Origin of the sequence: Xanthomonas fragariae (assembly GCF_900183975.1) — a bacterium.
Classification (GTDB): domain Bacteria; phylum Pseudomonadota; class Gammaproteobacteria; order Xanthomonadales; family Xanthomonadaceae; genus Xanthomonas; species Xanthomonas fragariae.
Genome location: NZ_LT853882.1, coordinates 1,544,514 through 1,600,506 on the forward strand (window position 1 = coordinate 1,544,514; position 55,993 = coordinate 1,600,506).

Genomic DNA, 55,993 nt, shown 5'->3' on the forward strand with positions numbered 1-55,993 from the left:
GGGTGGCGTATTCGGCCTGTTGCTGGCATACGGCATGTTGTTTCCCAACCAGCGGGTCATGCTGCTGTTTCCGCCGATCCCGATGAAGGCGCGCACGTTCGTGATCGTGTTCGGTGCGATCGAATTGTTCCTGGGCGCGACCGGCTGGCAGCCGGGCGTGGCTCACTTTGCCCATCTGGGCGGCATGCTGTTTGGCTGGTTGATGATCCGCTACTGGCGCGGCCAGTCACCGTTCGGTGGCAGCGGCGGCAAAAAAGGGGGCGGCAAAGCTCGTAAGCCGCCGCTGCGGGTGGTGCGTTGAGCTAGGTCAAGACAGCAGCAAGTCTGAGTGATCCGCAGTAGCGGCCTTGGCCGCGATGAGGCTGTATCGATAAGCCCTCGCGGCCTAGGCCGCTCCTACGAGGAATGGGTTAGGCGCGTTGTTGCTAGACAGCCCTGACGCGACATGCAGACAAAGAAAGAGCGCGGACTCCGCGCTCTTTCTTTATTGCTCATGACTCTCTGTTTCTATCAATCAGCGCCAGATCTGCAGCTTCTCGGCATCCACGCGCTGCATTGGCTCCCCTGGCTTACACCTGAAAGCAGCCCCGAATTCGGGTAGGTTGGACAGCGGGCCGTTGGTGCGCCACTGGCCCGGTGCGCGGATGTCGGCGCTTGCGCGTTGCACTGCTTCGTTCGGCGACAACTGCTGTGCCCACAGGCCGGCCCAGGCAGTGAAAAACGCCTGCTTGTCCGCTTGGGTAGCCGCCGGCTGCGCCTTGATGAAGGCTTGCCAGGCCAGTTCGATACCGGCCAGGTCGGCCAGGTTTTCTTCGGCGGTCTGCGCGCCGTTGACCTTGACGTTGGGCACGCCGGGGTACGGGTAGGCGGCAAACTGGTCGGCCACCTTGCCGGTCAGCAGTGTCCAGCTGGTCTTCTCGGCCGGCGTCCACCAGTTGCGCAGCTCGCCCTTGGCATCGACCAGCGAACCCTTGGCATCGATCGCACGGGTGATCTCGTGTGCGACCAGCGCACCGTAAGCGCCGTACTGCACGGCCGGGGTGCTGCCGGCGGTCAGAACCGGAGCCTGCAAAACGGCGGCGGTGACGATCAGGCGGTTCTGCGCGATGTCGTAGACCACCGCCGGCTGCTGCGGCAGTACGTCCCAACGACGGTCGGCGTTGCCCCTGCCGATGCGCTTCATTTCCTCGTGGTGACGCCAGGTCGAGGCGATCAGCATGTTGCCGCCGAAGCTGCCACGGCCCATCGGCTGCACGGTGTAATCCAGATCGCGACGTGGCGCGCCGACTTCGATCTTCATCGCAGCCAGCTTGGCCTTGGCTTCAGCAATCACTTCGCCGTTGCCCCAGCCAGTGCGCTCCAGCGCGGCCAGTTGCGCGTCGCGCACCTGCTCGGCGATGGCTTCGGCCTGGCGGCGGGTGTCGCTGCTCAGGTAACGCGCCACATATTCGCGACCGAGCATCGGTCCGGCGGCGACGTTGATCGCTTCCAGCACCTGCTGCCAACGCTGCGGCGGCAATGCATCGCCACGCAGCAGACGGCCGCGGAACTGGTACTCGGCATCGTGGAAGCTCCTGGAAAGGTACGGCGCCATCGCATCGCCCACGCGCCAGCGCAGGTAAGCCTTCCACTGTTCCGGCTTGATGCTGACGATCATGCTGTCGAGCTGCTTGAACATGTCCGCGTCGGCCATCGACACCAAGTCGTCCTTGACGCCTTGGGCTTCCAGGAAGTCGGCCAAGCGCAGGTTCTTGTACTGCTTGGTCAGCTCCTTGGTGGTGATCGGAGCGTAGTTGTTGAACGGGCTGTTGATGCCCCCCACCGACTGCGCGTTGCGTGCCAGTGCGGTTTCGATCTGCAGTACGGAGACGGCATCGGCTTCCAGCTTGTCGGCCGGGGTTCCTGTCAACGCCAGCATTTGCTTGACGTAGCTGCGGTAGCGGCCCATCAGCGCTTGGGTGTCGGCATCGGTGCGGGTGTAGAAGGCCGGGTCGGGCAGACCCATGCCGCCCTGCATGAAGTAACCGATGTGGCGATCCAGCGCCTTCAGGTCCACGTCCGGGCCGAAGTTGAAGCCGACCGGGATACCGACCTGATGCAATGCGGCGATTGAAGCTGCCACATCCTTGGCCTTCTTGATGGCGTCGATGCGCGAGAGCAAGGGCGCGATGGGATTGGAGCCGTCTTTTTCGACAGACGCTTCGTCCAGGCCGCTAGCCCAGAAGTCGCCGAGCAGTGTCTGCACGTTGCCCTGCGGCGCCTTCGTCCACGCGTCCAGCAACTCGCGCTGCTGCTGCAGGGCGCGCTCGGACAGCTGGCCTAACGCAGTGACGGCGCCGGCCTGCGGCACCGGGTTGCTCTTGAGCCAGCCAGCGTTGGCATCGGCGTAGAAATCGGTGCAGGCTGCCGACACAGTCGGAGCCTTGGGAGCGGCAGCGGCCTTCTTCTTGCGCGCCGCGTCGGCGTCGGGGGCGGACAGCAGCGTGATCAGGCTGAAGCTAAGAGCGAGGGCAAGCGGACGAATGGTGGGCATTGAGAAAAAGGGTGCCAAATTAAAGTCGGCGGAGTTTAGCAAGGCTGCGCGTCGTGCAGGCGGGCGCGAGCTGCGGTTCGTCTTCGGTGCTGGCCGCCTGCATGAACGCACAGGCCCGCGAGTGCGGGCCTGTGCGTTGTCAACGTGCTGGTGGAAAGCGATTGCAACAGATTTAACCGATCAGCACTTACCAAATCACAACGCGGTTTTTCTCGGGACGCACCATCGCATCGCCTGCCTTGCACGAGAACGCGGTGGCGAATGCCGGCATGTTAGACGGTGCACCGATGGCGCGGAAGTTCGACGGTGCGTGCGGGTCGGTCTTTAGAAGCACCACCGCATTTTCCGGCGTGACGTTGCGGCGCCATACCGTGGCCCAGTTGAGGAAAAAGCGTTGATCGCGTGTAATGCCGTCAGTCTTGGGGTCGTCCTTGCCGGCGGTGGCGGTCTTCATCGCGTCATAGGCGGTGTTGAGGCCGCCCAGGTCGGCGATGTTCTCGTTCAGGGTCAGGTCGCCTTTGACCTTATCGCCAGCCGGGGTGCGATAGCCGTCGAACTGCGCAATCAACTTGCCGGTGCGTGCCTTGAACGCAGCCCGATCCTTTTGCGTCCACCAACCCGGATCGGCGATGAAGTTGCCATCGGCACCGAAACGGCTGCCCTGCTCATCATAGCCGTGGGTCATCTCATGCCCGATCACTGCGCCGATGCCGCCGTAGTTCACTTCCTCCGGCGCATTCGGGTCGAAGAACGGCGGCTGCAGAATGGCGGCCGGGAACACGATCTCGTTTTGTAGCGCGTTGTAGTAGGCGTTGATCGTCTGCGGGCTCATGCCCCATTCGGTCTTGTCCACCGGCTTGCCGATCCTGGACAGATTCCACTTGTAGTTGTACTCGGTCGCCGCCATCACGTTGCCCAGGTAGCTGTCGCGGCTGGTGTTCAAGCCGTTCCACTCGCGCCACTTCTCCGGGTAACCGATCTTGGGCGTGAAGCTTTCCCATTTGGCGATCGCCTGGGCCTTGGTTTCCGGGCTCATCCAGTCCAGCTTTTCGATGCGGGCCCTCAGCGCGGTGCGCAGATTGGTCACCAGCGTTTCCATCTTGGCTTTTGAATCGGCTGGGAAGGCGACCTTGACGTACATCTGGCCCAGCGCCTCGCCGGCCTGGTCATTGACCGTTGCCAGCACGCGCTTCCAGCGTGGCTTGATTTCCTTCTGGCCGCGCATGGTCTTGTTGTAGAACGCAAAGTTCTCATCGACAAACGGCTGGCTGAGGAACGGCGAGGCGCCATCGACGGTGTGGAAGCGCAGATATGCGCGCCAGATCGCCGGGTCGGTATCGGCGATCATCTTGCTCACTTCCTGATGGAAGGCCGGGATCGCCAGCGAAAACATCTCCGGCGTGGTCACGCCCTGCGACTTGAAGAACTCGGTCCACGACCAGTTCGGCGTCAGCTTGTCGGCATCGGCGGGCGAGATCGGGTTGTAGGCCAGCGAAGCATCGCGCGATAGCTGGGTGCTGGTCTTGGAGACCTTGGCCAGACGGGTTTCGAACGCGACCACCTGCGGGGCCTGCGCGGCGGCGGCGGCCGCAGCCATGCCAGAAAGCTCCAGCACCTTGGCCACGTGCGCCTGATAGGCATCCAGCTTGGCCTTGTTGGTGGGGCTGGTGTAGTACTCCGGATCCGGCAGACCCAACCCACCCTGCATGGCGTAGGCGATGTCTTGGCTGGACTTCTTGAAGTCCGCCTCGGCGCCAAAACTGAAGAGTTCGTTGTTGCCTTTGGCGGCGCTGCTGCGCAGGTAATCGACCAGTTTGGCCTGGTCACTGATGGCGTCGATCGCGGCCAGCTGGGGCTTCAGCGGCGCGATGCCCTGCGCGTTGATCTTGGCTTCGTCCATGCCGGTGGACCACAGGTCGCCGACGATCTTCTCCACGCCAGTGGCGCTGGTGTCGGCCGCGGCCTGTTCGACCAGTTGCTGCTGGACCGCATTGGAACGCTCATCGAGTATTTCGAATGTGCCCCAGCCGGTGCGATCGCCCGGCACCGGGTTGGCCGCAAGGAACTTGGCGTTGGCGTAGGCATTGAGGTCGGTGCAGGCGTTGCCGTTGGCATCCAGATCGGCTGCAGTGAACTGGTTCAGCGCCGGTAGCTTGCTCTGATCCAGCGTCAGCGTCTTGGGCGCAGCGGGGGTGGTCGCTGCGGTGTCGGCTGCGGGAGCGGCCGACGCGCTGTCTTCGGACTTCTTGCAACCGCTCAGTGCGGCGGCCACGGCCAGGGTCAACGTCAATAAACAAGGTTTACTAATCACAAAGGACTCCAGAAGCATCAATGGGAAGCCCGTTGCCAGGCCCGTGGCAGGCACTCTACGCCTCGCCAGCTGGATGGCATGGTGTCGAAGGTCATGGGTGCGGAGTGTGTAGACGGGCTGGCGTAAGGTTGGTCTGGTGTGCGTTTCGAAGTGCGCAGCGCAGGTCGTGCTAGGCCTCTTCGGTTTGGGCAGTGCGGCTCTGAGCAGAGTTCCAGGCCAACATTGCCTTTGTGGGTGTGGGCGAGTGGACAGATGTCGCAAGGTCGCTACCGCCCAAGTCGCCGGTGTGTGCAAGCGGTGCTATATACAAGCGCATGCCCATCACCAACAGACCGTTGGATGCACTGATCATCGGCGCCGGCCACAATGGCTTGGTCTGCGCTGCGTATTTGGCCAAGGCCGGCAAACGGATACTGGTACTGGAAGCGCGTGAGGTGGTCGGCGGCGCGGCGGTGACCGAAGAGTTCTACCCGGGATTCCGCAATTCGGTGGCGGCGTACACGGTGTCGTTGCTGCAGCCCAAGGTCATCGCCGATCTGGCGCTGGAACGCCACGGCTTGCGTGTGGTGCCGCGCCGCCTCAATAACTTTCTTCCGTTGCCCAATGGGGAGTATTTGCTGGCCGGTGCAGGACGCACGGCACAGGAAATCGCCAAATTTTCTGCACGCGATGCTGCGGCATTGCCGGCCTACGAAGCGCGTCTGGAACAATTGGCCGACGTGTTGCGGTCCTTGGCGTTGCAAGCGCCGCCGAATGTGACCGATGGTGGATGGCTGCGGGCATTGCCGCAGCTGTGGCGCGCGGGTAAGGTCGGCCTGCAGTTGCAGGAATTACCGCTCGCGTTGTGGCAAGACTTGCTCGACCTATTCACGATTTCCGCCGCCGAGTATCTGGATCGCTGGTTCGAAAGCGCACCAATCAAAGCGCTATTCGGCTTCGACGGCATTGTCGGCAATTACGCCAGCCCCTACACGCCGGGCACGGCCTACGTGTTGTTGCATCACGTGTTCGGGCAAAGCAACGGCGTCAAAGGCGCCTGGGGTCACGCCATTGGCGGCATGGGCGCGATCACCCAGGCGATGGCCGCAAGCGCGCGCGAATATGGCGTGGAAATTCGCACTGGCTGCGCAGTCGACCGGGTGCTGGTGGAGCAGGGGCATGCAACAGGTGTGGTGACTGCCGATGGCAAGACGATTCGCGCCGGTAACGTGGTCGCCAACGTCAATCCTAAATTGCTTTATCAGCGGCTGATGCGGTCAGAGGATGTGCCAGAGGCAACGCGCGAACGTATGGCGCAGTACCGTTGCGGATCTGGCACGTTCCGCATGAATGTTGCGCTCTCGCATCTGCCTGACTTCACTGCATTACCCGGTGCCGGCGACCATCTCACCGCCGGCATTATCCTGGCCCCGAGCCTGGACTATATGGATCGCGCATGGCATGACGCGCGTGCAGTCGGATGGTCGCGCGAACCGGTGGTCGAACTGTTGATTCCCAGCACCTTGGACGCCACGCTGGCGCCGCCCGGCCAACATGTCGCCAGTCTGTTCTGTCAGCACGTCGCACCGCAGCTACCGGATGGCAGGCACTGGGATGACCATCGCGAGGAGGTCGCCGATCTGATGATTGCAACAGTAGAGCGCTACGCACCCGGATTCGCGGCATCGGTGTTAGGCCGACAGATTCTCAGCCCGCTCGATCTGGAGCGCATCTTTGGACTGGTCGGTGGCGACATTTTCCACGGCGCGCTCAGCCTCAATCAACTCTTCAGCGCACGCCCGATGCTGGGGCAGGGCGCGTATCGCGGTGCGATTGCCGGGTTGTATCTGTGCGGCTCAGGCACCCATCCCGGTGGTGGTGTGACTGGAGCGCCGGGGCACAATGCGGCGCGGGTGATTGTGCACGGCTGACTCAGGCGGCGCGACGGCTCCCAAGAAAAAGCCCTGGAAGTACCGGGGCGAAAGTGCATTTGAATGGGGTGTCGAAGGCGCGGTGGAGGTGCTTTCGACACCCGTGCGATTGCGATCAAAAATCGTATGACGCAGTCAGACGCATGTAGCGCGGCTGGTTGTAGCTCCAAGCTTCGGTGCCGAGCCCATAGGTGTTGGACACGGTCCGGCGGCTGGTTTCGTTGGTGCTGGATACGCGATTGACCGAGCGGTCGTTCAGCACGTTGAAAACATTCAGCGCAAACGCCAGCTTGTGATCGGCGAAGGCTGGACGATAGGTGACGCCCAGATCCAGATTCTTGATCCAAGGGGTCTCGCCAGCGCTGCCCGTAGGCACCGGCTGGCCGTAGCAGTAGTGATACGACGATCCATAACCGACCGGGTCGTAATCTAGCTCTGCGGCGTCAGGTCCGGCGTAATAGCCCAGGCAGGACTTCGGCGTGCCGGACATGACCCGTACCGTAGCCGATGCCAGCCACTCAGGAGTGAACTCATAGGCGCCAAACGCTTTCAACTGATACCGACGGTCGTTGGCCAGATTGCCGCCTGCGAAGTACATCAGTGGCGCCGCATCCCAATCCTGGGTCTTGGAGATGTCGGCTTGCTCAAGGTCTGACTTCACCTGTCCTTCGGTGTTCCCGTATAGGTGCGACCAAGTGTAGTCGACGCGGCCATACCACTTTTCGTCGAAGGGATGCTCGATGAACAGGTCCACGGCGACGTAGTTACGTTTGGCCTTGTCCGTAAAACCCCAATCGGACTGCGACATGCGCAACTGGGTATATCCAGAGCCATCGGTGTTGGGAAGGTTGTAGGTATTGGTCTCGCCAGGGTTGAACATGACGCAACCAGGAATGGTCACGCTACTGGCATCGCCGCCTGCTGCCTCGAGCGTATCGGACATACGGCCCAAATCGCAGACATCATCGATCGCAGTCTGCAGTTTGCGATACGTGACTTTGGCGCCTGAATTCCATTTCTCGCCCAGTGTCTTTTCGAATCCGATCAGGAATTCGTCTTGATACTGCGACTTCAGATCGCTTGGAGCAAACGAGTTCGGATCCGGCGCCTGGCCATATTCCCCGTTGGAAGAAACCGGGCCGGGACCGAGTGCAGTCAGACCGGTCGGCTCACCATTTGCATCGATCCCCGAGTAAGTGAAGTACTCATTGGTGAACGTCGAAGCAGACGCTCCTCGGATGGCAACCTGATTGGGTAAGGCCAGATAGTAGCGGCCGAGGTTGGCGAAGACTTTGAATGAAGAGTCGCCAAATACATCCCAGCTGACGCCCACGCGTGGGGCCCACTGGTCGCCGCTGTCCACGTAGGCCACGTGATCGCTGTTGAAGTTGGTGAACTTGTCGTTACGGATACCCAGCGTGAGCAGCCAGTTATCGCTGACCTGCCAACGATCTTCGAGATAGTAGGCCTTCTGTTCAACGGACATGCTGGTAGCCGTTGTCAATACGCGGCGGTTCACGAAGTAGCCTTCGCCGCCGGACGGACCAACTCCGAGCGCACCATTAATCGGTTCGCTCGGGTCGTTTTGACTACCATAGATCCAGCGATAGCCTGGCCCGCTGGTGAAGACGCCTTCATCGTAGGCGTTGAAGTACATATTGTCTACGCCAGCGGTCAGGTCATGGTCGCCCAGACGGTAATTCAACTCCAGGCGAAGATTGCGGCTCTTGTTGATCGGGTCGCGCGCTTTGACTGTGGTGGTAGCCTGCCCATTGGTTATGCGCCTGCCGCCGGTGATCGCAGGATCCTGCAGATTCGCGCTTGCGATGTTGGGTAGTGCCGATGCGCCTAGATTCCACTGCTGGTTATGCTGGGTATCGCGTCCCCAGATCGCATTCAAAGTCAGGTCATCGGTGATGTAACTGGTAAATTTCAGAATATCGACGCTGTCCTTGAGCTTGTACGTATCTGTAAACAACCCGGACGGACCCCGGTCCGTGTAAGAAGCATAGTCGTAGTTGCTGTAGACACCGGAGCGCCGATCGGTGTTCTCGATTCGTGTGTAATCGAGGATATTACTGTCGTTGATATTCCAGTCCAGCTTGCCGTAGAACTTCGGCGAACTGTTGTCGTAATGGCTACGTCCCTGATCTGCCGCCGCCGTCGCGATATTGGTGGTCGCGCCGTCCACCTTGTTGGATTCGCCAGCCACGAATAGGAATAGACGATCTTCGATCAGGGGCCCGCCTGCATAGGCGCTATAAACTGTCCTGTTCTGCAGATCGCCTTTACCACGACGGTAAATCGTCCCTGGCAGTTGATCATCTTCATATCCATAATCGGCCGGAAGCGTGCTATTGGGATACCACGCATCGCCACGCGAGCTTGCCAGCGATTTGGGTTCCCACACCGCCTGAGCGCCAAAGTGCCACTCGTTGGTGCCGCGCTTGCCCACCTGGCTGATGACGCCGCCAGTCGAGCGGCCGTACTTGGCGCTGTAGCCACCCGTATAGGTTTCCTGCTGGTCGATCGCACCATACGGAAGGCTGAGGCCGCCGAGGTTGTTGAATGGATTAGTGACGTTGACGCCATTAATGTAATAAGCGTTTTCCGTCACACTGGCTCCGCCGAACGAAATGGTGGAACGCGAACCATTGTTGAAAGCGCCGCTTCCGGAGATCGCACCTGGCGCCAGCAACGCAATCGCTTCCGCACTGCGTCCCAGCGGTAGTGTTGTCAGCTGTTCGGAGGTGATGACCGAGCGCGAGCTGGTGGAGCTGACGTCGATCTTCGGTACGCTAGCTGCGGTGACCGTGATCGCACCCAGCGTTGTCGCATCCGCGTTGCCTGCGGCGCTCGCACCGGCAAACGACACTTCAGTACCCGAGCCGACGCGTAACTGTACGTTCTTGCGGGTGTCGATGACCTGATCGCCGCGACGCAAGGTGACGGTGTAGGCACCAACCGGTAATGAGCCGAGGTTGTAGCAGCCATCTGCGTCGACGGTGATCGTGCGGCTGAGGCCGGTTTCGCTCTGCACGACGATGGTGCTGCCGGCTTCCGAGGGAGCGCTACCATAGATGCTGCCGGTCGTGCTTTGTGCGTAAACCGCGCCATTGGCGAGACAGGCGCCCAGCACAACAGCCAGAGCGGTACGCTTGAGGGCGTGGCGACGAAATTGATTGCTCATTCCTGACCTTTTAGCTGGGTATCGGGAGACTTGGCAGTCATCGGAAAGTCAGATGGCCTCAATTCGAAAGCAATAAATCTGTACTCTAGGTCGCAAGTGGTTTAAATGGTTTTTAATAAAACGACTGAGATCCGCATTGGATGTGTGGAACTGCGCACAACTTGACGGTCCGCACATGGATGCAGCGACAGGTTCCGTGACTATTCATTTTGTCACTGCGTAGGATTCGTGATCAAACCGAACCGAGCGCTGCAATTCGACCGTCGTAGCCGAAGATAGTTGAGTTCGATTTTTAGGTTTCATTAGAAATATTTGACACAACAAATGCTCCGGTTACGGGGGGCCTTTGTTGTGTAGCGTAACTCAGCAGGCTCAGAGGCTGACAATTGTCACCACGTAAGAACCGGCCGATGTTGTCATACAGACCGGACTAGGAGTCCGAGCTGAAGTAGTTGCGCGGGGGTTCTTGTCGAAGGCGTTGTCGATGCCGAGGTAGACATTGATCTTCGAGCCGGGGAACTAATCGCCGAACTGTGAAGTGCTGGTAGGTGTGCGAGCTGTTCTTGATCGGGCTGGCCAAGCCTGGGAGCGCCGTTGTAGCTCTCCTGGGTCACGGGCAGGTTGCCGTCTAGGTAGTCCATGTCTGCAGATGCGCGTGGACGAGTCGGTACACTGACGACCTCTTTGGCGCTGCGGTTGGTGATGCAGCTATCGCTGCCGCCGCAGCACACGACGAATCAGGCAGGCAATGACGACGATGGTGAAATGCGCTTTAAGTACGGCGATCGACCTTGCACAGGGCGCAATCGCATGATCGGCGAACGCAGGATTGCCGCACATGCAGTGCAAGGGGCGCTCGCGCCGCATCCGCGAATCCGCAACGTCATTGCGGTGGGGTCCGGCAAGGGCGGGGTGGGCAAGTCGACCACGGCGGTGAATCTGGCGCTGGCCCTGCGGCAACGGGGCGCGCGGGTGGGCGTATTGGATGCCGATATCTACGGGCCGAGCGTGCCGGCCATGTTGGGCCTGAGCGGCCGGCCGGACAGCCCGGACAACAAGTCGATCGAGCCGTTGCGTGCGTTCGGGATCGAGGCTATGTCGATCGGCTTGTTGGTCGATCAGGACACGCCGATGATCTGGCGCGGGCCGATGGCGACATCCGCGTTGACCCAGTTGTTCAACGACACGCTGTGGGGCGACCTGGATTACCTGCTGATCGATCTGCCGCCAGGCACCGGCGACATCCAGTTGACCCTGTCGCAAAAGATTCCGGTGGCCGGCGCAGTGATCGTCACCACGCCGCAGGACATCGCCACGCTGGACGCGCGCAAGGCCCTGAAGATGTTCGAAAAAGTCGAGGTGCCGGTGCTCGGTATCGTCGAAAACATGGCGGTGCACACTTGCAGCAACTGCGGTCACCGTGAGCATCTGTTCGGCGAAGGCGGCGGCGAGCGCATGGCCGCGCAGTATGGCGTGCCGTTGCTGGGGTCTTTGCCGCTGGAAATGGCCATCCGCGAGCAGGGCGATGCCGGTCACCCGATCGTGGTTGCAGCGCCCGAGTCGGCAGCAGCGCAGGCTTATCTGGTGGCCGCTGCGCGCCTGTCGGAGGAACTGAGCAAGCGTCCGCGCGCCAGTATCCCGATTTCGGCCTCGCTGCTGTAACGCGCTGGCCGGCCGTTGGTGCCGGCCGCTGCTAGAATTTGCCGTTTTCGCGCGGGCCGCCCGGCCCGCCGTCTTCCGTCTTCAAGGAACACCGCATGAGCATCAAGAGCGACCGCTGGATCAAGCGCATGGCCGAACAGCACGCGATGGTCGAGCCGTTCGAACCAGGCCAGATCAAGCACGACGCTGCCGGGCAGCGCATCGTCAGTTTCGGCACGTCCAGCTACGGGTACGACGTGCGCTGCTCGCGCGAGTTCAAAATCTTCACCAACATCAACTCCACGATTGTCGACCCGAAGCATTTCGACCCGGGCAGCTTTGTTGATATCGAATCGGATGTCTGTATCATCCCGCCGAACAGTTTTGCGCTGGCACGGACGGTGGAATATTTCCGCATCCCGCGCGACACCCTGGTGGTGTGCCTGGGCAAGAGCACCTACGCGCGCTGCGGCATCATCGTCAACGTGACCCCGCTAGAGCCGGAGTGGGAAGGCCACGTGACCCTGGAATTCAGCAACACCACGCCGTTGCCGGCACGTATCTACGCCAATGAAGGCGTAGCGCAGATGCTGTTTTTCCAGTCGGACGAAGTCTGCGAGACCTCGTACAAGGACCGCGGCGGCAAGTACCAGGGCCAGACCGGCGTGACCTTGCCACGCACCTGATGCAATGGCGCGGCCGTGGCCTTCGGCAGGTCGCGGTCGCTCTTTCGCGGTAGCGCAGGGTGGCGCGCGCCAGCTGCCATCAGCAATGCCTGCCACCCGACAGCGACCAGTGTGTCCGGATCGAAACGGGCCAGTCCAAGGTGGTCCAGCAAAAACAATATGCCCAACGTGAGCAGAAACAGGGCGGGAATCAGGCGATAGCGCATGGCGATATGCGCTTGTAGGTGCGAGGCCATGCTGGTTCCCGTGCCCGATTGCCTAGATCCCAGCTACTTCCCCTTCCCAAACAACATTCCAACGCCGCAAGCGACCAAGGCTGCCGGCCACCACGTAGCGATCAGCCGGCCCAGACTCACATTGGTCCAGCCCAGGTTATTGGCCAGAAACAGCAGGCCGACGAGGATCAGGATCAGCGCGGCGACGACATTGGATTTCATGCGAAAGGGTAGTTGAAAGACGGGTGCCTATCGTAGCCGCTGCGCCCACGCAGCGACATGCTGTTGCAGCGCATCGGCTGCGAAGCGCTGCGCGCTGCCACTGCCCCAGACCGGTCCGGGCCAGGCGGCATCGCCGGGATGGCGGCCAACCAGATGCACGTGCAGCTGCCGCACGATATTGCCAAGTGCGCCGATGTTGAGCTTGGTCACCTCCGGGCCCACACGTAGCAGCTGCGAGAGCTGATTGATCTCGGCCAGCAACAGGCGCTGCTGGCCGCCATCCAGATCGATCCACTCGCTGACATCGGCCACCCGCGGTATCAGTACCAGCCATGGGAAACGGCTGTCGTCCATCAGCCGCACCTGCGACAGCGGCCCGTCGGCGACGAATACGCTGTCTGCGGCCAGCCGCGGATCGAGCCGGAAGGCGGTCGCGCCAGATGCAGGCTTGCTCGATGCGGGTTCGCTCATCCTAGATGCGCTTCGAAGAAGCCCAGGGTGCGCTCCAATGCGCGCTCGGCACTGTCGGCATCGAAGTGGGTCGGGTCGATGCTGCGGTTGAAGGCGTGTCCGGTCGGATACACGAAGGTCTCCATCTGCGGCAGCTTCTCGCGGTGGGCCTGGATCGCCTCGGGCGGAATGCTGGCGTCCTGTTCGCCGAAGTGGAACATCACCGGCGCCTTTGGGGTTTCGTCCAGCAGCTGGGTGTTGCGGCCGCCGTAATAGCTCACCGACGGCAGACCCAGGCGGATCGCCGACAGCAGCGCCACCGAGCCGCCCCAGCAATAGCCCACGGTGCCGACCTTGCCGGCGCGGGTCAGCAGAGTCGCTGCGCATTTGACCACGTCCACCGCACGCTCCAGGCCGACCGCATCGGCCAGGGCCAGGCCGCGCTGGACGCTTTCCTGGTCGTAAGGCAACTGCACGTCTTTTTCTTCCAGATCGAAGAAGGCCGGCGCCAGCACTTCGTATCCGCGGGCGGCGTAGTCATCGGCCACCGCACGGATATGTTCGTTGACACCGAAGATCTCCTGGATCACCACCAGGCCGCCGCGCGGGCTGGAAACGGGCGTGGCGTGCCAGGCGGCGACTTGGCCGTCGGGGGTGTCGAGCGTGGTCCAGTGACCCATGGGAACTCCTGATGTTGTAGGGGAGGCGCATTATCGACCGAACCGGCGACGCTGCAGGTGAGGGTCTCGCTTACAGGTTGATGTTCGGCAAACCCGTTACGCCTTCGCCATCTGCGCATTGGGCATGCGATTGATCGATCAGCATGCTTGATGGTGACCGCTGGATCAGCAGCGCTTCGACCAGCCGGGAAGTTCGACCAGCCGGGAAGCAAGCTCACCAGTGGAGCCAATGCGCGAGAGCTGGCGGTTTTCAGCGGATATCCCTGAGCTGCATCAGCTTGACGAGATCCAGCCCTGAGCCGTCTTTTTCATCATGAAGCGGAGCAAAAAAAATGCGGAGTCACAAGAACAGCAATCGTCTGACGCATGCCCAGAGCACCTACCAACGCATGCCAGAGCAGGTGACTGACCTGCCGGTGAGTCCGGGCACGGTTGCGTCCGGAATGGCGTCGCCCTCAGGATCCTCTGGCGTCCTCAGCGAACTGCCAGCTCGACCGACTAAGCTCCTTCGCACCGAGGCATCTGCTGTGCATTCGGCGCCGGGATCGGGCGCGATTCCGGGTCAGAACGGCACATCGATGCCGTTTCACTTCGCGCTGCCATACGACTACCTGGGCCGCAACAGTCATGCGCATCATCTTCCGCTTGGGCGTGCTGATGTGCCTGAGCCTCAGTGGACAGCAGAGCAGCAGCCTGCTTTCGAAGACGCCGCCGTTCATGAAGAACGTCAGGTGCAAGTGGGTTGTCCATCAACCTCGTGCGATGTGCCCAGCGAGTTCGCCAAGCTAAGCGGCAAGATTCGACGCGGGACCGTGTTGTCAGGCTCCGACACACCCTATCCGGCCGACAGTGAATTCATCGCGCAGCTTGTAGACGCTGCCGGGAAGAGGGGGGATAAACTGGTGGCCATAAAACGCTACGTCTATTTGTTGATACGTTTTAGCGATTGGCTCAGGCAGCGGGGCAAGGCTGGTCTGCAAAAGCGGCTCTGCCAGGACAAAGAGTCGCTCCGCCAAGACAAAGAGGCGCTAAAACGCGATGCCTCGGATTTCCAAAAAGGGTCACAAGGCATTCGTCTGAACGCGGCACTGACGCATCTGCGTAAAATCGCATCTGCCAACTATGGAGCGCCAAAAATACGGCTTTCTGGTAGATATGAGGTTCCTGACGGCGATAAACAACTCATCGATGGTACGCTTTCTGCTAGTCCCGCGTATGCAAGCCCGTTGCGCGCCTTTAGTGAATGGCTCAATAGCCAGAATAAGCAGGGATTGTCGGAAACGGGAAGACTGCACTCCGAAACCTTGATGGATGACGCCAAAGCCTTCGCAGGCACGTGCATGGCGGGCAGTCGAAAGGCCGTTGCGGCGCTACGGAAACTGCAGGAACTTAAACTCACCGAAGCGACATTCATACCGGGGAAGCATCTTGATACGAGTGATATCAATGAAGACGACCGCCAAATCGTCGAGCACTTTAAAGCTACTTTGTGGGTGTCCAGCGGCGGAAGAACATATGCTAAAGGAGAAACCTACGCCAGTAAGACATCACGCCGTCTGACCCGATTTAGCGTTTGGCTAAAGAAGAACAACAAGGCGCCAATGGCGTCGCGTTTGTACGACAAAACGTTGGATCAAGATTTTGCGACCTACATCAATGGCTTGAGCTTAAACGTCCGCTCTCAAGTGAAAACCATGCTGTCGAAAGTGCGCGAGACGTATCCTCCTGACGTGCAGTTGCCCGACCAGGGAGGCATAGCTGAACCAACGGGTTCTTCTTACTCTTCCATGATTCCACACACTCCTGAGGGTGGTTGGCCGCAGGCGCCTGAAGGCGACTGGAATCCCGATACGCCCGAGGACGAGGTGGCAGGACCTTCATCGTCAGCCCAGCCCGAGGTGTCGAGTTACGACATTCCATTCGACTGGGAGGCACTGTATCAAGAAGCGACAGAGCCGCAGCACACCACCGAGATGTCGCAAGCGTCAATACTGAGCTTCGACGAGAAGGACACTGGGCCCGGTTGGAAACCTGGTGCACAGCAGGTGCCCGACTGGCTATTGCAGCATAAGGTTCGCGATGAGCAGATGGTTCGTATCTGCGGCATTAATTATAGCGTCTCCACCAAACAGCGCGATGTCGGCGGAGTGAAGCAGGCCAAACTTTATCTCAATCCACTATACCCTTGAGGTCGCTGAGCGATGCGCCCTATGCGCGTGGGCATATCGCACGGTGCATCGTCGATGCAGTGCGCTGATATTGCGCTAAGAGCGGCTAACAAAACGTAGCGAGCAGTCGTCAGGTGGGTGTGGACGGCGCGGAGGAACCGCGGCGTGAAAGCGGTATGTGCCGATTCCGAGCACCGGCTGCGCCCGCCTGGCGGCCGTTCGCTAGCTCGTTAGTCAAACTAACGGCGGCCTTGCCGGCAGCGCGGTTCAGCGCGTTGCCCGGGCGGCGCCCGGGCGCCGCTATAATTGCGCTACTCAGGCCCCACGCCCCACTCAGGCCCCAGGCCGTTCCGTTCCCCAGGCTCCTGCTTCCATGTCCCAGCTGAACCCCAAAGTCGGCTTCGTCAGCCTTGGCTGCCCGAAGGCGCTCGTCGATTCCGAACGCATCCTCACCCAGTTGCGCGTGGAGGGCTACGACATCGTGCCCAGTTACGATGCTGCAGATGTGGTAGTGGTCAACACCTGCGGCTTCATCGATTCGGCGGTGACCGAGTCGCTGGATGCGATCGGCGAGGCGATGAATGCCAACGGCAAGGTGATCGTCACCGGCTGCCTGGGCAAGCGCCCGGAGCAGATCCGCGAGGCGTATCCGCAGGTGCTGGCGGTGTCCGGCCCGCAGGACTATCAGAGCGTGATGGAGGCAGTGCACGCTGCGTTGCCGCCGCGCCACGACCCGTTCGTGGATCTGGTGCCCGATTACGGCATCAAATTGACGCCGCGCCATTACGCCTATTTGAAGATCTCCGAAGGATGCAACCACCGTTGCAGCTTCTGCATCATCCCTTCCATGCGCGGCGATCTGGCTTCGCGCCCGGTCGATGAAGTGCTGCGCGAAGCCGAGCGGCTGGTGCGCGGTGGGGTCAAGGAATTGCTGGTGGTTTCGCAGGACACTTCGGCTTACGGCGTGGATCTGAAATACGTCGAGCGCCCCTGGCGCGACCGGACGTACCAGACGCGCATGAAGGCGCTGTGCGAAGGCTTGTCGGAGCTGGGCGTGTGGACGCGCCTGCATTACGTGTATCCGTATCCGCACGTGGACGACGTGATCCCGCTGATGGCCGAGGGCAAGGTGCTTCCGTATCTGGATATCCCGTTCCAGCACGCCAGCCCGCGCATCCTCAAGTTGATGAAGCGCCCGGGCGCAGTCGAAAAAACCCTGGAGCGTGTGCAGCGCTGGAAGGCGATGTGCCCGGAGATCACCGTGCGCTCGACCTTCATCGTCGGCTTTCCCGGTGAGACCGAGGCTGAGTTCGAATCGTTGCTTGACTTCCTGGATCAGGCGCAGCTCGATCGGGTCGGCGCGTTCGCGTATTCGCCGGTCGAAGGCGCCAGCGCCAATGCGTTGCCGGATCCGGTGCCGGAAGAACTCAAGCAGGAGCGTCTGGCGCGCTTTATGGCCCGCCAGGTGGATATTTCCGCCGCGCGCCTTGAATCCAAAATCGGCAGCGTGCAGCAGTGTCTGGTCGATCTGATCGAAGACGACATCGCGGTGGCGCGCTCACGCGCGGACGCACCGGAAATCGATGGTCTGGTGCATATCCAGAACGGCGGCGAGCTCGGGCTGAAGATCGGCGATCTGGTCGAGGTGGAAATCACCGACAGCGATGAGCACGATCTTTTTGGCGATGCGTTACCGGTAAAGGGTAATCGCGGGATTGAACTTGCGGTGATCAGCTAGCGCAAGGTTGTGTAGAAAAGCTCGTACATGAGTTTCATTGCGAGCTCTGCGTCTTCGCGCATGACAGTGCGCGGATGTTTTTTTTGGTTATGAATCGGTGTCCGAGCGTATGGTCTAGGTCGTCGGCTTCTTTTCGATGCGCGTAGGCGTTTCTTCTTTTAACCAGTAGGTCGAGATTTTCCAGGAAGTCCTGGCTTAAAACTACATTGGGTATGGAAATTTTTCTTATCTCTTTAGAGCGGCTAACAAAACTACTGCGCCGCCGCCAGGCGGGCGCGGCTGGTGCTCGGAATCCTCATGTACCACGCGTACACTCCGGTTCCTCTGCGCCCACCTGACGACTGCTCGCTACGTTTTGTTAGAGCGTGTTATGAACTTTGAAAGAGGGTGGCTGCATTTCCAAGCATCAGGATCGTGAAGACGACGAAGTGCAAACCGGCCAAGGTTTCCGGCAATCGCTCGTAGTCGCGTGCCAGCCGTCTGAAACGATTGGCCCATCCGAAGCTGCGCTCGACAACCCAACGGCGCGGCAGCAAGACAAAGCCTTTTTTCGCTTCTTGCAGCTTGATCACGTGCAACTCAATGCCTTCTTCCGTGGCCGCCTGCGCCGGTTCTTGACCGGTGTAGCCCTGATCAACAAAGGCGATCTTGACCGTTTCACCGGTCACGTGTTGTACCTCTTGTGCCAACGATCGGACTTGCGCGCGCTCCTGCTCATTAGCCGGCGTCACCTGGACAGCGAGCAGATGTCCAAGCGTATCGACGGCCATGTGTACCTTGCTGCCTTTCTTGCGTTTATAGCCATCGTATCCAGCACGCGGCCCGCTTTCGCAGGTGGACTGCAGCGTGCGAGCATCGAAAATGACCGCGCTCGGCTGGCCTTTTTTCCCTTGCGCCACACGCAAGAGTGAGCGCAGATCACTGACCATGGCCTCAAAGCAGCCCGCTTGCAGCCAGCGCTGTGTTTGCTGATACACCGCTTCCCAGGGCGGAAAATCGTTGGGAAGCAATCGCCATGGTGCGCCGGCGCGCGCGATCCACCGCAGTGCGTTGAACATCGCGCGTAGCTCATACTTGCGCTGCGGTGCCTGCACGTCCATCAGCGTCAAATAGGGAGCCGCAAAGGCCCATTCTTCGTCGGAAATATCGGTGGAATAAGGCTTACGAGGCTTCATCCGTATACGTTAGCGTGACAAGGGCAAAGTTCATAACACGCTCTAGCCCCTCTTAATGATTTGTCCCAATGTTGGCTTCTTCTGTGGGCGGTCCGCGACCTTCAACTCATCTGCCAGGGTCATTTCAATGTAAGCAGTTGCCGTTAAAACTGCTGCAATGTCCAGACGACGTTTGAAGCAATTCTTCGCTTCCTGGAGCAGAGTGGGTCAATTCTTTCCAGTGCGTCCAATAGGTTGAGATTCATGCGTTTCAAGCCTCGTAATAGACAGACACCACCACAAAGGTGTGCTTGCCGGAAGGTAACTGCGCTTCGAACTCGTCATCCGCGCGTTTTTTCAGCAATGCGCGCGCCAACGGCGAATCAATACTGATCCAGCCGCGTCCGGCGTCGGTTTCGTCCGGGCCGACGATGCGGTAGTGCAGCAGTTCGCCGCTGTCGGCGTCTTCCAATTCGACCTGCGCGCCGAAGAACACGGCGCGTGGGTCGGTCGGCGTGATATCCACCACGCGCAGCGCTTCCAGCCGTTTGCTGAGATAGCGCACGCGGCGGTCGATTTCGCCAAGCTGCTTCTTGCGGTAGGTGTATTCGGCATTTTCCGAGCGGTCGCCTTCGGCTGCGGCTGCAGCCAGCGCACTCACCACCTCGGGCCGACGAACCCGCCAGAGATCTTCCAGCTCGGCCTTGAGCCGCGCATGGCCCTCGGGCGTGATCAGCGCCGTGCTTTTTTCGGCAGGGGGGCGCCAGCGGCTCATGGGGCAGGCTCAGGAATCGAAACGGCGGAAGCGCGATGCTAGCGCGCATGGGCTGCTTGCGCATCTGCCGCTGCACACACCCGAGGGGCGCCAGACCATTTCCTGGGTGACGCTGGGCGGGGCCAGGTGTCGCAATTGAGCGCGGAAAGCGTGTCTGGCGAGGCGGCATTGACGGTGACCGGGCTGGCACCGGGCGGCAGCATCGCCGCGGAAAGCGTCAGCGGCACGATCGCGCTGGGAGTTCCGCGCAACTTGTCGGCAGCGTTGGATGCGGAGATCTTCAGCGGCAATATCCGCGCGGTGGGCGGGAAGGTGGAGCGACCTGAATATGGCCCGGCAAGAGCCTGAAAGCGACGTTGGGCGGGCAATGGCGACGTCAAGCTGGAGTTGCATTCGGGCTCGGTGCGCATCGATCACAACCGAGGCCTGAAAACAAACGTGCCACCTTGCGGTGGCACGTCAGTACAAACACTTCAGCTTCCGGGTAGCGCTTAAGCGATCTTGTCGCCGTCGTTGCGCGTCGGGCCGAAGTTGGTGGTGAGCACTTCGATCCGACCGCCGGTCTTGCGGAACGCGGCGATGTCGGCAGCGATACGCTCACGACTGAGCGGCTGCGACTTGCCTTCGCTGCGAGTGATGCTGGGCTGGGATTTCTGCTTGGTCGCGGGACGTGCCATGTAGCCTCCTGTAGCGGGGAAGTGCGGTGACGCCGCGTGCGACCAGGGTGGTGCGCGCAGTATCGAGAGGTGCGGTCGCGTTCGGTGCGCAATCGCGGCGGCACGGCGGGCGTGCCTTGCAGGCAAGACGACGGGGTGTCGAGCAGCAACCGCTTATCATAGGGGGTAATGCTTCGCCTTGTGTTAACCGGCTGACGAACGGGCTGCGTGTGCTGCCGCCCATGCCAACCCCTGGACCACACCGAAGGACGGGTCGCCATGCACCAAGCGCGATTTCGGAAAAGCCGCCGCCACCGTCTCGCGAATATAGCCGGCGCGCGACATGCCGCCGGTCAGGAACACCGTTGCTGGTGGTGCGGTTATGTCAGCACTCACCTGCGCGAGCAAGCCCTCCAACTCGGCCAGATAGTTGGAGGCAGAGGCGACCAGTGCACTGGCCTGCACATCCACGCCCAGCCCGCGCTCGATGAAGTCCAGGGCCGCCTCATGCTGCTCGAGCTCGCTGAGGGCGATCTTGCAGGCTTCCACACCGCGATACAGACGCGCGGTATTGCCGGTAGCCTGCAACGCCTGCAAACGCTTGTCGAACGGCGCGGGAACGTCTTGATAGTTGTGCAGGCGAAATTCGCGTTGGCGGGTCATGTCCTGCACCATCGCCGCTTCTACGTAATGATGCGTCGGCACGCGGGTGATGCCGCGACCGAATAACGGCATGTAGGCGGCCAGGCTTAGCGCTAGATCGATATCGGTGCCGCCGCGCGCGATGCCCCAGGCGCGGTGTACCTGCGGCGCGGCGCTGCCGCCGACGCTGGCGTGCGCGACGTCGGTGGTGCCGCCGCCGATGTCTACCACCATGGTGTCTTGGCGGGTGTCGTGGCTGACGTGGTAGTGCATCGCGGCCGCTGCGGGCTCTTCGAGGAAATCCACGTGATCGAAACCGGCCGCGATTGCGGCGGTCTGCAGGATATCCAAGGCTTGCGCATTACCGGCTTGGCCGATCGAGCTGCGGAACTGTACCGGGCGGCCCAGCGTGGCGCTGCGGATATTGATGTCGAACTGGCGCGAGGCGGTGAGCCGGATATGTTCCAGCACATGCGTGGCAATGCCGGTAATGGTCTGGCGCGCGCGTGGATGCAGGTTGTAGCCCAGCATCGACTTGGGGCTCTGCACCAGATTGCCTTCGCCTTCGAGCAAGTACGCATCCAGCGCTTCGTCGCCATACACCGCGTTCTGTAGCAGGGCTGCGGAGCTGCGTGGCTCGCGCACCTGTTTTTCCATCCATTGACGACGCACGATGCGAATCGCATCGCGGCGCAGGCTGTCGTTATTGGGCGTGTGACCGGCGGCGAGCGCGTCGCGGCGGCCCGAGTCGACCAGCCGCTCGACCTCGTATTCCGGCGCGGGCGTGAGCCTGAAATCCTCCGGATCGCGCATGGTGTCGGGGAAATACACTGTGGTGCGGAACTGCAAGGCCTCGCCGAAGCGTACCGGCAGTACTTGCCCGTCGACGATCGCCGCAGCAGCGGAGTTGCTGGTACCGAAGTCGATGCCGAGTTTCATGCAGAACATGCCTAAGAGTGGATAACAAAACGTAGCGAGCAGCCGCCAGGTGGGTGCGGACGGCGCGTAGGAACCGAAGTGTACGCGTGGCACATGCCGATTCCGAGCACCGGCCGCGCCCGCCTGATGGTGAGCGCAGTCGTTTTGTCAGCCACTCTCCCAATGCGCTAATCCTTCGCTGCGCCACGTTCGATCTGCGCGCGACGTGCGTGCCAGGTCTCCGGCGTTTGCGGCTTGATGAACAGTGCGGTGAGTTCGGGATACTGTTGCTTGGCAGCCGCTTCGATACGTCCAACGCAGGCTTCGATCTGCGGTGTGGTGCGGCTGTCTTCTAATTCGGCGCTCAACGCGGCAACCACCTGGTTTGGGCCCATCTGCATGGTGAGCACGCCGTTGGCGGCGCACACGTCGGGGTCGCTGGCGGCGATGCGCAGCAGCGACTCGGTGACATGCGCGTGCGCTGGTTCGCCGATCAGCAAGCCTTTGGTTTCGCGCGCTAGCAGGAACGCGGTAAATGCGAGCACGCCGGAAATGCCGATCGAGGCGATGCCGTCGAGCTCGGGCATGTCCAACAGTTGCGTCCCGGCAAGGCCGAGCAGTGCCATGAACAAGCCGACCAGTGCAGCGCTGTCTTCCAGCAACACCGTAAATGTGCTTGGGTCCTTGCTCTGGCGAAAGGCCTGGAAATACCCCATGCGGCCTTTTCTGGAGCGAAACTCGCGCAATGCGACCAGCCACGAAGTGCCTTCGAACATGATCGATACGCCAAGCACGCTGTAGGCGATCAGATGGCTCCTGGCCGGCTCGGGATTGCGAAGATGCACGATGCCTTCGTACAGCGACACACCTGCGCCCATTGCAAACACCAGCAACGCAACGATGAAACTCCAGAAGTACAACTCGCGCCCGTAACCGAACGGATGGGTCGGAGTGGGTGCCTGAGCCGCGCGGCGCAGGCCGTACAGCAGCAGGATTTCGTTGATGGTGTCCACTAGCGAATGCACACCTTCGCTGAGCATTGCCGAGCTGCCGGAAATGCCCGCAGCAATGAACTTGGCGATCGCAATGGCCAGATTGCCGGCCAACGCCACATATACCACCAAGTGCGAGCCCTTGGGTTTGGTCGCGCCGGCAACCGTGGCGCCGTGGTTGGCGTCTCCAGCGTCGGTGGAGCCCGGCGTGGTACGCGATGGGGTGGGCACTGACTCGTTGGACACGCGCGACCTGCAGGGCATTCGATAAGCGCCGCACTATCGGGCCGCTGCCGTGCTGAATGCGTGATCGCGCGGTCGGGGGGCAACACTCCACGCCCGTTCTAGAGCGTGTTATGAACTTTGAAAGAGGGTGGCTGCATTTCCAAGCATCAGGATCGTGAAGACGACGAAGTGCAAACCGGCCAAGGTTTCCGGCAATCGCTCGTAGTCGCGTGCCAGCCGTCTGAAACGATTGGCCCATCCGAAGCTGCGCTCGACAACCCAACGGCGCGGCAGCAAGACAAAGCCTTTTTTCGCTTCTTGCAGCTTGATCACTTGCAACTCAATGCCTTCTTCCGTGGCCGCCTGCGCCGGTTCTTGACCGGTGTAGCCCTGATCAACAAAGGCGATCTTGACCGTTTCACCGGTCACGTGTTGTACCTCTTGTGCCAACGATCGGACTTGCGCGCGCTCCTGCTCATTAGCCGGCGTCACCTGGACAGCGAGCAGATGTCCAAGCGTATCGACGGCCATGTGTACCTTGCTGCCTTTCTTGCGTTTATAGCCATCGTATCCAGCACGCGGCCCGCTTTCGCAGGTGGACTGCAGCGTGCGAGCATCGAAAATGACCGCGCTCGGCTGGCCTTTTTTCCCTTGCGCCACACGCAAGAGTGAGCGCAGATCACTGACCATGGCCTCAAAGCAGCCCGCTTGCAGCCAGCGCTGTGTTTGCTGATACACCGCTTCCCAGGGCGGAAAATCGTTGGGAAGCAATCGCCATGGTGCGCCGGCGCGCGCGATCCACCGCAGTGCGTTGAACATCGCGCGTAGCTCATACTTGCGCTGCGGTGCCTGCACGTCCATCAGCGTCAAATAGGGAGCCGCAAAGGCCCATTCTTCGTCGGAAATATCGGTGGAATAAGGCTTACGAGGCTTCATCCGTATACGTTAGCGTGACAAGGGCAAAGTTCATAACACGCTCTAACCTTGGAAATCGCATGCCCACCGCGCCCGCCTGGCGGCTGCGCAGTAGTTTTGTTGGCCACTCTTATGCCGGCAGCGCGATGTCGATCTGCGCGGAATGCAGTTTCGAATGGCGTGCAGGCGAGGCGGCCGCGAACACCACGGTGGTGCAAGACAGCAATGGCAATATGCGGCGGGCCGGCGACACGGTGACCGTGATCAAGGATCTCAAGGTTAAGGGCCCATCGATCCCGCTCGGGCAGGGCACGATAATCCGCAATATCGGCCTGGTCGAGAACAATGCCGGGCACATTGGAGGTAACTCGGAAAAGACCAAGGGTCTGGTACTGAACACCTGTTTTCTGCGCAAGGCGTAAACGTGGTTCTCAACTGACTCAGCGCGCTCCTGGCATGCCGTGCAATCAATTGCGTGGATACATCGCACCGCCCACGCAGCTCTGCCGCATCAGCGAGATGTATGCGTGGTACATGCCGCAGCACCGAGCGCCTGCCACGCCCGCCTAACGGTGAGCGCAGTCGTGCTGTGAGTCGCTGTTGGGCGATCTGTTGGGAAGTGCGGGGTAGTCGATGTAGCCTTTGGCACCGCCGCCGTACAGGGTGGCCTGGTCGAGCTCGGCCAGTGGTGCGTTCTCGCGCAGACGACGCAGCAGGTCTGGATTGGCGATGAACGGGCGGCCGAACGAGATCGCATCGGCATAGCCGCTGTCGATAGCTTTTTCGGCCAGCGCGCGGTCGTAGCCGTTGTTGCCGATCCATGCACCGTCGAACTTCGCACGCAGGGCGGCGTAGTCGAAGGCGACGTTATCGCGCGGCCCGCCGGTCGCACCTTCGATCACGTGCACGAAGGCCAGCCCGCCGATCAGATTGAGGCGCTCGACCGCATGCTCGAACAACGGCTGCGGATCGGAATCGTGGATGCCGTACACCGGGGTGACCGGCGACAGGCGCACGCCGGTGCGCTCGGCGCCGATCTCGTCGGCAATGGCCTGCACCACTTCGGTCAGCAAGCGGGTGCGGTTTTCGAAATCGCCGCCGTAGGCGTCGGTGCGCTTGTTGGAGCCGTCGCGCAGGAACTGGTCCAGCAGATAGCCGTTGGCTGCGTGCACTTCTACGCCGTCGAAGCCGGCATCGATCGCGTTGCGCGCAGCGATGCGGTAGTCCTCGATCAATGCGGGGATTTCGCCCAATGCAAGTGCGCGCGGCTCGGACACATCCTCGAAGCCGTTCTTGGTGTAGGTCTTGCCTTCGCCGCGGATGGCGCTGGGTGCGACCGGCACTTCGCCCGGCGGCAGCACGCTGGTATGCGAAACGCGACCGACATGCCACAGCTGCAGCACGATCTTGCCGCCGCGGCGGTGCACTTCATCGGTGACCGTATGCCAACCGTCGACCTGCTCTTTGGTGTGGATGCCGGGCGTATCCAGATAGCCCTGGCCGAGTGCGCTGATCTGCGCACCTTCGGCAACGATCAAGCCAGCACTGGCGCGCTGGCCGTAGTACTCGGCGGCCAGTGGTGAAGGTACCTGCCCGGCGACGGCGCGGTTACGCGTCAGCGGCGCCATGATCACGCGGTTGGCAAGCTCCAGCGCGCCCAGGCGCACCGGGAAGAACAAGGGGGATTCAGTGGATTCGAGCATCAGCAACCAGTCGAGGTTGATTACGCGTCAAGCGCGACGCCGCGCCGATCGCGGTGCTCCCCAAATATGGAGGCGGAACCAGCCGGCTTCGAGTGGTGCCGACAGGACACAGCGTCTCCCGGGCAATGAAACTTGCAGAACTGTGACGCGCCAGGACCTGGCGCTGGATTGCACAGAGCAACGGCCTTTCATCGATTGCCGCATTGCACAATACTAAACTGCCCCGCCATTTCTGGAGTCGGGCATGCCCGATACCGAGCTCTCACCGCCGCGCGTGTCCCGGCGCGATTACGTGTTGATTCTCTTGGCGCTGGCGATGGGCGGCTTTGCGATCGGCATCAGCGAATTTTCCACGATGGGCCTGATGACCCAGATCTCGCAGGGCTTGCAGATCAGCGAGCCTCAGGTGGGCCACGTCATCACTGCCTACGCGTTGGGTGTGGTGGTCGGCGCGCCGTTGCTGGCGATTTGGGGCGCACGCTGGCCGCGGCGCACCTTGTTGCTGCTGTTGATGGTGTTCTACGCGCTGGGCAACCTCGCCAGTGCGTTGGCGCCGAGCTATCACACGATGCTGCTGTGTCGCTTCATCGCCGGCTTGCCGCATGGTGCGTATTTCGGCGTCGCTTCGTTGGTGGCCGCGTCGATCAGCCCGCCCAATCAACGCGCCACCGCGGTGGGCCGCGTGCTATTGGGCTTGAGCGTGGCCTTGCTGGTGGGCAATCCGTTGGCGACCTGGCTTGGCCAGAGCGTCAGCTGGCGCTGGTCGTATGCGTCCGTCTCGGTGATTGCGCTAGGTACTGTCGCCGCCGTCGCGGCCTTGCTGCCGCCGCAGCCGGACGAACCGCGGCAGCAGCCGTTACGCGAGCTGCGTGCGTTCAATCAGGCGCAGGTGTGGCTGGCGTTGGCGATTGGGGCGGTGGGATTTTCCGGAATGTTTTGCGTCTTCAGTTACCTGGCGCCGACCTTGACCGCCGTCACCGGCGTGGAGCCGGCGCGCATTCCGCTGGCTATGGTCGCATTCGGCGTGGGCGGCGTGCTCGGCAGCATCCTGGGTGGGTGGTTGTTCGATCGCATGCAGTTCCGCGCGGTGCCGGTGCTGTTGGTCTGGTCGGTGGCGGTGATGCTGACCTTTCCATTGGCTGCGCACTCGGGGTTATGGGTGTTCGTCTCCATCGTGGCGGTCGGCACGATGGGCGCCCTGGCGCCGGCATTGCAGACGCGGTTGATGGACGTGGCGAACGATGCGCAGACGCTGGCTGCAGCGTCCAACCATGCAGCATTCAATACCGCCAACGCACTTGGTCCGTGGCTGGGCGGTATGGCGATCACCGCAGGATGGGGCTGGACCTCCACCGGTTATGTCGGCGCGGCGACTGCGTTCGGTGGTCTGTTGGTCTATGTATTGGCGGTGTGGCAAGAGCGTCGGCAACGCACGTTGGTGGCGAGTTGTTGATGGGTCGCAAGTTGCTGAGATGTGGTCGGTTCGAGACGGCCTGGAGCAATCAGCGCTGCCACTTGCATCGATGCGTTGCGGGCGATCTGCGTCGCTGCGCAACAGGTTGCATTGGCTGCACGTTTTGTATCCACGACCAACTCACGGCCTGGCAGTGAGACTGCTGGCTCGATCGCAAGCGGAACGAACAGTGTCATGACCGAATTCACTCCACCGCCGTGGAAACGCCGTAATCCCAAGCGTAAATCCGCATCCACGCTGCTGACGGATGCGCAGAAGGCCGCAGCAAAACAACGTGCCGAAGAAGCAGGGCGGCCGTATCCCAATTTGGTCGACAACATGTGGGCGAGCCGGCAGCCCAAATGAGTCGAGCTCGCATTGGCATCGGTGAATCACGATTCATCGTTGGCAAGATGGCGTGATGACGATGCCCGCAGCGCTCACATGCCGATTATGGTCGCAACGTCAGGATGAGGCCGTACACAACGCCAAGGTAGTGCAATCAATCCATCGATTGACTCACTTTCCGTCGCAAGCGCACTGCAGTGACAGCAGCGCAGCGCCGGCCCATCGCAACAAGGAGCCATACATGAGCATTCAGAGCAAAACCGAGCATAGCCTCAACGACCTCATCGCCATTTCCCGCGACGGCAAGGACTTCTACGACGAAGCCGCCGCCAAGGTGGGCGATGTGGAACTTGCGACGCTTTTCCGTCGCATTGCCAGCGTCAAGACCGACATCGTTAGCAGTCTGAGCAGTGTGGTTGCATCGGTGGGCGGTACGCCAGAAAAGAGCGGCACGCTGGTGGGCAGCATGCAGCAGTTCTACGGCAAGGTCCGCGCAACGCTGGGCGATACCAAGTACGGCTACGTGGCCGAGCTGGAAGAGTCGGAAGATCGCCTGCTGAAGGCGTTCGACGAGACAATCGCAGACCAGGACACCCCGGCCGCTGCACGCGATGCCGCACTGCGCCTACTACCGGAAGTGCGCGCCTGTCATGACGTGATGCGCAACCACAAGCATGCGATGAAGAGCGCCGCATAAACTGCGAGCGTGACTTGATTGCATCGCCACCGAAGCGATGCAGCTCTGGCTTGAAATCCATAGAGGCGAAAACGGGTAGCGCGAGCTGCCCGTTTCTTTTTTGAGTTGCCGATCGTTCCGATGCCGATCTGCGACGCTTCCATTGCAGTTCCACGCGCGTCGCTACGTTCCACATTGGCAGGGTTTTTTCGACGTATTCGATATACGGCTGGTCTGCTAGTATCCGCCGCCTTTCCTCAGGCAGGCCGCGCGTTGCGCGGCCGTGGAATCACCCATGCAGCATTTCTTGTACCTGTCATCGGCCCAAGCGCAGTTGTCACTGGGCTTGGGGGAAGAAAAGACCACCGAACGCCTGTTTTTTGCGGTGATGGCCGATGCGCACACTGCCGAGCGTGCGGCGAACATCGCCGAAGGTTTGTTGCAGGCCGGGCAAGTGGACGGCAAGCCGCTCGGGCGCGAGCGCCTGCATGTGACCCTGCATCATCTGGGCGACTACGCCGGAGGCTTGCCGCCATCGTTGTTGAGTCGCGCCAGTCAGGCGGCTGAGCGCGTGGTGCTAGATGCCTTCGATGTGGAGCTCGATCGGGTCGGTACCTTCGGTGGGCGGCGCTCGCAGCTTCCCTGTGTGCTGCGTGGCGAAGATCGGGTCCGTGGGCTGCATGACTTGCAAGGCGCGTTGGGGCGGCAGCTCGCGCGTGTCGGCATTGCCGGCGATGCGCAGTAGTCGCCCCTGAAAAACCCCAACCACCCAACGACCGCAAGGCATTGATGTCTGCACCGGCGTGCCAGAACTACCAGTGTTCGCTACGCTGAAGGCTGGTTTCTGGCAATTTTCAGTCATGCGTACACGCCGTCCTGCTGCCGAAGACATGCCTGCCGACGAGTTGTTTCGTTCGCGGCTGGAGAACCAGATCGATCTGCGTCATCGGCTGGCGCGGCTGAGCCAACGGATGCCGTGGACGGCGTTGGAGCAAGCACTTTCATCGCGCTTGCCGGCCACCCAGGCCGGTGGCGGTCGGCCGGCATTGCCGGTGCGGCTGATTGCCGGTTTGCTCTACCTCAAACACGCCTACGACCTGTCCGATGAAGCGGTGTGCGAGCGCTGGCTGGAGAATCCGTACTGGCAGTTCTTCACCGGTGAGGTCGTGTTCCAGACGCGCTTGCCGTGCGATGCCAGCTCGCTGACGCGCTGGCGGCAGCGCCTGGGTGAGGCCGGGATGGAAGAGCTGCTGGCGCACACCATCAACGCCGCACATGCCATGCAGGCGGTGGACGCACGCGAGTTGTCGCGGGTGATCGTGGACACCACGGTGCAAGAGAAGGCGATCGCCTATCCGACCGACAGCCGTTTGCTGGAGGTGGCACGCAAGAAGCTGGTTTTAGTGGCCAAGCGGCACGGCATCGGATTGCGGCAGAGCTACGCGCGGCAAGGCCCGGCCCTGAGCCGCAAGGCAGGTCGGTATGCGCATGCGCGCCAGTTCAAGCGGATGCGGCGCATCTTGCGACGTCAACGCACAGTGCTGGGACGGCTCATGCGCGACATCCAACGCAAACTCGATCAGGTAAACACCGGCGTGCGCGAGCGCATCGCTGTCTGGCTGGAACGTGCGCAACGGCTGTACACGCAGCGTCCGAAGGACAAACAAAAACTGTACGCATTGCATGCCCCAGAAGTGGAATGCATCGGCAAGGGCAAGGCGCGTCAAGCGTACGAATTCGGCGTCAAGGTCGGCATTGCGGTCACCGCCTGCAAGGGATTGGTCGTGGGTGCGCGCAGCTTCCCGGGCAACCCGTACGACGGCGATACCTTGGCCGAGCAGCTGGAGCAGACACGCGGGTTGCTGCAGGATGTGAGCGTAGAACCGACGGTGGCGATCGTGGACCTGGGCGATCGCGGGCGCGAAGTCGATGGCGTGCAGGTCCTGCATCGCGGCAAGGCCAAGACGCTGACGCGGCGGCAATGGCGCTGGATCAAGCGACGGCAGGCGGTGGAGCCGGTGATCGGACATCTGAAAGACGACTGCCGGTTGCGTCGCTGCAGGCTGAAGGGTGCCCAAGGCGATGCGCTGCACGTGCTCGGCTGCGCCGCCGGCTACAACCTGCGCTGGCTGCTGCGCTGGATCGCGTTTTTGCGTGCCTGGATGCGGGCGATGGGATGGTCATGCTTTAGCGCCGTGCCGCTGTCACCGACGGCACTTGGCGCTTGAAGGGGATTTTTCAGGGACGACGCAGTACACGGCACATATGACACTGCTGTATTGCAATCAGTCGTTGCCGCAGCGGCGCCGCGATGCGCTTGCCTGGACAGTGCGCGAGTTCGCGCTTGTGCGCAGCTTTCTTGGCCAGTCGCGTTACCAGATCCAAGGACGCTGGTTACTGCGCTGAGCCGCTGCGTCGATGCGCGCGCACATGCTTTAGCCTGCGCGTATAGATGCCACCACAACACCGCTCGCGTTGCATGCCGAGCAGCTGGCCGCGCTCGAACAAGCCTACGCCACGCCGCCGCGCCTACCATCACTTCGGCAACGTGCGCGCGCTGCTGGAGCATTACGCCGAGGTCGCGGCCGGGCCGGGCTGGCAGCAGCCGGTCGAGGTCTGGCTGGCGGTGCTTTTCCAAGATGAGGAATATCGCGGGCATGTGCCCAGCGTGCTGTTCCGGCTCAACCGCCAGCGCTTCCTGTCCTGTCTGCTCAAGCGCCCGCGGATCTTTCTGAGCGACCACGTCCATACGCGCTACGACGCTGCGGCGCCGGCCAATCTGCGCCGGCGGCTGGGGCGCTGATCCGCATCCGCTGAGCCGGGGGGACATCCGGACGCAGTGGACGCGCACGTTACAATAACCATATGTCCGACAGCGCTGCTTCCAGTCCCGATCCACGCCCGACAGCCCCTGCGCCACCGGCGGCCAACGCGTGCTGCCAGAGCGGTTGCCCGCTGTGCGTGCACGATCTGTATGCAGAGGAATTGGTGCGTTACCGCCAGGCCTTGGCGGCCTGGGAAGCGCGCCGGTCGGCGAAGGTGCAATAAGCAGGTTCCGGCACTTCCCGGTGCAGGCCGGAAAGATTATATTTATCTTTGAACTAATTTTACCGACGGTGTGACATGCGACGACTTCAGATGTGGAGCATGCTCTGCGGCGCGGCAGTGTTGACGCTGTCGGGCATGGTCGCCGCGCAGGCGCCGGAACTGGTGAGTCATGGCAGCTTCGAGCAGGTGCCGTTGCTGATGCCCAAGGGCGAACCGCAGCGCGTCGTGATCTGGCTGGCCGGTGCCGGCAATGCCGCCAAGCGTCAGGCACAGGCGGAAGCCTTGCGTGCCGACGGCGCGATGGTGGCGCTGGTGGACACCGCGCATCTGTACGTCGTGCTGCGCAAGGTCGGCAAGCCCTGCACGTTTTCGGTCGGCGATGTGGAGAACTTCGCGCGCTACGCGCAGGCCGTCCACCACCTGCCCACTTACCGCCTGCCGCTGCTGGTGGGCGATGGAGAAGGCGCCGCATTGGCCTATGCTAGCGCTACGCAAGCCAAACCACATATGCTGGCCGGCCTGCTCACCGACGGGTTGTGCCCGGCCATGGTGTCCGATCAGGCGATCTGCAAATGGGGTGTGCGTCCGGGCAGCAATACGCTGGTGCCGGTGCCGCTGCAGATTCCCTGGGTACTGGCCGGCAGCCAGGACAAGCGTTGCCCGGCCGCCGCCGAAGACAGCTTCCTCAAGCAGGTTCCGCAGGCGCGTACTTTTACACGCTCCCCGCAGGGCGACATCCTGCCCGGCTTGCGTGCCGCTGCCCGCGTGCTGGGAGAGCAGAAGGGCGTGGCGTTGCCGCCGCCGCCGGGCAATCTGGCCGATCTGCCAGTGGTGGAAATGCCCGCCAAACCCGATGGCGACAGCGACGACGACACCTTCGTGATCTTCGTTTCCGGCGACGGTGGCTGGGCCGGCCTGGACGAAGAAGTGTCCAAGAACCTGGTTGCGCAGGGCATCCCGGTGGTCGGACTAGATTCGCTGCGTTACTTCTGGACCGAACGCACGCCGCAGGGCTTGTCCACCGACCTGGACCGCATCGCGCGCGTATACGCGCAGCGCTGGCAACGGCAGCGGCTGGTTCTGATCGGTTTCTCGCAAGGCGCGGACGTGCTGCCGGCGGCGATCAACAAACTACCGGCGCAGACCAAGCGGAATATTCGCTTGACCGCGCTGGTGTCGGCCGGAAAATTGGCCGACTACGAATTCCATGTCAGCAACTGGCTTGGCTCGGACGACGAAGGGCTGCCGATTGCGCCGGAAGTGCAGCGTCTGCCCGCCGGCACCACCGTGTGCATCTACGGCCAGGACGACGAGGAGGCGCTGTGCCCGAGCCTGCCGGCTGATTCCGCCAAGCGCGTTGCGCTGCCGGGCGATCACCACTACAACGACGATTACCCGACAGTGGCCAGGGCGATCATTGAGCAGTTGCATGGGCTGTCGAAACCGTGAGGGTATATACTGCATCGGTGTTTCGCTGGCACGCCAGCGTTGCTGGGTGACGACAAGGCCGCATTCTGGTTGCGCTCGCAGCCCGGCTTGGACCGTATCGCGGGTGCTGTACTCACTGTGTGTTGCTGTACTCACTGTGTGTGAGTAATGAGCAGCCGGGCCGTGCAACCTGGGTACGAGCGTGGCTCTGCAGCTAGGCGATGAGTGTTGCTTGGATGCCTTCTTGATGTGGGACCGGTCATGCGGCGGGTGGATTAACGCGAAGACGATCAGGGAGTGATCGTTCGAGCAGCACGTTCGAGCAGCACTCGATCAGGCAATCAACATCCCTCGCAGACCTGGCACATACTAGGCACCAGGCCTCATTCCTGCCGGCCCGGATCCACCGAGATCAAACGGGTGACGTCCAGCAACGCGGCCGGCAGATGCATGCCGCCCGGTGCGACCAAGTAGCGCGGGCGCCAGGTCGGGGCGAACTTGGACTTGAAACGCCGCAGCCCGCTGAATCCGTAGAAGCGTTCGCCGTGGCGTGCGACCAGGCTGGCGAAACGGTTCCAGCGGCCGGCCAGGCGGTGCTCGGCCAGGCCCGACAGCGGCGCCATGCCCAGCGAGAAGCGCGTATAGCCGTTGGCCTTCCCCCACAGAAACAGCTCGATGAACAGGAAATCCATTGTGCCCTTCGGGGCTTGCGCGCTATGCCGCATCAGATCCACCGACAGCTCGCCGCCGGCAGGCGCCCGCCACACATTGGCGAAGGCGACGATCTCCCCTTCTGCCTCGGCCACGCACAACGGAAGGCGGCGCAGATAGTCGGCATCGAAGCTGCCCAGCGAGAAGCCCTTTTCTTCACCGGATTTTTCTTCCAGCCACTGCACGGACACCTCGGACAGACGCGGCAACACCGCATCCACCTGCTCGGGTTGCAGCACCCGGAAGGTCAGCCCGCCACGCTTGCCGCGGTTCCATGCCTGGCGCAGATCGGCGCGATCGCGGCCCTCCAGGGTGAAATCTTGCAGCGGCACGATCGCTTCTTCGCCCAGCTTGACCAGCGTCAGGCCCATGTCGAGATAGGTTTGCCAGTATTTTTCGCCGACCTGATAGAACACCGGACGCAGGCCCATGCGGTCGGCTTCTTCACGGAAGCGCCAGGTCAGCGCACGTGCAACCTCGGGCGGGCCGACCGGGTCGCCCATCGAGATGAGCGAGCCGCCGTAGCGCTGCATCATCACAAAGCCGCGGCCCTGCTCATCGCGCAGAAACGCCTTGTCGCCGATCAATGCCAGACAGGCCTGGGTGTCGATGCTGGTGTCCAGGATCGGGGCTAGCGTCTGCAACGTCTGCGCATCGGCGGCCGGCAACGGGCGGCGCCCGCCACGCAGCAGCCGCGCCATGCCGAACACGATCACGCCCACACACAGGATCAACGCATCGCGTAGCGCACGCGGCGCATTGGCCGAGGTGGCGAACTGCCACCACAGGTCGTTGCTGTATTCGACATGGCTGTAGACGAAGAACAGCAGCCAGAACGTGGCCACCAGCACCAGGCCCAGATTACTCAGCCAGCGCCACGACCAGGCTTCATCCAGCAGCGCGCCCTGGCGATAGAACTCGCGCCGCGCGGCCCATAGCGCGACTGCGGCCAGCGCCGCCGAAAGCGATACCGAGATATGGCTGCCGCGCAGCAGCGCCAGCGGCGGCAGCAGCACGCACACGCCAAGCGCCAGCATCCAGGCGGCATGACTGCGACGCTGCAGCCCCTGGCCGATCAACAGCAGCAGCATGCCGCCGAGGCTGACCAGCAGATGCGAGGTTTCGATCAGCGGCAGCGGCGCCACTTCCTGGCGTGCGCGCGGCGTCGGCAGCGTGCCGTCGATCACCAGTGTCGCGCCGACTGCAAACACCGCCAAGGCTAGAATCTGCGGCAGCCACGGACGCAACGCCTTCCACACCGTGCGGGCGGTACTGGCGCTGGCACGTACCGGCGCGCCCAGCCCCGAGGCGGCCGCCATCGCCACCGAGATTAGCAACGGCACGATGTAATAGGTCACGCGGTAGGCCAGCGCGGCCGCCAGCACTGCGGCAGGGGCGACATGCGGCAGCAGCTTGAGCAGGCTCCACTCGAACACGCCCAGGCCGGCTGGCACGGTGGAGATCAGCCCGGCGACCACCGCGACCAGCCAGATGCCGATGAAACCGAAGTAGCCGGTACCTGGATCCGGCGGCAGCAGCACGTAGAACGCCGCCGCGGCCAGGCCCAGTTCGACCACGCTGAGCGCAGTCACGCCGAGCACGGTGGCGCGGTCGGGCAGCCAGAAACGATGGCTGCGGATGCCGAATTCGCGGCCTTGCTTGCCGACCAGCACCAACATGGCAAGGTAGCCGACCAGCAAGGCGATACCGGCGGCGCGGACGCCTTGTGCGGCGATCGGCACCGCACGCGCGGCCGCTTCCGGTTCCAGCATCAGCGCCAGGCAGATCAGCACCCAGGCACCGAAAATGAAGCCCAGCGTGCTCATCAGCACCACCTGCCCGATCTCGGCCAGCGTCAGCCCCACGCTGCCATAGCCGCGCAGGCGCACCGCGCCGCCGGTGAGCGCGGCAAAGCCCAGCGTCTGCCCGACCGCATGCGCCATGAAGGCGGTGATGCCCACGCGCGCCGGATGTAGCCGCTTGCCGGTGCGCTTTAGCCCCACCCAGTCGAATCCCACCAGACAAACGTAACTGCTCAGGCCCAGCAACAGGGTGAGCGCGACCTGCCCAGCTCCCAGGGCACGGAACGCTTGGCTGATCTGGTGATAGCCAAGGTCGGTGAACTGTGAGGACAGCGCGTGCAGCGCCATCGCCATAATCGCCAGGCTGATGATGACCGGCATGGCACGACGCCAACCGCTGGCAGGCGCTTCGGAAGACACGGAGTGATCCATCATGAGGGTAACGGGATCTGCTGAAAGGGGCGCAGGGCGCCTGCACGATATGTGGCCCGCGTGTGGTCGGTCTGCATGGGCCAGTCGGGTTGATGGTGCATGCAGCGTGATCGCGTGAGTGCCGAAGTCAAGTGAACGCGTGGTTCGATCGAACCGACATAGTGTCGGTGCAGGGCGCGCGCGCATCATAGGGCAAAGGCGCACCCGCGTGCCGTAGAGATAACGACATGGCCGGCATGACAGTTGGAAAAGAGACAGACTGCCGATGGGCAATCCACTCGATCACGCGGATATCGCGCGACCCACGCCGCCACCTCCATCACGCTGGAGCGGTCACGCCGGTGCCATCCCTGCGTGGGCAGGCGTGGCCTTTATCGGCTTGGTGCTGGTGTTGCAGTGACTGGGCGGCGATCTGCGGCCAGAAGATCGCGATCGTGCTGATCTTGGTCTGGATGCGCTGGTGGGCACGTGGCTGGCGCGATGCGTGCGTGGCGGGGCTGCACGTTTGCCGCATTCGCGTGACAATGCCGGGGTCAAACAACCCTGGGAAGTCTGAAATGGTGCAGCGATTCGATGCAGGTCCGCGTATGTCCGAAATGACCGTCCATGGTGGGGTGTGTTACCTGGCCGGCCAAATTGCCGAAGACACCAGCGAAGACATCACCGGGCAGACCCGCCAGGTGTTGGGCGAGATCGACAAGCTGTTGGCGCTGGCGGCCAGCGACAAGACCAAGATCCTGCGCGCGGAGATCTACCTGGCAGACATCGCCGATTTCGACGGCATGAACAAGGCTTGGGACGAATGGGCACCGCACGGTTTCACGCCTGCGCGCGCCACCGTCGAAGCCAAGCTGGCACGGCCGGACTGGAAGGTCGAGATCGTCATCACTGCAGCAGCAGGCTGATCGCGCAGTTGCATGCGCGGTGATTGTCTGATGCGCGTGCGGCAGGGCTGAGGTCTTCAGCGTGCGGCCTCTGCGATGGCCGCAGTGTGTCGGCAGACGGCGGCAAGCAACGTGGAGCGCGCGTTGGCCTGGAAATGTCAGCCGGCGCGCTTTACCAGGACATTCGTGCGGGTAAAGTGCAGATAAATGTGGCGCTCGACCGACAGTCGCATTGCACTGTCAGCGGTCGCCTGATCGATCAGCGCTTGACGAAGCGGTAATGCGCCACGCCCCATTCGCGGCCCTGGTCGTAGCCGAACAATTCTGCGCAGGCCAGCCAAAACATGCGCCAGCGCTGCCACCAACGCTGCGCTTCCTCGCCGTAGGTCTGGCGCAGCAACGGCATGATCTGCTCGCGATGGCGGTCCTGATTCTCCAGCCACGCGTTGGCGGTCTTCTCGTAATGCTCGCCCGACAGCAGCCAGCGTTGCTCGATCACCACGTCCTGCTGGAAATGCAGCAAGGTATCGGCCGCCGGCATCAGCCCGCCGGTGAAGAAATGCCGGCCCATCCAGTTATCTTCGCCTGCCACTTCGAACGGATAGGCCAGCTCGCGGTGACAGAAGATATGCACGAACAACTTGCCGCCCGGTGCCAGCCAGCTGCCGACGCGTGCCAGCAGCTCGCGGTAATTGCGCATGTGTTCGAACATTTCCACCGATACCACGCGGTCGAAGTCGCCTGGCGGCAACACCAGCGCGTTGACGTCGGCAGTGATGACCTGCACGTTGCTCAGCCCGCGCACGCGGCACTGTTCCAGAATATGCGCGCGCTGCGGACGTGAGTTGGACACCGCGGTGATGGTGCCACCGGGATAGCGCTCGGCCATCCACAAGGTCAACGAGCCCCAGCCGCAGCCAAGTTCCAGAATGCGTTGGCCATCGGCCAGTTCGGCACGCTCACCGTATAGCGCCAGCATGCGTTCTTCGGCGGCATCCAGATCCGGGGTGGTCGCGTCCCAATAACAGCTGCTGTACTTGAGCCGGCGGCCCAGGCAAAGGGTGAAGAACTGCGGTGGCAACTCGTAGTGCTGACGATTGGCAGCATCGGTTTCAATCGCAATCGCGCTGGCGCGCAGGCTGTCGATAAACGCGCGTTGCCGTTCGCCGCTGGCATCGGCCCCATCGCCGCGCTCATCGTGCAGGCGCTGCGCGCACAGCCGGCGGATGCCGTAACGCAGCATGGCATCGGGCAGTAATCCGGACTCGGCCAAGCGGGTGGCGAAGGCTTCTTCGGGCAGCGAGGAGGGTGGGACGGTAACGGTGGACATGCGACTCTCCAGGCAACTCAAAACGACGGGGGAAGCGGGAAAAACGCGCTGGTGCTGCGCTGATACTGGGCGTAGTCCTCGCCACGCGAGCGCAACGCCTGCTGCTCGGTGTAGGGAATGCCGGTGAAGCGATACAGAAACACGAACATCACCACCGGCCCGAGCGCACACAACGCCACCGGCCATGGGCCGGCGCCGACAGCCAGCGCAAGGTAGGCGAACCAATGCACGAACTCGAAAAAATAATTGGGGTGGCGTGAATAGCGCCACAGCCCACCACGGCAGGTGATGCCGCGATTGGCTGGGTCGGCCTTGTGCGCAGACAGCTGCCGATCCGCCAGTGCCTCGCCGCCGACCGCGATCAACCACACCACGATCGCCACGCCGGTCCATACGCTCCATGTCGGATTCGGATTACTCGCAGCGGCCAGAAACGGCACTGCAAACAGCATGACCACGATTGCCTGTGCGAGGAAAAATCCGAGGAATTTACGTTGATCGCCGTTCCAATGCTCGCGCAATGCGCGGTAACGGCCATCTTCGTGCGGGTCGCCGAACACGCGCACGCCCAGATGCAATGTAAGGCGCGCACCCCACACACCGCCGAGCACAGCCACCGATACGCGCGGCAACAACGCGCCATCGGACATCCACGCACAATACGGCGCAGCGACGGCCAGGCACGCCGCCCACAACACATCGACCGGTCCGGCATTGCCGCTGCGGCGTTGCCACAGCCAACCCAGCACCATCACCACGCTTGCGAACACTCCGACATGCAGCAGCGGCCAGACATTCATTGCAGTTCTCCGGTGATGTGCTCAGGCAATGGTCGCGCCAGGCGCCGTGCATACAGCGACAACATGCCACAGGCAGCGCCCCAGCCGATGCCGACGGCAATCGCTGCGTGCAGGTGTGGCGGCAGCAAATCCACTGCGTGCCAGCTGCGCTGCGCCAGCCAATACGAGAACGGCCCGAAAATGGCGCCGAGCACCACGGCCAACCATGGCCGTTGCATCACCGTGGCCAGCGAATGATTGAGCGTGAGCGCAAAGCCCAGCCACAACGCCAGAATCCACGCCGGCGCCAGCAAGGTACCCGGCCATGGCGCGGCGTAACGCACCCAGTTGCCGGCGGCAAGCGTGGTATCCAGCAACAGTCCCAGCGACAGCGCTGCGATCATCAACTGCACATCGCCCGGTGCGCGCCGCGATGGCCACAGCTGATACAGCGCAAACAGCGCCAGTACCAGCAGCGTCGGCCAGATACGCGCATGCGCGGCCGCGCTGACTGCCACCAGCCATAGCACCTGCAAGCCCAGATAGTTGCCAAGTTGTTTCATGCGTCGGCACCAAAGCCGGGGACGAACTGCGGCGGACGTGCGCCCGGTTTGCTCAGCCATAGATGCACATCGCCGATCGAGCGCTCCAGAAAACCGGCTTCGCAATAGGCTAGATAGAATTCCCACATGCGGATGAAGCGCTCGTCGTAGCCCAGTGCACGCACCTGCGGCAGCTGCGCCATGAAACGCTGGCGCCAGGCGCGCAGCGTCAACGCATAGCTCGGGCCGATGTCTTCGAGATTGAACAAGCGCAGATCGCTGGCGCGTGCGATCGCGCCGGTCATCGCCGCCACCGAGGGGATGAAACTGCCGGGAAAGATATGCCGCTTGATGAAATCCACCGAGCGCAAGGCTCGCGCATAGCGGTGATCTTCGATAGTGATGGCCTGGATCAGCGCCTCGCCATCGTCGGCAAGCAGGCTGCCGACCTTGCCGAAATAGGTATCAAGATAGTGATGGCCGATCGCCTCGATCATCTCGATCGACACCACCCGGTCGAAGCGGCCTTCCAGATCGCGATAGTCGCGCAACAACACGGTGACCCGGTCGCTCAATCCGGCCGCGGCGATGCGTTGGGTCGCCAGCTCGAACTGCTCGCGCGAGATGGTGGTGGTGGTGACGCGGCAGCCGTGCCAACGCGCGGCGTGCAGCGCGAACCCGCCCCAGCCGGTGCCGATTTCTAGCACATGGTGCTGCGGGCCCAGCCGCAGTTTCTGGCAGATGCGTTCGAGCTTGCGTGTGGCCGCACGCTCCAGTGCCGCTTCGCCTTGTGCCTCCTCGCCATCGACGAAGATTGCCGACGAATACATCAGGTTTTCATCGAGAAATAGACGAAATAGCGGGTTGCCCAGATCGTAATGCGCGGCGATATTGCGCTGGCTGCCGCTGCGGGTATTGCGTGCAAACGCATGCAGGCTACGCATCGCCCAACCACCCAGGCGCGCAGTACCGGTTTCCATTGCATCCAGGCGGTCGCGGTTGCGCAGCAGCAAGCGCATCAGCGCGACCAGGTCATCGCATTGCCACTGCCCATCCATGTACGACTCACCGGCGCCGACGCTGCCATTGAGCGCGGCTTGCCGATAGAAACCAGGATCGTCGACGCGCAATTGCATCTGCAGGGCGTCTGCGCCACTGGACGTGCCGAGTGTGGTGACGCCATCTGCCTCGTGCAGTTGCAGTTGTCCATCTTGCAGGTCGCCGAGCGTGGCCAGCAAGCGCTTGCGCAACAAGCGGTCCGTCCAGGAAGCCGCGCGCGGCGCTGCGTTGTCGGGCAAGGACGTAGCGTTCATCGGGGTTCTCGCACAGGCGGATGAGGGTGGTCGTGCACAGGGTTGCCGCGCAGCCACAGGCGCAGGGCCTGCCAGTGGATGGCGACCACCACCTGCACGGTCATCAAGGGGTAGGCCAGCAAGGTGCGCGCCAGGCTGCGTGCATTGAGCGGTTGGCGTTGCAGCACCAAGGTGGCGTCGAAGCGGCGCGTGCCGCTGTTGTCGATTGCGCTTTCGGCATCGTCGCCGCCGCCAGCTGCGTCCAGCACGTCCATATGCACGCGCAACTGCGCCGCCGGTACGCTGAAGCGCCAGTCGTAGCGATGCTGCATGCCCATGAACGGCGAGACATGGAAGCGCTTGTCGAAGCGCCACGCATGCACGTCGCGGTGCGTGCGCGCCTGTGCGACCGGCAGCACATAGGTATGCCGCTGCTGCCACGGCGTATTGGTGATTTCCGCAACGATCCAGCGCAAGCCGTCATGCCGATCGAAGCAGTAGTAAAAGCTGACCGGATTGAACACATGGCCGAAATAGCGCAAATGCGTGAGCAGGCGGATCGCACCGTCGGGGCGCTCGCCGGTGTGGGTCTGCACGCAATCGCGCACTGCTTCGTCCAACGGAATGGTCGGATCGCCCAGATAGTCGCTGCGCCGGAACTGCGCCAGATTGGCGCGTCCCACCGACCACAGCCAGCGTTGCGCGAAGACCTGATCCAGTTCGGACAGATCCAGGTACATCAGAAACAACCTGTAGCGAAAATTCAGCGGTTTAGGCGCAAACCGACGATGCCGCAACCAACCGGTATAGATCGCGCTGCGCAACGGACCACGCACGCTGCCGGCGCCACCGCCCCCGGTGGGCGGCAGCGGCACGGCATCGGTGCTGGCTTCGCGCAGCAACTGCATCACCAGTGCACTTCCAGGCCGTGCGCCACGTCCACGCCGCTACGCAAGCCGTCTTCGTGGAAGCCGAAGCCCCAGGCCGCACCGGCAAACCAGGTGTGCTGCACTCCCTGGATCTCGGCCTTGCGCGTCTGTGCCGCGAGTGCGGCCGCATTCTGCACCGGGTGGCGATAACGCATACGTCGTAGCACCTTGTCCGGATCGATGTCGTTGTCGCGGTTGAGGCTGACGATGAATGGCTGCGGCGCATCGATCGATTGCAGCGCGTTCATCCAGTAACTCACCGTGCACGGCGCTTGTGGATCTGCCGGCACGTGCGCATTCCACGCCGCCCAGGCGCGGCGGTCGCGCGGCATTACGCGCGCATCGGTGTGCAGCACGGTGTCGTTATCCTGATAGGTGATCCCGCCCAGGATCTGCTGCTCGGCCGGCGTGGCATCGCTGAGCAGCGCCAGTGCATCGTCGGCGTGGCAGGCTAGTACCACTTCGTCGAAGTGTTCGTCGCCACGCAACGAGCTGAGCACTACGCCGTTGGGGGCGCGCCGGATCGCTTGCACCGGCGTGCACAGGCGTTCGAGCACCTGCCAGCGCCGACGCAGCGCACGCACATAGCTGTTGGATCCGCCACTCACCACTTGCCACTGCGGTCGGCCGCTGAGCTGCAGCATGTGGTGATTGGTCATGAAACCGATCAGCTGGCCCATCGGAAATTCGAGGATGCGTTGCGATGGCGAGGACCACAACGCCGATGCCATCGGCACCAGATGCTGATCGCGGAATGCATCCGAATAACCATGCCGCTGCAGATACGCGCCCAGCGTGCTGAACTGCTCGTCGCTGTGCAGCACTGCCGGTGCCTGGCGATAGAAGCGGCGCAGGTCGGCCAGCATTCCCCAGAAGCGTGGGCTGAGCAGGTTGCCGCGTTGACAGAACAGCCCGTCCAAACTGCCGGCGTTGTATTCGAGCCCGCTGCGCGCATCGTGCACCGAAAAGCTCATCGTGGTCGGCTGTGCGGCCACATCCAGCTCGGCGAACATGCGCGTGAGCAACGGGTAGTGCTGCGGATTGAATACGATAAAACCGCTGTCCACCGCGTAACGCTGACCTTCTAGTTGGATGTCATGCGTATGTGTGTGTCCGCCGAGATAATCGGCAGCTTCGAACAAGGTGACTTCATAGCGGCGCGACAACAGCCAGGCGGCGCCCAGGCCGGCGATCCCGCTGCCGACCACGGCAATCCTGCCCTCCCTCATCGCGCCACCCGCTCGGCACGTTGCGTGAGCGTCTTCGGCATCGGCTTGAGCTCCCACACCAGACCCACCCACGACATCGCCTTGAGCCCGTACCAGGTCACGTCGTATTCCCACCAGCGCAAGCCCTGACGCGCCGAGCCGGGGAAGAAGTGGTGGTTGTTGTGCCAGCCTTCGCCAAAGGTAAGCAGCGCCAGCAGCCAGTTATTGCGGCTGTCGTCGCGCGTATCGAAACGTCGGCTGCCGAATCTGTGTGCCAGCGAGTTGATGGTGAAGGTGGCATGGAACAACGCCACGGTGGAGATCACAAAGCCCCATACCAACAGCTGCGCGCCGTTGATCTTCAATGCAGGCGCGGCATCGGCCAGCCAGTCGCCGAGCAGGTACAACCCCAGTGCCAGCAGCACCGGCATCACGATGTCGAAGCGGTCGAGAAAGCGCAGCTCGGCAAAGCGGCGCAGATCGGGGATGACCTCCCAATCGGTGCGGAAATTGCGTGGGGTCAGGAACCAGCCGGTGTGGCTCCACCAGAAGCCATGTTGCGCCGGCGAATGCGGGTCGCGGCCGGTGTCGGTATGCCGATGATGATTGCGATGATGCGCTGCCCACCACAGCGGCCCGCGTTGTACGCAGGTGGCGCCAATGGCTGCGAACACGAATTGCAGCACGCGCGAGGTCTTGAAGGCGCGGTGCGAGAAGTAGCGATGATAGAAACCGGTGAGCGCGAACATGCGCAGCGCGTACAGCGCCACTGCCATGCTCACGGCAAACCAGGATGCGCCTACCCAGAATACCGCCAGGCAGGCAAGGTGCAGTGCAATGAAGGGCAGGGCCCGCAGCCAGTCGATGCGGTCGGCGCGCGCATCGTCCAAGGGCTCGTCGGTTTGCGAATCCACCCAGCGACACAGGCTGCCAAGGCGCGTTGCAACCCAGCCACGACGACGCGTGGTGGCGGGCTGAGGCGTTGCGGCGTGAGGGTCGAGTCCAGTGCGCGGCACGCGTAATTCTCCATATGTAGTGGTGACATTTTACGGGCGCTGCCGGTAAACAGATGCACCAGGCTGCTCGATCGTCGCACGCATGTGTGGGGTTCGCTTGTTCGTACGAATGAATCGCGCAATTGCGCACACAAATAGCCGCGCCCGATAGTGCTGGCGCAGATGAGATTGCTCAAAACGGAAGGTTGCTTGCGAGGCCCTCGCAGGCGAGGTCAGGTGCGCTGGGTCAGGGCGCCATCGCCAACGTGCTGATGCCGCCCTTGGCAACCACCGTGCCGGTGGCGACGCCGCCCGGTGCACCGCCTGGCGGTTCCAGCGTGACCGCCAGAATCGCCTCGTTGCTGAGCATGGGCATCAACTGATCGGGGATCTGCGCGCGACGTGCGCGTTGATCGTCGAACGTGCCCATCGAATGCGCCTTGCCGTCCGGCGTGATCAGCCACAGCTCAGGCACCTTGTCGGCGGTGGCGGTTCGATCTAGCGGCGTCACCATGATGGTGTGCTTGTCGGCATCCATCAACGCTACATAGCCTGGCCTCCCATCTTCGGTGGCCAGTGTTGAGGTCATCGCGATACCGGTCGCAGGCGGCTTAGTGGCCGCAGGCGGTGCGACCGGGGTCTGCACCACAGGCCCTACGACCGGCGGCTGCATCGGTGCCGGCGGCATACGCACGTTCGATAAGGCGAGCACGCACACTGCGGCAGTCGCCAAGCCAGCGGTGCTGACCCAGCGCCAGAAGCGCACGCTGTTCCACAACGGCGCGGCCTGCGCGGTAGTCGTGGCACCAGTGGCAGGCGCTGCCAACGGCGCCGCACGCAACGGCATATCGAAGCCCAGCGTCTGGTGCACGCGTGCCCAGAGCTGATCCGGCGGCGTCACCGCAGCGATCTCTTCAAGCAGCGGTGCCAGATGTGCTTGCCACTGCAGGACCGCCTGCGCGAATTGGCTATCGGTGGCGATGCGTTGTTCGGCCGCCAGGCGCTCGTCGGTGCTCAGCAGCCCCAGCACGTATTCGCCGGCAAGCACATCACGCGGCGGTTCTTGGTCGATGGGAAAGGGCGTGCTCATCGTTCCAGACATGCCTTGAGTTTGGCCAGCCCGCGGCGGATCAAGCTCTTGACCGTGCCGAGCGGTGTGTCGGTGCGCGCGGCCAGCTCTTCGTAAGTGATGCCTTCGAAGAACGCGGTGCGGATCAACTGGCTGCGCGGCGGTTCGAGTTCGGCCAGGCAATGGTCGATACGGCGACGCGTGCTGGCACGCTCGGTGCGATCCAGCGGCGAGGCATCGTTGGCGCGCAGTTCGCCAGCATCCTCCAGCGCCACATTGCGGCGTTGCGGCGCGTTGGCGCGTAGATGGTCGATCGCCCTGTTGCGCGCGATCATCGCCAGCCAGGTGAGTCCGCGGGCACGGCTCGGATCGAACTGCCCGGCTTTGTGCCAGATCAGCGTGAACACGTCCTGCAGCACTTCTTCGGCTTCGGCGCGTTGCGGGATCATGCGCAGGCACACCCCGAACAGTTTGGGCGAGGTCTGCCGGTACAGCGCTTCGAAGGCATGCCGGTCGCCGCCCGCGGTTGCGGTCAGCAGGCGTCCGGTTTCATCGTCGTCGGGGCCAGGAATGGCACTCATGCGGTCGGGCGTTGGGTGAGGTGGGGGCGATGCTACCGGACCGGGCAGAACGTGTCTTTCACTTGCGCTGGAACCACAGCAGCACAGCAGCGAGCAGCAACAGGATCTCCACGCCTGCAAGTGCGACGGTGGGTGCAGAGACTGGCCACAGGCGCGAGAGCGCGACGCTGCGGAAGAGCACGATCGGCACATAGAACGCGAGTGCGACCACCAGCCCGGTGCGGGGTTGATCGATCCAGGCGAAGTAGCCGAACAGGAAGGCCATGCCCAACTGCAGGCCGCCATAGATGACCAGATACTCGGATTGCCCGGCTGGCGAGAGCTGGGTGTAGCCCACCGCATGTGCGGTATTGACCGGAGATAACGTGCACCAGATCGCAAGCGCAACGTACAGCACTGCGTTGATCCAGAGATAGGCTTTTGCCATGACGGTGCTCCTGTGTGGGCAATGGGTGCCCGGGCCGTTGTACGCAACGGCGCGTGGTCGAACGTGAAGATGGCGCAGACCTCGCTCACGGGGCGCTGCAGCGCTTGATCAAGGGCTGCTCGCGTGCGTGCCGAAACTCATCTGCGCTGGAGGCACGCGCAGCGGTGTCCGGAAAAACGATGCGCACGCGCGGATAGCGACCGCGTGCATCGCGCAGATTGCCGACCCCGCGGAATTCAAGCAGACGCTTGTCGGCGATGGAATAACGCACCTCGAGCGACGGCACCGCCGCGCCGTACCATGCATCCAGGCCGATCCGGAAACGGCGTTGGCCAGCCGCATCCCCCATGCGTTCGACACGAAAGGCCAGCTGTCGCTGCAGGCTCGGCAATACGAATTCCACGCGCTGCGGGGTGGCGGCAAGTGCATCCCAGTTGTTGCGCAGGTAGGTGTCGAACCCGGCGTCGATCACGCGCACGCCGTCGGTGGTCGTCAGCGCGGTGCGACGTTCGGCTTTACCTGGTTCCTGCTGAAACATCTCGCGCGCGCCATCGCGTTGACGCACCCCTTCGCGATAGCCATCGCGCCCATCGAGCAGGCTGAAGTCGGGCGAAGTGCCACCACCGTCGACCTGCTTGCGCGCGAACGGCCGCCCGTCCGGGCAGCGGTACAGCACAAACCGTCCACCGTCGTCGAGCAGCCAATGCGACTCGCGATAGCGCAATGTGCCGCTGTCGCCATCGAACGCATCGCCATCCACGCGCGTGACCGCCGCGGCGCCAAGCGGCAGGCTGCCTAATACCAGCGCCAACAACGGCGGAATCGACCGGCATTGGATGGCGAGCGCAGCAAGGGCAGCGGCAAGTGGGCGCATCGGCAGATCCTCGATGGGAGTGCATACCAATACGGGCACGGCCGCAAGACGGATGCGCTGGATGCGTCAGGAGGTTCCTGACCTTGTGTCGTGGGAGGTGGCCCGTGCCGACGGCCTGGGAGCTGGCGGAGAGCCATGTGCAGGGTCGGGCGATGCGTCTGTTGGCGAGTACCGACAACACATGTGTGCTGGTTGCGCAGTTGTTCTGCAAGTCGCTCTCAGCTGAGTGCGTGCAATTGGATGCAATCCACCGGGCAAGCCGGCAGACACAGCTCGCAGCCGGTGCACAGCGGCGCGATCACCGTATGCATGTGCTTGGCGCCGCCAACGATCGCATCCACCGGGCAGGCCTGGATGCACTTGGTGCAACCGATGCAGTCGGCTTCCACAATCCGGGCCACTTGCGGCGGCTTGTGCGTGCCGCGTGTGCGGTCGTAGGGGCGTGCTGGTACATGCAGCACTTGTGCTAATGCACGTGCGCCGGCATCGCCACCGGGCGGGCAATGATCAACGGTGGCGTGCCCATCTGCCATCGCTTGCGCGTAAGGGAGGCAGCCGTCGTAACCGCACTGGCCGCATTGGGTCTGCGGTAACAGGCGATCGAGGCGTTCGACCAGATCGGGGGCGGGGGCAGACATCGCGGTGCGTATCAGTGCAGCGGATTGCCGCGATACCAGCGCTGCTGCGCAAGTGCCAGCATCGGCTTGTCTTCGCCGCTGTCGCCGTACGCGTGCACGCAGTCGTAGTGCGACAGGTCGTAACGCAGGCGAATCTGCGCTGCTTTTTGCGGCCCGCAATCTGCCTCGGCATAGCGCCCGGTCAGCACCCCCGCATTGTGCTCCAGCCGATTGCAGATCAGCGACAACCCGTGCTGCGTGCACCATGGTTGCAAGTAGAGATCCAATGACCCCGACACCAGCACCACTTCATGCCCCTGCGCCTGATGCCAGTCGACGCGCTGCATCATCTCCATGCGCAATACGCTGGGCAAGTTATTGCGTGCATAGGCCGCACCGTGCGCGGTCATTTCATCCAGCGATCGAGCGCTGAAGACCAACCGTGTTACGCGTGCGCGCAAGGCCGGCGCGGAAACCAGCCCCACCCGATAGCCCAGTACCCACGGACCCACCTGCCACTTCGCCGTAGCCAACTGCGCCGGCGTTGTCACCTTGCGCAGAAAGCGCGCATAGGTGTCGCAGGTGGTGATAGTGTGATCGAAGTCGAACAGGGCGAGTTGCATTTGGGTGGGGATTGAAAATTCGTGGGTGGGGAATGGGGAATCGAGATAAGGCGCGCTGCTGGATTTTCGCTTGAGGCAGGGGCCAATCCCCAATCCCGCCTCACCTAACCGGCATTCCCGGCTGCGCACCACCATCGGCATTCAGCAGCGCCAGCGCGCCGCCGTCGAAACCGGCCGAGAGGATCATGCCCTCGCTGATGCCGAAGCGCATCTTGCGCGGGGCCAGGTTGGCGATAAACACCACGCTGCGGCCGACCAGCGTTTCCGGTTCGCCGTAGCTGGCGCGGATACCCGAGAAGATCTGGCGCTTGCCGAACTCACCGGCATCCAGTTCGAAGCGCAGCAGCTTGTCCGAGCCTTTCACGAATTCGCAGACCAACACCTTGCCGATGCGCAGATCGAGCTTGGCGAAGTCGTCGATGCCGATGAGGCTGGGAGTGGAGATGTGGGATTCGGAATTGGCAGATGCTGCCGGCGTTGCGTCGACCTTGGTCGGGGCAGGCTTGGCGGTGGTCGCGGCGGGTGCTGCAAGCGTGTCTTTTGAAGCGTCGGTCATGGCGTCGATCAGTTTGGGGTCGATACGGGTGAACAGGGGGGTGTAGGGCTGGATCACGTGCGCGCTCAGCGGGCGCTCGATGTCTTGCCAACTGGTCATCGGCGCCGACAGGAAGGCTTCGGCTTCGGCACAGGTGCGCGGCAGGATCGGCTTGAGTGCGGCCACCAGGATGCGGAACAGATTCAGCCCCTGCGTGCATACCGATTGCAGTTGCGTATCGGCGCCCGCTTGCTTGGCGATCACCCACGGCTTGGTGTCGTCGATGTATTTGTTGGCCTCGTCGGCCAGCGCCATGGTCTGACGGATCGCGCTGGCCGCATCGTTGCGCTCGTAGGCCTGGCGTATTGGCGCCAACGCGGCGACGAAGCGGTCGTACTGCGCCGGGTCGGGCAGCGTATCGGCCAACTTGCCATCGAAGCGCTTGCCGATGAAGCCCGCGCAGCGGCTGGCCAGGTTGACGAACTTGCCGACCAGATCCGAATTCACCCGCGCGATGAAGTCGCCCAGGTTGAGGTCCAGATCGTCCACGCCGCCGGAGGATTTGGCCGCGAAGTAATACCGCAGCGCTTCCGGTTCCAGCCCGATGTCCAGAAAGGTCCGCGCCATCACGAAGGTGCCGCGCGATTTGGACATCTTGGCGCCATCAACGGTGAGATAGCCGTTGACGTGCAGCCGCGTCGGCGCGCAATGGCCGGTGCCGTGCAGCACCGCCGGCCAGAACAGACCGTGGAAATTGACGATGTCCTTGCCGATGAAGTGATGCAACTCGGTCTGCGTGCCGGCGACCAGATGCGCTGCGAAATCCTCGCCCATCTGCGCGCACAGGGTCTTGAAGCTGCACAGATAACCTATTGGCGCGTCCAGCCACACGTAGAAATACTTGCCCGGCTGGCCGGGAATCTGGAAGCCGAAATACGGCGCATCGCGCGAGATATCCCATGCGCGCAGGCCGCCTTCGGTATCCAGCCATTCCTTGAGCTTGGCCTTGACGCCCGGCAGCGCCACATCGCCAGCCAGCCATTCGCGCAGGAAGCCATCGAAATGGCCCACTTCGAAGAAGAAATGTTCCGAATCTCGCAACTCCGGAGTAGCGCCGGAGATCACCGACTTGGGCTCTTTCAGCTCGGTCGGTGAATAGGTCGCGCCGCAAACTTCGCAGTTGTCGCCGTATTGATCGGCGCTACCGCAATTGGGGCAGATGCCCTTGATGTAGCGATCCGGCAGGAACATGCCCTTGGCCGGGTCGTAGAACTGCGCCACCGAACGACAGCTGATGTGGCCGGCGGCCTCGAGCTTGGTGTAGAAGGCCTCTGTGAGCGCGCGATTGACAGGCGAATTGGTCGAATCGTAGTGATCGAAGGTCACCCCGAACGCGGCGAAATCGCGCTCATGGCTGGCCTGGATGTTGGCGATGAAGGCTTCCGGGGTCACACCGGCCTTTTCGGCCGCGAGCATGATCGGCGTGCCATGCGTGTCGTCGGCGCAAACGAACCAGGTCTTGTCGCCGCGCAACCGGCGCGCGCGCACCCAGATGTCGGCCTGGATATAGCCGACCAGATGGCCAAGATGCAGCGGGCCGTTGGCGTAGGGCAGGGCGGTGGTGACGAGTGCGGTGCGTGTCATGGCAGGCGTAATGCGGGGGACCCGCGATTATCGCACGGCTACGAGCGCTGCCATGTCGCAGCGGCGCGGTACCTGGGCGTGCAACTGACTTCTTCTACTCGCGGATCCAGGTCTGGGTACGTCCCAGCGCCTCGATGCCCACATAGCCGCGCATCTGCAGCTTCTTGCCGCCGTTGGTCAGGGTAACCTTGGCCTTGTAGGTCTTGCCTTTGGCCGGGTCGAGCACCGAGCCGCCGCTCCATACGGCAGTGCCGTCGGGCTTGAGGCCCCACAGGATGGTCATGCCCTTGATCGGCTTGCCCTTGAGCGCGCCGTCGCACGTGTCGCACACCGGGTTCGGGCCTTTGTCCGATTGCAGGATCTCAACCACTTTGCCGCTGAGCGTGCCGTTGCCGGACTGTTCGATCTGCACCACCGACTTGGGTTTGCCGGTCTCGTCGTCGATGGTCTTCCAACGGCCCACTGGCGAATCGGCGGCCTGGGCCAGCAGCGAGGCGGCGGCCAGCGGCAGGGCCAGAATTATGGTCTTGAAGGTCTTGCGCATGTGACCCCTCCTAGGGCGTGCGGTGGCCACGGTCGGCGGCCTGATCGCGAATGTATAACGTGGAGTATGGCCGCGGAAAGACGCACTGCGTGATGCGTTCATGCCGCACCGCATGCGGCCTGGCAACCGGGATGTGTTGCCCGATGGAGTGCAGGCTGACGTTGGAAGCGTCGTGCCGAACTGTTTGGAGCGCGCGTAATCGCCAGCGACGATCGCCACGTGGTTGATGCCGGCGAGCATCATGAGGCGCTCCGAAGGGGGCGTCGGCAGCAATTTGGACGATGCCAGCGTGCTCGATGGCGGGCAGTGCGCGTAGCGCATGCGCTTGCCATCGTTGGACAGTGCGGCGACGTCAGCGACGCCTGCGGACGCGGCAAGAATCCGGGCAAGCCCAGTGCGGCAATGGCGCGCGCGCGGGTGCGCACAGATGTGCGGCAATGGTGTGGCATGGCGGGGGCAAGCAGCGACGAATCGTGAGGATAACCGTATGCCGATGAGCGGTAGGGCTGCGCCACGGCTCGCCACCACATGGCTGTGCTCGCCTGCGTGGTATGGCAGGATGGTGCGCCACCCATCAGCCACGCCCATGCCCGAGCCGTCGTCCACCGCCGCACCGCAGTTTCAGCGCAGCATGCAGGTGCGTCATCTGGTGATGCTGTCGCTGGGCGGCGTGATCGGCACCGGGTTGTTCTTCAACACCGGTTACATCATCGCCAGCACCGGCGCATTGGGCACGGTGATTGCGTATCTGATCGGCGCACTGGTGGTGTATCTGGTAATGCAGTGCCTGGGTGAGCTGGCGGTGGCGATGCCGCAAACCGGCGCCTTCCATGTCTATGCAGCGCGTTATCTCGGGCCAGCTACCGGGTATGTGGTGGCTTGGTTGTACTGGCTGACCTGGACGGTGGCGTTGGGATCGAGTTTGACTGCCGCCGCGTTCTGCATGCAGTACTGGTTCTCGCACAGCCCGGTGTGGCCGTGGTGCCTGTTGTTCTGCGCGCTGATCTTCGGTTTGAACACGGTGTCGGCGCGCTGGTTTGCCGAGGGCGAATTCTGGTTTTCGTTGATCAAGGTGATCACCATCCTGGTGTTCATCGTGCTGGGAGGTGCGGCGGTGATCGGCGTGCTGCCGTTGGCCGATGGCTCGCCTACCCCCGGGCTGCGTCATTTGCGTGCCGATGGCTGGTTTGCGCAAGGCATGCTGCCGATTCTGATGACGATGGTGGCGGTGAACTTCGCGTTCTCCGGCACCGAATTGATCGGTGTTGCCGCAGGCGAAACCGAGCAGCCGGCGCGCGCGATTCCGTTGGCGATCCGCACCACGCTCGTGCGCTTGGTGGTGATGTTTGTCGGCACCGTGCTGGTGCTGGCCGCGTTGCTGCCCGCCGAGCAAGCGGCGGTGGAGACCAGCCCGTTCGTGCGTGCTTTCGAGCTGTTGGGCATTCCGTATGCGGCTGACATCTTGAATGCAGTGATCCTCACCGCGATCCTGTCTGCGGCCAATTCCGGCCTCTATGCGGCCGCGCGGATGCTGTGGTCGCTGGCCAACGAAGGCACGCTGCCGTCAGGCCTTGCGCGGTTGACCCGCCGCGGCATTCCATTGCCCGCACTGGTACTGAGCATGCTGGGCGGCTTGTTGGCGCTACTCACCGGCGTGTACGCGGCCGATACCGTTTTCGTTGCGATCTCGGCAGTATCCGGCTTCGCGGTGGTAGTGGTGTGGCTTAGCATCTGCGCATCGCATTATTGTTTTCGTCGCCAGCTGCTGCGCGATGGCATCGCGCTGGACACCCTGGCGTATCGCGCGCCGTGGTATCCGTGGACACCGATACTGGGCTTTTCGCTATGTCTGCTGGCGTGCATCGGGCTGGCATTCGATCCGCAGCAGCGCATCGCGCTGTGGTGCGGCATTCCATTTGTGGCGCTGTGCTACGGCGCCCATGCACTCACTCAATGGCTTGCGGCCCGGAGACAGCACGCATGACGATTCTTTCCCGCCAGCCGCGCGCCGATGCGCCCTTCAGTCAGGTTTTGCATAACGGCGGCTACGTGCTGCTCGATGGTGCGCTGGCCACCGAACTGGAGCAACGTGGCTGCGATCTGAACGATGCGCTATGGTCGGCACGCGTGCTGGTTGAGCAGCCGGAGTTGATCTACCAGGTGCATCGCGATTACTTCGCTGCCGGTGCGCAGTGCGCGATTACCGCCAGCTATCAGGCCACGCCGTTGGGCTTCGCTGCGCGCGGGCTGGATCTGGCGCAATCGCACGCCCTTATCGCACGCAGCGTGGCGTTGGCCGCGCAGGCGCGCGCCGATCATTTGCAGGTGCAACCGCAAGCCGCACAGTTGTGGGTGGCCGGCTCGGTCGGGCCGTATGGCGCGTATCTGGCCGATGGCTCGGAATACCGCGGCGACTACGACCTGTCGTTGGCGCAATTGATGGACTTCCATCGCCCGCGCATCGCCGCATTGGCCGAGGCCGGGGTGGATCTATTGGCTTGCGAAACGCTTCCGTCGGCCAATGAGATCGTGGCGTTGCGGTTGTTGCTGGAAGAATTTCCAAAGCTGCATGCGTGGTTTTCTTTCACTGTGCGCGATGCCGCGCATCTGAGCGACGGCACGCCGTTGGCGCAAGTGGTGCCGGCATTGGATGCCTGCGCGCAGGTGATCGCGGTGGGCATCAATTGCATTGCGTTGGACCAGGTCACCGCGGCGCTGCAGACCTTGTCCGCGTTGACCTCACTGCCACTGGTTGCGTATCCGAATTCGGGCGAGCATTACGACGCCAGCGACAAAGGTTGGCATGCAGGCACTACGCCAGCGTGCAGTCTGGCCGAGCAGCATGCGCAGTGGCTGGCGGCAGGTGCGCGACTGATCGGTGGGTGCTGCCGCACCACGCCGCGCGATATCGCCGCGTTAGCGGCTGCGCAGTCGTTTTGATAGCCACTCCTAAGTCGCCTCAGCCCTTCTGCGTTGCGATCCAGTGCTGGATTTTGTCTTGCAGGATATCCAGCGGCACCGAGCCGTCCTTGAGCACTTCGGTGTGGAAGGCGCGCACATCGAAGCGTGGCCCCAACTCGCGTTGCGCCTGCTCACGCAGCTGCGCGATCTTCATCTCGCCGATTTTGTAGGCTAGTGCCTGGCCGGGAATGGCCATGTAGCGGTCGACCTCGGCTTCGGCATCGGCGCGGGTCATGGCCGAGTTGTCCAGCATGTAGTCGATTGCCTGGGCGCGGGTCCAACCCTTGCTGTGCAGGCCGGTGTCGGTTACCAGGCGGATCGAGCGCCACAACGCGTTCTGCAGATAGCCGTAGGTGTTGTATGGGTCTCGATACAGCCCCAGCTCGCGGCCCAGCGATTCGGCGTACAGGCCCCAACCTTCGATATAGGCGGTCTCGCCACCGAGGCGGCGGAACTTGGGCAGGTCGGTCAGTTTCTGCTGCAGCCCGAGTTGATAATGATGGCCGGGAACCGCTTCATGCAGGTACAGGCTCTCGGTCTCCCAGGTCTTGCGCGAGGGCAGGTCGGAGGTGTTGACGTAGAAGATGCCCGGCGTACTGCCATCGCCACTGGGGCGCATGTACGAGGCGCTGGCAGCCGACTGCGCGCGCTGCGGTTCCACCGCATGCACTTCCAGCGCCGGTATGCCATGGGCATTGAACAGACGCGGCACCGCAGCCTGTACGCGCCCCTGCAGACCACGGTAATAGCCCAGCAATTCGGCGTCGCTACGGAACGTGAAGCGCTTGTCGGTCTGCATGAACTTGTAGAACTTGGGCAGGTTGCCGCGGAAGTTGACCTGCCGGGCCAAGGCCTGGATCTCGCCCTGCAGGCGTGCGACCTCGGCCAACCCGATCTGATGCACCTGCTCCGGGCTCATCTCGGAGGTGGTGCTCTGACGCACGTCGTAGGCGTACCACGCCGCGCCGTTGGGCAGTGCGGCCAGGCCATCGCTGTCGCGGCAGGCAGGCAGGTATTGGGTGGCGATGAAGCCGCGCAGCTCCCGATACGCCGGCATGATCCGCATTTCGATCAGCCGTTTGTATTCGGCGGTGAGGCGTTGCTTGTCGGCCTCGGGAATGTCGGCCGGCAGGTTGCGGATCGGCTCCCAGAACAGGCTGTCTTCGGCATTGCGCACGATGATCGCGTCCAGTTGTGTCAGCACCTTCTGCATCAACACCTTCGGCTGCACCACGCGGGCCTGCATGCCGGCGCGCATGTTGGTGATGGCCTGGTCGAACAACTCGGGGATGCCGATCGCGCGGCGCGACCAGTTGTCGTAGTCCTTGACCGTCTTGAACGGCTGCGCGCCGATGCCCGAGCCCAGCACCACCGCGATGCTGGCGATGTTGTAAAACTGGTTCATCGGCAGCATCCAGCTGGGGAACTGCTCGGCCGCCAGCGCGCCGCGCGCATCGCGCACGAAGATCTGGTAGCTGAGCAAGTCCTGGCCGCTCAGGCCCTCCGGCCCCAGCGCCTCGGCCTTGCCCAGCCACAATACGGTGAACTCGTGCGATTGCTGCCGGAACGTCGGCGACAGAAAATTTGGCAGTTGATCGTTGTAGCGGCCCTCGCCCTGTAAGGTAGCCTGCAGCGGATTGAGCTTCAGCGAGGCATCCCAGTACTGGTCGTAGAGCAGGTTGAGCTGCTGCGCCTTAGTCAGCACGACCGGCCCGGCGACCGGGTGTGGCTTGGCGTTGACTGCTTTGCCACCTTTGGCAGGCTTTGAGGCCTTGGCCACAGGCTTGGCGGTCTTCTTGGCTTTACTCGCCTCCGCGTGCGTTTGCGTGGTCTGTGCCTTGCCGGTCTTCTTTTTGGCCGCACCGGCGGGTGTTGCCAGCGACAGGCTCATGATGGCGGCCATGGCCAGGGACAGCAGGCGGGAAAAGCTAAGGGGCATTACTGGTTCCGGAAACAAGCGAGCGGGGAGCTTGCCCGATCCGCACCGTTACGGCCACCCATTTGGGTGATGTTGCGCGCCTGATATTCATCAAGGCAGCAAGGCAAGGATGCGGGGCCGAAGAATGTTGCGGTGCGATCATCTTGCCGCCATGTAGAAGGCCGAATCGACACGCGATACGCAGGTGCCCATCCAGGGCGGGCAGGAGTTCTGGCGCGATCCGGCCTTGCCCTTCGTCGAACGACGCCACGTGGTCAACAGCCGCATGCCTTGGTTCTGCGCCGCATAAGCACCAATAATGGTTCGGTGGGTGCGGCCGATCGCGAAGTGGCCCGCTATCGCAATGGACGTGCGCGTGCACAGGTCACTGCGCAGTCGCTGACCCTGATCAATCCTGGCGAGGTGCATGCCTGCAATCCGGATCCGCAGCAGGATTGGTCGTTCCGCATGCTCTATCTGGGCGCGCATGCTGCAAGCCCATGCCGACCAACAGCAGCAGCGCTACGCAACTGATGGTGGCGCCGATGACATGCCTGTGCGCTGCATGTGCGCCAGAGCTTGCGCCGGTATTCAGTGCGACCAGATCGGCCGGCCTGGG

The 55,993-nt window shown here is 62.7% G+C and carries 49 protein-coding genes, 3 other RNA genes and 7 pseudogenes (2 of these 59 only partly in view); 25 read left to right on the forward strand and 34 right to left on the reverse strand.

Going from position 1 to position 55,993, the window contains the following annotated elements; translation table 11 throughout:
- Positions 1-301, forward strand: partial view of a rhomboid family intramembrane serine protease gene (locus tag PD885_RS07130; RefSeq protein ID WP_002814531.1) — the final stretch only. 398 nt of this gene lie to the left of the window's left edge; the window shows 301 of its 699 coding nt (coding positions 399-699); its start codon lies off the left edge, out of view; the stop codon is at positions 299-301.
- A gap of 213 nt (positions 302-514) precedes the next feature.
- Here the strand turns inward: PD885_RS07130 and PD885_RS07135 are convergent, their stop codons facing one another.
- Both PD885_RS07135 and PD885_RS07140 read right to left on the reverse strand, forming a co-directional pair.
- Positions 515-2,533, reverse strand: a complete 2,019-nt coding sequence (locus tag PD885_RS07135; RefSeq protein WP_002814529.1) for a M13 family metallopeptidase — start codon at positions 2,531-2,533, stop codon at positions 515-517.
- A 187-nt stretch (positions 2,534-2,720) separates the two neighbouring features.
- Positions 2,721-4,862 carry a M13 family metallopeptidase gene (locus PD885_RS07140; RefSeq protein ID WP_052032180.1) on the reverse strand — a complete coding sequence of 714 codons (2,142 nt, stop codon included), beginning with the start codon at positions 4,860-4,862 and terminating at the stop codon, positions 2,721-2,723.
- A 296-nt stretch (positions 4,863-5,158) separates the two neighbouring features.
- Between PD885_RS07140 and PD885_RS07145 the strand changes: the two genes are divergently transcribed.
- Positions 5,159-6,754 (forward strand): phytoene desaturase family protein, encoded by a 1,596-nt coding sequence (locus PD885_RS07145; protein WP_002814524.1) that lies wholly within the window; start codon positions 5,159-5,161, stop codon positions 6,752-6,754.
- Positions 6,755-6,869: 115 nt separating this feature from the next.
- On the opposite strand, the gene PD885_RS07150 is transcribed toward PD885_RS07145, so the two are convergent.
- Both PD885_RS07150 and PD885_RS20575 read right to left on the reverse strand, forming a co-directional pair.
- Positions 6,870-9,944, reverse strand: coding sequence for a TonB-dependent receptor (locus PD885_RS07150; protein WP_002814521.1), 3,075 nt, complete (start codon positions 9,942-9,944; stop codon positions 6,870-6,872).
- 430 nt (positions 9,945-10,374) lie between these two features.
- Positions 10,375-10,600 (reverse strand): annotated as a pseudogene (locus PD885_RS20575) (hypothetical protein); the annotation flags it as partial.
- Positions 10,601-10,754: 154 nt separating this feature from the next.
- On the opposite strand from PD885_RS20575, the gene apbC reads away from it, so the two are divergent.
- Both apbC and dcd read left to right on the forward strand, forming a co-directional pair.
- Positions 10,755-11,606 (forward strand): iron-sulfur cluster carrier protein ApbC, encoded by an 852-nt coding sequence (apbC, locus tag PD885_RS07155; RefSeq protein WP_002814519.1) that lies wholly within the window; start codon positions 10,755-10,757, stop codon positions 11,604-11,606.
- A gap of 95 nt (positions 11,607-11,701) precedes the next feature.
- Positions 11,702-12,271 (forward strand): dCTP deaminase, encoded by a 570-nt coding sequence (gene dcd, locus PD885_RS07165; protein WP_002814516.1) that lies wholly within the window; start codon positions 11,702-11,704, stop codon positions 12,269-12,271.
- A gap of 25 nt (positions 12,272-12,296) precedes the next feature.
- Here dcd and PD885_RS21980 read toward each other — a convergent pair.
- The 4 genes and pseudogenes from PD885_RS21980 to PD885_RS07185 form a co-directional block, all read right to left on the reverse strand.
- A pseudogene (locus tag PD885_RS21980) lies at positions 12,297-12,477 on the reverse strand (hypothetical protein); the annotation flags it as partial.
- Between the two features lie 63 nt (positions 12,478-12,540).
- Positions 12,541-12,708 (reverse strand): LiaI-LiaF-like domain-containing protein, encoded by a 168-nt coding sequence (locus PD885_RS07175; RefSeq protein WP_002814511.1) that lies wholly within the window; start codon positions 12,706-12,708, stop codon positions 12,541-12,543.
- Positions 12,709-12,735: 27 nt separating this feature from the next.
- Entirely contained in the window at positions 12,736-13,179 is a 444-nt protein-coding gene (locus PD885_RS07180; RefSeq protein WP_002814509.1) for an HIT domain-containing protein, read from the reverse strand.
- Complete coding sequence (locus tag PD885_RS07185) at positions 13,176-13,838, reverse strand: dienelactone hydrolase family protein (RefSeq protein WP_002814507.1); 663 nt, start codon at positions 13,836-13,838, stop codon at positions 13,176-13,178. Before PD885_RS07185 ends, PD885_RS07180 begins: the two co-directional genes overlap by 4 nt.
- 332 nt (positions 13,839-14,170) lie before the next feature.
- Between PD885_RS07185 and PD885_RS07190 the strand changes: the two genes are divergently transcribed.
- Positions 14,171-16,027 carry a hypothetical protein gene (locus PD885_RS07190; protein ID WP_231892669.1) on the forward strand — a complete coding sequence of 619 codons (1,857 nt, stop codon included), beginning with the start codon at positions 14,171-14,173 and terminating at the stop codon, positions 16,025-16,027.
- Positions 16,028-16,110: 83 nt separating this feature from the next.
- On the opposite strand, the gene PD885_RS07195 is transcribed toward PD885_RS07190, so the two are convergent.
- A non-coding RNA gene (locus PD885_RS07195) (sX9 sRNA) lies at positions 16,111-16,186 on the reverse strand.
- Between the two features lie 193 nt (positions 16,187-16,379).
- Between PD885_RS07195 and rimO the strand changes: the two genes are divergently transcribed.
- Positions 16,380-17,744 (forward strand): 30S ribosomal protein S12 methylthiotransferase RimO, encoded by a 1,365-nt coding sequence (gene rimO, locus PD885_RS07200; RefSeq protein WP_002814504.1) that lies wholly within the window; start codon positions 16,380-16,382, stop codon positions 17,742-17,744.
- Between the two features lie 297 nt (positions 17,745-18,041).
- Positions 18,042-18,108, forward strand: a non-coding RNA gene (locus PD885_RS07210) — sX9 sRNA.
- 4 nt (positions 18,109-18,112) lie between these two features.
- Here PD885_RS07210 and PD885_RS07215 read toward each other — a convergent pair.
- Positions 18,113-18,919 (reverse strand): IS5 family transposase, encoded by an 807-nt coding sequence (locus PD885_RS07215; RefSeq protein ID WP_002801519.1) that lies wholly within the window; start codon positions 18,917-18,919, stop codon positions 18,113-18,115.
- Between the two features lie 250 nt (positions 18,920-19,169).
- A complete protein-coding gene (greB, locus tag PD885_RS07225; protein ID WP_002814501.1) occupies positions 19,170-19,673 on the reverse strand; it encodes a transcription elongation factor GreB in 504 nt (167 codons plus the stop codon).
- Positions 19,674-19,808: 135 nt separating this feature from the next.
- On the opposite strand from greB, the gene PD885_RS21380 reads away from it, so the two are divergent.
- Positions 19,809-20,021 (forward strand): DUF4097 family beta strand repeat-containing protein, encoded by a 213-nt coding sequence (locus tag PD885_RS21380; RefSeq protein ID WP_156785387.1) that lies wholly within the window; start codon positions 19,809-19,811, stop codon positions 20,019-20,021.
- A 143-nt stretch (positions 20,022-20,164) separates the two neighbouring features.
- Here the strand turns inward: PD885_RS21380 and PD885_RS07235 are convergent, their stop codons facing one another.
- The 5 genes from PD885_RS07235 to PD885_RS07255 all read right to left on the reverse strand — a co-directional run bounded on the left by PD885_RS07235 (position 20,165) and on the right by PD885_RS07255 (position 24,042).
- Positions 20,165-20,350: a hypothetical protein gene (locus PD885_RS07235; protein WP_002814496.1), complete on the reverse strand. Its 186-nt coding sequence runs from the start codon at positions 20,348-20,350 to the stop codon at positions 20,165-20,167.
- A 183-nt stretch (positions 20,351-20,533) separates the two neighbouring features.
- Complete coding sequence (locus PD885_RS07240) at positions 20,534-21,910, reverse strand: Hsp70 family protein (protein WP_002814493.1); 1,377 nt, start codon at positions 21,908-21,910, stop codon at positions 20,534-20,536.
- 19 nt (positions 21,911-21,929) lie between these two features.
- Positions 21,930-22,005, reverse strand: a non-coding RNA gene (locus tag PD885_RS07245) — sX9 sRNA.
- Between the two features lie 72 nt (positions 22,006-22,077).
- Positions 22,078-23,145 (reverse strand): cation diffusion facilitator family transporter, encoded by a 1,068-nt coding sequence (locus PD885_RS07250; protein WP_238395957.1) that lies wholly within the window; start codon positions 23,143-23,145, stop codon positions 22,078-22,080.
- 90 nt (positions 23,146-23,235) lie between these two features.
- Positions 23,236-24,042 (reverse strand): IS5 family transposase, encoded by an 807-nt coding sequence (locus tag PD885_RS07255; RefSeq protein WP_002802516.1) that lies wholly within the window; start codon positions 24,040-24,042, stop codon positions 23,236-23,238.
- A gap of 59 nt (positions 24,043-24,101) precedes the next feature.
- On the opposite strand from PD885_RS07255, the gene PD885_RS07260 reads away from it, so the two are divergent.
- A complete protein-coding gene (locus PD885_RS07260) occupies positions 24,102-24,443 on the forward strand; it encodes an alkylphosphonate utilization protein (protein ID WP_002814486.1) in 342 nt (113 codons plus the stop codon).
- Positions 24,444-24,587: 144 nt separating this feature from the next.
- Here the strand turns inward: PD885_RS07260 and PD885_RS07265 are convergent, their stop codons facing one another.
- Complete coding sequence (locus PD885_RS07265) at positions 24,588-25,724, reverse strand: alkene reductase (protein ID WP_088057108.1); 1,137 nt, start codon at positions 25,722-25,724, stop codon at positions 24,588-24,590.
- Between the two features lie 244 nt (positions 25,725-25,968).
- Here PD885_RS07265 and PD885_RS07270 point away from each other — a divergent pair, with 244 nt between their 5' ends.
- The 9 genes and pseudogenes from PD885_RS07270 (at position 25,969) to PD885_RS07305 (ending at position 32,698) form a co-directional block, all read left to right on the forward strand.
- The gene (locus PD885_RS07270) at positions 25,969-27,177 is read left to right on the forward strand and encodes an MFS transporter (protein WP_088056746.1); all 1,209 of its coding nucleotides are present in this window, start codon (positions 25,969-25,971) and stop codon (positions 27,175-27,177) included.
- Positions 27,178-27,372: 195 nt separating this feature from the next.
- Positions 27,373-27,543: a hypothetical protein gene (locus PD885_RS07275; protein ID WP_002814480.1), complete on the forward strand. Its 171-nt coding sequence runs from the start codon at positions 27,373-27,375 to the stop codon at positions 27,541-27,543.
- A gap of 223 nt (positions 27,544-27,766) precedes the next feature.
- Positions 27,767-28,222: a PA2169 family four-helix-bundle protein gene (locus tag PD885_RS07280; protein ID WP_002814478.1), complete on the forward strand. Its 456-nt coding sequence runs from the start codon at positions 27,767-27,769 to the stop codon at positions 28,220-28,222.
- A 274-nt stretch (positions 28,223-28,496) separates the two neighbouring features.
- Positions 28,497-28,943: pseudogene (locus PD885_RS07285) on the forward strand (2'-5' RNA ligase family protein); the annotation flags it as partial.
- A 118-nt stretch (positions 28,944-29,061) separates the two neighbouring features.
- On the forward strand, positions 29,062-30,429 hold the full coding sequence (locus tag PD885_RS07290) for an IS5 family transposase (RefSeq protein ID WP_088057109.1): 1,368 nt from the start codon (positions 29,062-29,064) through the stop codon (positions 30,427-30,429).
- Between the two features lie 19 nt (positions 30,430-30,448).
- Positions 30,449-30,607: pseudogene (locus tag PD885_RS20580) on the forward strand (RNA 2',3'-cyclic phosphodiesterase); the annotation flags it as partial.
- 42 nt (positions 30,608-30,649) lie between these two features.
- A pseudogene (locus PD885_RS07295) lies at positions 30,650-31,004 on the forward strand (hypothetical protein).
- Positions 31,005-31,066: 62 nt separating this feature from the next.
- Positions 31,067-31,249 carry an oxidoreductase-like domain-containing protein gene (locus PD885_RS07300; protein WP_002814467.1) on the forward strand — a complete coding sequence of 61 codons (183 nt, stop codon included), beginning with the start codon at positions 31,067-31,069 and terminating at the stop codon, positions 31,247-31,249.
- 75 nt (positions 31,250-31,324) lie between these two features.
- Positions 31,325-32,698: a virulence factor family protein gene (locus tag PD885_RS07305; RefSeq protein WP_088056747.1), complete on the forward strand. Its 1,374-nt coding sequence runs from the start codon at positions 31,325-31,327 to the stop codon at positions 32,696-32,698.
- A 362-nt stretch (positions 32,699-33,060) separates the two neighbouring features.
- On the opposite strand, the gene mprF is transcribed toward PD885_RS07305, so the two are convergent.
- Positions 33,061-35,625 carry a bifunctional lysylphosphatidylglycerol flippase/synthetase MprF gene (mprF, locus tag PD885_RS07310; RefSeq protein WP_002814464.1) on the reverse strand — a complete coding sequence of 855 codons (2,565 nt, stop codon included), beginning with the start codon at positions 35,623-35,625 and terminating at the stop codon, positions 33,061-33,063.
- A gap of 128 nt (positions 35,626-35,753) precedes the next feature.
- Here mprF and PD885_RS22670 point away from each other — a divergent pair.
- From PD885_RS22670 to PD885_RS07320, 3 genes and pseudogenes are all read left to right on the forward strand, one after another.
- Positions 35,754-36,019 (forward strand): annotated as a pseudogene (locus PD885_RS22670) (hypothetical protein); the annotation flags it as partial.
- A 22-nt stretch (positions 36,020-36,041) separates the two neighbouring features.
- A pseudogene (locus PD885_RS22495) lies at positions 36,042-36,178 on the forward strand (DUF998 domain-containing protein); the annotation flags it as partial.
- A gap of 1 nt (position 36,179) precedes the next feature.
- A complete protein-coding gene (locus tag PD885_RS07320; RefSeq protein ID WP_002814458.1) occupies positions 36,180-36,527 on the forward strand; it encodes a RidA family protein in 348 nt (115 codons plus the stop codon).
- Between the two features lie 238 nt (positions 36,528-36,765).
- On the opposite strand, the gene PD885_RS07325 is transcribed toward PD885_RS07320, so the two are convergent.
- From PD885_RS07325 to PD885_RS07395, 15 genes are all read right to left on the reverse strand, one after another.
- Complete coding sequence (locus PD885_RS07325) at positions 36,766-37,836, reverse strand: SAM-dependent methyltransferase (protein WP_088056749.1); 1,071 nt, start codon at positions 37,834-37,836, stop codon at positions 36,766-36,768.
- 17 nt (positions 37,837-37,853) lie between these two features.
- Complete coding sequence (locus PD885_RS07330; RefSeq protein ID WP_002814456.1) at positions 37,854-38,636, reverse strand: DUF1295 domain-containing protein; 783 nt, start codon at positions 38,634-38,636, stop codon at positions 37,854-37,856.
- Entirely contained in the window at positions 38,633-39,178 is a 546-nt protein-coding gene (locus PD885_RS07335; protein ID WP_002814455.1) for a DUF2878 domain-containing protein, read from the reverse strand. The genes PD885_RS07330 and PD885_RS07335 overlap by 4 nt, the downstream gene beginning before the upstream one ends.
- The gene (locus tag PD885_RS07340) at positions 39,175-40,470 is read right to left on the reverse strand and encodes an SAM-dependent methyltransferase (RefSeq protein WP_002814454.1); all 1,296 of its coding nucleotides are present in this window, start codon (positions 40,468-40,470) and stop codon (positions 39,175-39,177) included. Before PD885_RS07340 ends, PD885_RS07335 begins: the two co-directional genes overlap by 4 nt.
- A complete protein-coding gene (locus PD885_RS07345; RefSeq protein WP_002814452.1) occupies positions 40,467-41,357 on the reverse strand; it encodes a DUF1365 domain-containing protein in 891 nt (296 codons plus the stop codon). Before PD885_RS07345 ends, PD885_RS07340 begins: the two co-directional genes overlap by 4 nt.
- Positions 41,357-42,607, reverse strand: coding sequence for an NAD(P)/FAD-dependent oxidoreductase (locus PD885_RS07350; protein ID WP_002814451.1), 1,251 nt, complete (start codon positions 42,605-42,607; stop codon positions 41,357-41,359). The genes PD885_RS07345 and PD885_RS07350 overlap by 1 nt, the downstream gene beginning before the upstream one ends.
- Positions 42,604-43,602 (reverse strand): acyl-CoA desaturase, encoded by a 999-nt coding sequence (locus tag PD885_RS07355; RefSeq protein ID WP_040763056.1) that lies wholly within the window; start codon positions 43,600-43,602, stop codon positions 42,604-42,606. The genes PD885_RS07350 and PD885_RS07355 overlap by 4 nt, the downstream gene beginning before the upstream one ends.
- A 226-nt stretch (positions 43,603-43,828) precedes the next feature.
- Entirely contained in the window at positions 43,829-44,671 is an 843-nt protein-coding gene (locus PD885_RS07360) for an anti-sigma factor (protein ID WP_040763055.1), read from the reverse strand.
- Entirely contained in the window at positions 44,668-45,231 is a 564-nt protein-coding gene (locus PD885_RS07365) for a sigma-70 family RNA polymerase sigma factor (RefSeq protein WP_002814448.1), read from the reverse strand. The genes PD885_RS07360 and PD885_RS07365 overlap by 4 nt, the downstream gene beginning before the upstream one ends.
- A 58-nt stretch (positions 45,232-45,289) precedes the next feature.
- A complete protein-coding gene (locus PD885_RS07370) occupies positions 45,290-45,658 on the reverse strand; it encodes a hypothetical protein (RefSeq protein WP_002814447.1) in 369 nt (122 codons plus the stop codon).
- An 85-nt stretch (positions 45,659-45,743) separates the two neighbouring features.
- Positions 45,744-46,532 carry a hypothetical protein gene (locus PD885_RS07375; RefSeq protein ID WP_002814446.1) on the reverse strand — a complete coding sequence of 263 codons (789 nt, stop codon included), beginning with the start codon at positions 46,530-46,532 and terminating at the stop codon, positions 45,744-45,746.
- Positions 46,533-46,750: 218 nt separating this feature from the next.
- On the reverse strand, positions 46,751-47,170 hold the full coding sequence (gene rnfB, locus PD885_RS07380; protein WP_002814445.1) for an Rnf electron transport complex subunit RnfB: 420 nt from the start codon (positions 47,168-47,170) through the stop codon (positions 46,751-46,753).
- A gap of 11 nt (positions 47,171-47,181) precedes the next feature.
- Positions 47,182-47,772, reverse strand: coding sequence for an HAD family hydrolase (locus tag PD885_RS07385; RefSeq protein ID WP_002814443.1), 591 nt, complete (start codon positions 47,770-47,772; stop codon positions 47,182-47,184).
- A 100-nt stretch (positions 47,773-47,872) separates the two neighbouring features.
- Positions 47,873-49,951, reverse strand: coding sequence for a methionine--tRNA ligase (metG, locus tag PD885_RS07390; protein ID WP_002814441.1), 2,079 nt, complete (start codon positions 49,949-49,951; stop codon positions 47,873-47,875).
- 94 nt (positions 49,952-50,045) lie between these two features.
- Positions 50,046-50,495 carry a DUF2147 domain-containing protein gene (locus PD885_RS07395; RefSeq protein ID WP_002814440.1) on the reverse strand — a complete coding sequence of 150 codons (450 nt, stop codon included), beginning with the start codon at positions 50,493-50,495 and terminating at the stop codon, positions 50,046-50,048.
- A gap of 586 nt (positions 50,496-51,081) precedes the next feature.
- Here PD885_RS07395 and mmuP point away from each other — a divergent pair.
- Both mmuP and mmuM read left to right on the forward strand, forming a co-directional pair.
- Positions 51,082-52,479, forward strand: coding sequence for an S-methylmethionine permease (gene mmuP, locus PD885_RS07400; RefSeq protein WP_002814438.1), 1,398 nt, complete (start codon positions 51,082-51,084; stop codon positions 52,477-52,479).
- Positions 52,476-53,435, forward strand: coding sequence for a homocysteine S-methyltransferase (mmuM, locus tag PD885_RS07405; RefSeq protein ID WP_002814437.1), 960 nt, complete (start codon positions 52,476-52,478; stop codon positions 53,433-53,435). Before mmuP ends, mmuM begins: the two co-directional genes overlap by 4 nt.
- 19 nt (positions 53,436-53,454) lie before the next feature.
- On the opposite strand, the gene PD885_RS07410 is transcribed toward mmuM, so the two are convergent.
- Entirely contained in the window at positions 53,455-55,395 is a 1,941-nt protein-coding gene (locus PD885_RS07410; RefSeq protein WP_002814436.1) for a DUF885 family protein, read from the reverse strand.
- Positions 55,396-55,722: 327 nt separating this feature from the next.
- Between PD885_RS07410 and PD885_RS22675 the strand changes: the two genes are divergently transcribed.
- Together PD885_RS22675 and PD885_RS21390 are read left to right on the forward strand one after the other, a co-directional pair.
- Positions 55,723-55,908, forward strand: a complete 186-nt coding sequence (locus tag PD885_RS22675; RefSeq protein ID WP_425512139.1) for an AraC family ligand binding domain-containing protein — start codon at positions 55,723-55,725, stop codon at positions 55,906-55,908.
- A protein-coding gene (locus PD885_RS21390; RefSeq protein WP_162138793.1) for a hypothetical protein crosses the window boundary here: on the forward strand, positions 55,862-55,993 show its beginning. Its footprint extends 216 nt past the window's final position; only the first 132 of its 348 coding nucleotides appear in the window; it begins with the start codon at positions 55,862-55,864; its stop codon lies beyond the right edge, outside the window. Before PD885_RS22675 ends, PD885_RS21390 begins: the two co-directional genes overlap by 47 nt.

Excerpts from the sequence above, each read along its gene's own strand:
- PD885_RS07135 (WP_002814529.1), bottom strand. The coding sequence starts at position 2,533 with ATGCCCACCATTCGTCCGCTTGCCCTCGCTCTTAGCTTCAGCCTGATC.
- PD885_RS07140 (WP_052032180.1), bottom strand. The coding sequence starts at position 4,862 with ATGCTTCTGGAGTCCTTTGTGATTAGTAAACCTTGTTTATTGACGTTG.
- PD885_RS07145 (WP_002814524.1), top strand. The coding sequence starts at position 5,159 with ATGCCCATCACCAACAGACCGTTGGATGCACTGATCATCGGCGCCGGC.
- PD885_RS07150 (WP_002814521.1), bottom strand. The coding sequence starts at position 9,944 with ATGAGCAATCAATTTCGTCGCCACGCCCTCAAGCGTACCGCTCTGGCT.
- apbC (WP_002814519.1), top strand. The coding sequence starts at position 10,755 with ATGATCGGCGAACGCAGGATTGCCGCACATGCAGTGCAAGGGGCGCTC.
- dcd (WP_002814516.1), top strand. The coding sequence starts at position 11,702 with ATGAGCATCAAGAGCGACCGCTGGATCAAGCGCATGGCCGAACAGCAC.
- PD885_RS07175 (WP_002814511.1), bottom strand. The coding sequence starts at position 12,708 with ATGAAATCCAATGTCGTCGCCGCGCTGATCCTGATCCTCGTCGGCCTG.
- PD885_RS07180 (WP_002814509.1), bottom strand. The coding sequence starts at position 13,179 with ATGAGCGAACCCGCATCGAGCAAGCCTGCATCTGGCGCGACCGCCTTC.
- PD885_RS07185 (WP_002814507.1), bottom strand. The coding sequence starts at position 13,838 with ATGGGTCACTGGACCACGCTCGACACCCCCGACGGCCAAGTCGCCGCC.
- PD885_RS07190 (WP_231892669.1), top strand. The coding sequence starts at position 14,171 with ATGCGGAGTCACAAGAACAGCAATCGTCTGACGCATGCCCAGAGCACC.
- rimO (WP_002814504.1), top strand. The coding sequence starts at position 16,380 with ATGTCCCAGCTGAACCCCAAAGTCGGCTTCGTCAGCCTTGGCTGCCCG.
- PD885_RS07215 (WP_002801519.1), bottom strand. The coding sequence starts at position 18,919 with ATGAAGCCTCGTAAGCCTTATTCCACCGATATTTCCGACGAAGAATGG.
- greB (WP_002814501.1), bottom strand. The coding sequence starts at position 19,673 with ATGAGCCGCTGGCGCCCCCCTGCCGAAAAAAGCACGGCGCTGATCACG.
- PD885_RS07235 (WP_002814496.1), bottom strand. The coding sequence starts at position 20,350 with ATGGCACGTCCCGCGACCAAGCAGAAATCCCAGCCCAGCATCACTCGC.
- PD885_RS07240 (WP_002814493.1), bottom strand. The coding sequence starts at position 21,910 with ATGAAACTCGGCATCGACTTCGGTACCAGCAACTCCGCTGCTGCGGCG.
- PD885_RS07250 (WP_238395957.1), bottom strand. The coding sequence starts at position 23,145 with ATGCCCTGCAGGTCGCGCGTGTCCAACGAGTCAGTGCCCACCCCATCG.
- PD885_RS07255 (WP_002802516.1), bottom strand. The coding sequence starts at position 24,042 with ATGAAGCCTCGTAAGCCTTATTCCACCGATATTTCCGACGAAGAATGG.
- PD885_RS07260 (WP_002814486.1), top strand. The coding sequence starts at position 24,102 with ATGCCCACCGCGCCCGCCTGGCGGCTGCGCAGTAGTTTTGTTGGCCAC.
- PD885_RS07265 (WP_088057108.1), bottom strand. The coding sequence starts at position 25,724 with ATGCTCGAATCCACTGAATCCCCCTTGTTCTTCCCGGTGCGCCTGGGC.
- PD885_RS07270 (WP_088056746.1), top strand. The coding sequence starts at position 25,969 with ATGCCCGATACCGAGCTCTCACCGCCGCGCGTGTCCCGGCGCGATTAC.
- PD885_RS07275 (WP_002814480.1), top strand. The coding sequence starts at position 27,373 with ATGACCGAATTCACTCCACCGCCGTGGAAACGCCGTAATCCCAAGCGT.
- PD885_RS07280 (WP_002814478.1), top strand. The coding sequence starts at position 27,767 with ATGAGCATTCAGAGCAAAACCGAGCATAGCCTCAACGACCTCATCGCC.
- PD885_RS07290 (WP_088057109.1), top strand. The coding sequence starts at position 29,062 with ATGCGTACACGCCGTCCTGCTGCCGAAGACATGCCTGCCGACGAGTTG.
- PD885_RS07300 (WP_002814467.1), top strand. The coding sequence starts at position 31,067 with ATGTCCGACAGCGCTGCTTCCAGTCCCGATCCACGCCCGACAGCCCCT.
- PD885_RS07305 (WP_088056747.1), top strand. The coding sequence starts at position 31,325 with ATGCGACGACTTCAGATGTGGAGCATGCTCTGCGGCGCGGCAGTGTTG.
- mprF (WP_002814464.1), bottom strand. The coding sequence starts at position 35,625 with ATGATGGATCACTCCGTGTCTTCCGAAGCGCCTGCCAGCGGTTGGCGT.
- PD885_RS07320 (WP_002814458.1), top strand. The coding sequence starts at position 36,180 with ATGGTGCAGCGATTCGATGCAGGTCCGCGTATGTCCGAAATGACCGTC.
- PD885_RS07325 (WP_088056749.1), bottom strand. The coding sequence starts at position 37,836 with ATGTCCACCGTTACCGTCCCACCCTCCTCGCTGCCCGAAGAAGCCTTC.
- PD885_RS07330 (WP_002814456.1), bottom strand. The coding sequence starts at position 38,636 with ATGAATGTCTGGCCGCTGCTGCATGTCGGAGTGTTCGCAAGCGTGGTG.
- PD885_RS07335 (WP_002814455.1), bottom strand. The coding sequence starts at position 39,178 with ATGAAACAACTTGGCAACTATCTGGGCTTGCAGGTGCTATGGCTGGTG.
- PD885_RS07340 (WP_002814454.1), bottom strand. The coding sequence starts at position 40,470 with ATGAACGCTACGTCCTTGCCCGACAACGCAGCGCCGCGCGCGGCTTCC.
- PD885_RS07345 (WP_002814452.1), bottom strand. The coding sequence starts at position 41,357 with ATGCAGTTGCTGCGCGAAGCCAGCACCGATGCCGTGCCGCTGCCGCCC.
- PD885_RS07350 (WP_002814451.1), bottom strand. The coding sequence starts at position 42,607 with ATGAGGGAGGGCAGGATTGCCGTGGTCGGCAGCGGGATCGCCGGCCTG.
- PD885_RS07360 (WP_040763055.1), bottom strand. The coding sequence starts at position 44,671 with ATGAGCACGCCCTTTCCCATCGACCAAGAACCGCCGCGTGATGTGCTT.
- PD885_RS07365 (WP_002814448.1), bottom strand. The coding sequence starts at position 45,231 with ATGAGTGCCATTCCTGGCCCCGACGACGATGAAACCGGACGCCTGCTG.
- PD885_RS07370 (WP_002814447.1), bottom strand. The coding sequence starts at position 45,658 with ATGGCAAAAGCCTATCTCTGGATCAACGCAGTGCTGTACGTTGCGCTT.
- PD885_RS07375 (WP_002814446.1), bottom strand. The coding sequence starts at position 46,532 with ATGCGCCCACTTGCCGCTGCCCTTGCTGCGCTCGCCATCCAATGCCGG.
- rnfB (WP_002814445.1), bottom strand. The coding sequence starts at position 47,170 with ATGTCTGCCCCCGCCCCCGATCTGGTCGAACGCCTCGATCGCCTGTTA.
- PD885_RS07385 (WP_002814443.1), bottom strand. The coding sequence starts at position 47,772 with ATGCAACTCGCCCTGTTCGACTTCGATCACACTATCACCACCTGCGAC.
- metG (WP_002814441.1), bottom strand. The coding sequence starts at position 49,951 with ATGACACGCACCGCACTCGTCACCACCGCCCTGCCCTACGCCAACGGC.
- PD885_RS07395 (WP_002814440.1), bottom strand. The coding sequence starts at position 50,495 with ATGCGCAAGACCTTCAAGACCATAATTCTGGCCCTGCCGCTGGCCGCC.
- mmuP (WP_002814438.1), top strand. The coding sequence starts at position 51,082 with ATGCCCGAGCCGTCGTCCACCGCCGCACCGCAGTTTCAGCGCAGCATG.
- mmuM (WP_002814437.1), top strand. The coding sequence starts at position 52,476 with ATGACGATTCTTTCCCGCCAGCCGCGCGCCGATGCGCCCTTCAGTCAG.
- PD885_RS07410 (WP_002814436.1), bottom strand. The coding sequence starts at position 55,395 with ATGCCCCTTAGCTTTTCCCGCCTGCTGTCCCTGGCCATGGCCGCCATC.